Source organism: Frankia sp. AgB32, from assembly GCF_023243045.1.
In the GTDB taxonomy this organism is placed as follows: domain Bacteria; phylum Actinomycetota; class Actinomycetes; order Frankiales; family Frankiaceae; genus Frankia.
The window spans coordinates 1-50,218 of the sequence record NZ_JALKFX010000049.1; the positions used below are offsets into that span (position 1 = coordinate 1).

Below are 50,218 nucleotides of genomic sequence, written 5' to 3' on the forward strand. Positions count from 1 at the left end.
AACCCGCACCATCCGCCGCCGCCGCGAACGACTTACACCGCCCATCCGCCGCCAACCCCCGCTGCCGACTGAAACCGGTGAACAGGCCGGGGGTCGACATGAGGGTGACGCCGCCGGCCAGGGCCAGCGTGCATTCGCCGCGGCGCAGCGCCTGCACGGCCAGGTGCAGCGCCACCAGCGACGACGAACACGCCGTGTCGATGGTGAGCGCCGGGCCCTCCAGCCCGTAGGTGTAGGCGAGGCGCCCGGACAGGATGCTGCCGGCCGTGCCGGTGCCGAGGTAGCCCTCGAGATCCTCCGGCACGGTGCCGACCCGACCGGCGTAGTCCTGCGACATCAGGCCGACGAACACCCCGGTCTGGCTGCCCCGCAGCGTCCCCGGGCGGATCCCGGCCCGCTCGAAGACCTCCCATGAGGCGGTCAGCAGGAGCCGCTGCTGCGGGTCCATGCCCAGCGCCTCCCGCGGCGAGATCCCGAAGAACGCCGGGTCGAACCGGCTGAAGCCGTCGACGAATCCGCCCTCGCGGGCATACGACGTGCCGGGGCGGTCGGGATCCGGGTCGTAGAGAGCGTCAAGATCCCAGCCGCGGTCGGTGGGGAACTCCGAGATCGCGTCGGTGCCGCTGGCGACGAGGTCCCACAACTGCTCGGGTGTGGTCACGCCACCCGGGTAGCGGCAGCTCATCGCGACGATCGCGATGGCATCGTCGCCGCTGGACGGCTGGGCGGCGACCGGCACGGCGGCGGAGGGCGCACCGAGCAGTTCGGCGTGCACGTAGGCGGCCAGCGCCGCCGGGTTGGGGTAGTCGAAGACGAGGGTGACCGGCAGGCGAATTCCGGTTGCGGACCGCAGCCGGTTGCGCAGCTCCACGGCGCTCAGCGAGTCGAAGCCGAGCTCGCGGAACGCCCTGTCCGCGCCGACCGCGTCGGACGAGCGGTGTCCCAGGACTGCGGCGGCCTGCACGCGGACCACGGTGAGCACCGCGGCCACCCCGTCGTCAGCGGACATCTCGGCGATCCGCCCGCGCAGGCCGCCCGACGCCGCGTCGGAGACCTCCTCGGCGGCCGCGCCGGCCGCGGCCCGACGGGGCGCGCCGCGGACCAGGCCACGCAGCAGCGGCGGCACCGGGCCGGAACCGATCTGCGCGCGCAGCGCCGCGGTGTCGAGGCTCAGTGGCAGCACCGTCGCCTGACCCGCGTCGAGGGCGGCGTCGAAGAGGGCGAGTCCCAGGTCCGTCGGCAGCGGACGCAGGCCGCCTCGGGTAAGACGCCGGACGTCGGTGTCGTCCAGGTGCCCGGTCATCCCGCCGCGCTGCGCCCACAGTCCCCAGGCCAGCGACAACGCCGGCAGTCCGGCGGCGCGACGCCAGCCGGCCAGCGCGTCGAGGAAGGCGTTCGCGGCCGCGTAGTTCGCCTGGCCCGGGCCGCCGAACGTGGCCGCGGCGGAGGAGAACAGGACGAACGCGGCGAGGTCGAGTCCGCGGGTCAGCTCGTGCAGGTGCCAGGCGGCGTCGGCCTTGGGCCGCAGCACCCGGTCCAGCCGCGCCGGCGTCAGTGCGGCGAGGACGCCGTCGTCGAGCACCCCGGCGGTGTGCACGACCGCGGTCAGTGGATGTTCGCGGGGAACGGCGGCGAGGAGCTCCTCCAAGGCCGCGCGATCGGCGACGTCGCAGGCGGCGAGGGTCACCGTCGCACCGTGGCCGGTCAGATCGTCGAGGAGGTCGGCGGCCCCCGGCGCCTGCGGGCCCTGTCGGGAGGCGAGCAGCAGGTGGCGGACGCCGTGGGTGCGCACGAGGTGGCGGGCCAGGGCACTGCCCAGAACGCCTGTCGCCCCGGTGAGCAGCACAGTCCCGTCGCCGTCCCAGGTCGACCTGGGCGGCCGCGCGGCCGGCTCGACGGCGCCGGTCGAGCCGGTCGTCGTGCCGGTGTCCGTCGGCAGGACCGAACTCGTCGCCACGGCCGGGCCGGTGCCGGTCCCCGGGACGCTCAGGCGGGCGAGCCGCAGGGCAAGCACTGCGCCGCCGCGCAGGGCGAGGCGGGGTTCGTCGGTGTTCAGGGCGAGGCGCAGCATCTCGCCCGGACCGTCCGCGGCGGCTCCGTCAGCGGCTCCGTCAGCATCGGCGTCAGCATCGGCGTCGAGCAGGACGATGCGGTCGGGATGTTCCGACTGCGCCGACGCGGTGAGACCCCACACCGCCGCGGCGGCCACGTCGGTCACCGCCTCCCCCGGCCGGGCCGACACGGCGCCGCGGGTCAGCAGCACGAGCCGGCTCGACCCGAGCGGCTCCAGCGCCAGCCATTCCTGCAGCAGGGACAGGGCCCACTGCACCCGTTCCCGTGCCGCTCCGGCAAGGCCGTCCTGCTCCGCTGGCCCGCTGACGGGCGGCACGACGGCGACCACGACATCCGGTACCTCGACGCCGCCGTCGACCGCGCGCACTAGGGCGCTCAGGTCGGGACAGGCCGCGGCCGGGAGCGGGCCGGCGGTCACATCCAGGTTGTCGGGACCGGCGGTCGGGCCGAGCACGACCCACGGTCGGCGTAGGTCGTCACCGTGTTCGGTGGACGAGGCGGCGACGACGGGAACCCATTCCGGGTGGAACAACGCGTCGTCCGCGGCGGCGGCCGCACCCGCGGGCTGGTTTCCGACCGGGCGGACCAGCAGGGATCCGACCGTGAGGACCGCGTCCCCGGCGGCGTCCGCCGCGATCAGTGACACCGCGTCCGGCCCGGCGGGGGTAAGGCACACGCGCAGGTGATCGGCGCCCCAGCCGTGCAGCGTGACGTCCGACCAGGAGAACGGTAGTGCGCCGCCGGCGGCGGCGGGCAGCAGGCCGAGGCCGACGCCGTGCAGGGCGGCGTCGAGCAGCGCGGGATGCAGCCGGAAGTCCGCGGCGTCCGGCCGCTGCTGATCGGGCAGGCTGACCTCGACGTAGATCGCGCCTGCGAGCCGCCAGGCTCGCCGCAGGCCGCGGAAGGCCGGCCCGTAGGTGAACCCACCGCGGTCGAGATCGTCGTAGAGGTTGGTGAGGTCGACTGGTTCGGCGCCCGTCGGCGGCCAGACCGTCAGGATCGCCGGCCCCGCCGGCTCTCCGGTGGGAACGAGGATGCCGGTGGCGTGGCGGATCCACGGCCCGTCGGGGTCGGCCCCCTCCGGACGGGAGTACACCGCGGTCGCGCGCCGGCCGTCGCCGTCGGCCGCGGCTACCGTCACCTGGACCTGAACACCGTCGTGAGGCTCGATGACGAGGGGGGTGTGCAGGGTGAGCTCCTCGACGCCGGCGCGTCCGGCCTGGTCGCCGACGTGCAGGGCGAGGTCGAGGAACGCGGTGCCGGGCAGCAGCACCGTGCCGGCGACGGCATGGTCGGCCAGCCACGGGTGGGTGGACAGCGACAGCCGGCCGGTGAACAGCAGCTCCCCGTCCGAACCGGCGAGCCGGACCGCCGCGCCCAACAGCGGATGGTCAGCCGACCCGAGCCCGGCGGCGGCGACGCCGTCCGCCGCGGCGGCCGAGGTGGTGTCGAGCCAGTAGCGCTGCCGCTGAAACGGGTAGGTGGGCAGGTCGACCGGGACGGTCCCGGGAGCCGCGTCGGCGCCGGTGGGTGCCCAGGTGACGGGATGGCCGCGGACGAACGCCTCGGCGAGGCTCGTCAGCAGCCGGGTGGGGCCGTGCTCGTGGCGGCGCAGCGTGCCCACGACGACGGGGCCGCGCCGCGCGGCCGCGTCGTCGACCGAGCCGGCGCCCGCCATGGACGCCCCCATGTGGTCGTCGATGGTGTCCGCCACCGCGGGGACGAGCACCGGGTGGGGGCTGACCTCGACGAACAGACCGTGGCCGGTGCCGAGCAGGCCCCGGATGACAGGTTCGAGCTGGACGGTGCGACGCAGATTGTCGACCCAGTAGTCCGGCCCGCAGGCGACACCGGTCAGCGCCGCGCCGGTCACCGTCGAGACGAACGCCGTCCGCGACGGCTGCGGGGAGATACCCGTAAGCGCGGCGCGGAGCTCGTCGGCGAGCGCGTCAACCTGCTCGGAATGCGATGCGTAGTCCACCGGGATGCGCCGCGCCTGTACCCCCCGCGCTTCGCACGCGGCGAGCAGCGCCGCCAGCGGCGCGCCGTCGCCCGACACCACCGTCGCCGCCGGACCGTTCACCGCCGCCAGTGACAGGCCAGGGCCGAACTCCTCCACCAGCTCCTCGACCCGCGCGGCCGGCAGCGCCACCGACACCATCCCGCCCCGCCCGCACAACCGCTCTCCCAGCAGCCGCGCCCGCACCGCCACCACCCGCGCCGCGTCCTCCAGCGACAGCACTCCCGCCACGCAGGCCGCCGCGATCTCCCCCTGCGAGTGCCCCACCACCACGGTCGGCCGCACCCCGTGCGCCTCCCACACCGCCGCCAGCGACACCATCACCGCGAACAACGCCGGCTGCACCACCTCCACCCGATCCAGATCCGCGGCCGCCAGCCCATCCCGCAGCAGCTCCACCAGATCCCAGTCCACCCACGGCCCCAACGCCGCCGCGCACGCCGCGATCCGCTCCGCGAACACCGGCGACGCGTCCAACAGATCCCCGGCCATTCCCCGCCACTGCGCGCCCTGACCCGGAAACACGAACACCACCGGACCCGCCGGCCCCGCCACCCCAGACACCACATCGACAGCCCGGTCCGCCGGGTCCCCCTCGCCGCCGGTGACACGCTCCAGACCAGCCTGGAGCTGCCTCCAGTCCGCGCCTACGACAACCGCCCGGTGATCGAACAGCGCTCGTCCACCGGCCAGCGCAGCGGCCACCCCCCGCACCCCACCGGGACCGTCCGCCGGCGTGGTACCGGCCGTCCCGGCCACCCAGCGCGCCAGCCGGGCCGACTGTTCCCGCAGCCCCACGCCGTCCCGGGCCGACACCACCCACGCCACCGGGGCCGGCGGCCGGGGTGGCGCGTCGCCGGCGGAGACGGAGCCGCGCGTGCTGACGCCGGATGGCCCGGCCTCCAGTTCCGCGGCACTGGCCGGGGACGGAGCCTGTTCGAGGATGACGTGGGCGTTGGTGCCGCTGAAGCCGAACGACGACACCGCCGCGCGCCGCGGGCGGTCCGCGTCCGGCCACGGGACCTGTTCGGTCAGCAGCCGCACGGCGCCCGCCGTCCAGTCCACGGCCGGTGTCGGGTCATCCACGTGCAGCGTCGCCGGCAGCACGCCGTGGCGCAGCGCGAGCACCATCTTGATGATCCCGCCGACGCCGGCGGCGGCCTGGGTGTGGGCGATGTTCGACTTCAGCGACCCCAGCCACAGCGGGCGGTCCGCCGGCCGGTCCTGGCCGTAGGTCGCCAGCAGCGCCTGCGCCTCGATCGGGTCGCCGAGCGTCGTCCCGGTGCCGTGGGCCTCCACCGCGTCCACGTCGGCCGCGGACAGGCCGGCGCTTGCCAGGGCCTGCTGGATCACCCGGCGCTGAGCCGGTCCGTTCGGCGCGGTCAGCCGGCTGCTGGCGCCATCGGAGTTGACCGCCGTGCCGCGTACGACCGCCAGGACCGGATGGCCGTTGCGGTGAGCGTCGGAGAGCCGTTCCAGCAGCAGGACGCCGACGCCCTCACCCCAGCCGGTGCCGTCCGCGGCCGCGGCGAACGACTTGCACCGCCCGTCCGTTGCCAGCCCCCGCTGCCGGCTGAACTCGACGAACGCCACCGGCGTCGACATGATCATGGCCCCGCCGGCGACGGCGAGGTCACAGTCGCCCTGGCGCAGTGCCTGGCCGGCCAGGTGCAGCGCGACCAGGGACGACGAGCACGCCGTGTCCACGGTGAGGGCCGGGCCGCGCAGGCCGAAGACGTAGGCGAGCCGGCCGGACGCGACGCTGGAGGAGTTGCCGCTGCTGAGATATCCCTCGAGGTCGCGGGGGATCCGCCCGACGCGGGTGCGGTAGTCCGCGTAGGAGACGCCGGCGAACACGCCGGTCTGGCTGCCACGCAGGGTGCGCGGGTCGATGCCGGCCCGTTCGAACGCCTCCCACGTGGTCTCCAGCAGCAGACGCTGCTGGGGATCCATCGCGAGGGCCTCCCGCGGCGAGATCCCGAAGAAGTCGGCGTCGAAGCCGGCAGCGTCGGCGAGGAAACCGCCCTGCCGGGCGTAGGACGTTCCCGGCCGGTCTGGGTCCGGGTCGTAGAGGGCGCCAAGATCCCACCCGCGGTCGGTGGGGAATTCCGAGATCGCGTCGGTGCCGCTGGCGACGAGGTCCCACAACTGCTCGGGTGTGGTCACGCCACCCGGGTAGCGGCAGCTCATGCCCACGATCGCGAGGGGCTCCCGGTGCCGCGCGGTGACCTCGTCCAGGCGCCGACGGGTGCGGTGCAGGTCGGTGGTGACCCGCTTGAGGTAGTCCCGGAGCTTGTCCTCGTTCACCGTGTGGTGCCGTCGCTTTCTTGTGGAAGGGCCGGTGGCGGGCTGGTTCTCGGCAGGCTCAGCCGGAGCCCAGCTCGTTGTCGATGAAGGCGAAGATCTCGTCGTCGGAGGCGGCGCCGATCCGCGTGGCGGTGCCGTCGGGGTCCTGGCGCTGTTCCAGTCGGGCCAGCAGTCCCCGCAGCCGCTCCGAGACCTGGACGGCCTCCCCCGGACGCTCGGTGAGGCGGTCGATGCTCTTCTCGAGCCGGTCCAGGTCGGTCAGTCCGGCGCTCTGACCGGGTTCCACGGTGGTCCCGGCCGGGGCGGGGATGATCTGCTCGCCGAGGTGATCGGCGATCTCGCCGACGGTCGGGTAGTCGAACAGGAGGGTCGCCGGCAGCCGCAGACCCGTGGCGGCGCCGAGCCGGTTGCGCAGGTCCACCGCGGACAGCGAGTCGAAGCCGATTTCCAGCAGGCCGCGGTCGACGTCGAGCGCCGCCGGGTCGGAATGGCCGAGGACGCCGGCGGCCTGTGCCCGCACGAAGTCGACGAGCAGCTGGGCGCGCTCGCCCGGGTCGGCTCGCTCGGCGAGCCGCCGGCGCAGGTCCCCGGCCGGGTCGACGCCCGGCCCGCCGCCGGTGCCCGGCGTCCTCGCCACACGCACCAGATCCCGGTACAGCCACGGGACGGGTCCCGGGGCGCGCCGGACGGCGGCCAGGTCGAGCCGCGCGGTGAGGATCGTGGGTTCGTCGCGGGTGAGAGCCGCGTCGAACAGGGCGAGACCCATCGCGTCAGGCATGGGCACGATGCCGCCCTGGGACAGCCGGCGCAGGTCGGCGCCGTCGAGCTTGCCGGTCATGGCGCTGCGCCGCTCCCACAGCCCCCAGCCCATCGACACCGCCGGCAGCCCCAGCGCCCGCCGGTGGGCGGCGAAGGCGTCGAGGAAGGCGTTGCCGGCGGCGTAGTTGGCCTGGCCCGACCCGCCGAACGTGCCGGCGAGCGAGGAGAACAGCACGAAGCCGGCGAGCGGCCGGTCCCTCGTGAGCTCGTGCAGGTGTAGCACCGCGTCGACCTTCGGACGAAGCACCGGGTCGATCCGCTCGGCGGTGAGCGCGGCGACGACACCGTCGTCGAGGACCCCGGCGGTGTGGACGACGGCGGTCAGCGGATGCTCGGCCGGCACCGCCGTGAGCAGTGCCGCGAGTGCCTCCCGGTCGGTGACGTCGACCGCCGCGGTGGTGACTGTGGCGCCGAGCGCGGTGAGGTCCGCGACGAGGTCGGCCGCTCCCCCTCCGCCGAGCCCGCGCCGGCCGACGAGCAGCAGGTGGCGCATCCCGCGGGCGGTCACGAGGTGACGGGCGACGAGGCCGCCGAGTGTGCCGGTCGCGCCGGTCACCAGTACCGTCCCGGCGGGATCCCAGCGTCGCTGCGCCGGCGTCGTGTCCACGGCGGGTTCCGTCGGGGGCGCGGACGGTTGGACCCGGGCCAGCCGGGCCGCCCTGCACTCACCCGCGCGCACCGCCAGTTGCGGCTCGCCGGTCGCGACGCAGATGTCGATCACCTCGGCCGGAACCGCGTCGCCGTCCGCCAGGGCGGTGCGCGGGTCGAGGTCTACCAGCGCGAAGCGGCCAGGATGCTCGACCTGCGCCGAGCGGACCAGACCCCACACCGCGGCGCCCACCAGGTCCGCCGGCGGGTCCTCGCTGTCGGCCGCGACGGCGCCGCGGGTGACGAAAACCAGAAGCCCCGGCGATGCATCCAGGTCGGACAGCCAGTCCTGGACGAGTTCGAGCGCCCGGTGGGTGGTCTCCCGGACGGCATCGGCGGTTCCGGCGAACATCTCGCCGCCGGGCCGCGCCGCGGCGTCGCCGGCGGAACCGGCCGGCGCCAGGAAGGACGCGATGACGGGGTCAGGTGTCGACGCGCCGGCGCCGGCAGCACCACCAGCGATGGGCGCCACCGCGGTCCAGGCGAGACGGAACAGGGCGTCGCGGGTCGCCGCCGACCGCGTGGCCTGGGCCACGTCAGCGGCGACGGGCCGCAGGACCAGCGAGTCCACCGCGGCGACCGGCCGTCCGGTCACGTCGGCGGCCCGCACCGCCAGGGTGTCCCGACCCGTCGGGGTGATCTGGACGCGCAGAGTCGCCACGCCGACGGCGGGAAGGTCCACACCGGTCCAGGAGAACGGCAGCACCCCGCGGTCGCCGTCGGTCATCGTGAAGGCGATGGCGTGCAGGGCCGCGTCCAGCAGCGCGGGATGCAGGCCGAAACCGGCCGCGGCAGCCTGCTCACCAGCGGGCAGGCTCGCCTCGGCGAACACCTCCTCGCCGCGCCGCCAGGCCGCCCGCAGACCCTGGAAGACCGGGCCGTAGCCGAACCCGTTCGCCGCGAGGCGGTCGTAGAGATCCTCGACGTCGAGGGGCTCGGCGCCGGCCGGCGGCCAGGACGCGAGATCACCGGCGGCGGGCGTGGCACCGGTGGGCGTCGGGGTCAGGGTGCCGACGGCGTGCCGGGTCCACACGTCGTCCGCTGGTGCGTCAACGGGGCGGGCGTACACCGTCAGCGGTCGGGCGCCGCTGCCGTCTGCGGCACCGACAGCGAGCTGGAGGCATACGGCTTCCGCCCCGGCCAGGACCAGCGGTGCCTGCAGGGTCAGCTCGTCGACGCGGGCGCAGCCGAGCCGCTCACCGGCCCGGGCGGCGAGTTCCAGGAACGCGGTGCCGGGCAGGATCGCCGTGCCGCCGACGGCATGGTCGGCCAGCCATGGCTGGGTACGCAGTGACAGCAGGCCGGTGAACAGGTGACCGCCGGAGTCGGGCAGGTCGACCGCGGCGCCGAGCAGCGGATGTTCCCCCGGCCGCAGGCCCACGGACGCCGCGTCGCTCGCGACCGAAGGCGGGACCTCCAGCCAGTAACGGCGGCGCTGGAACGGATAGGTCGGCAGGTCCACCCGCACGGCGCCGCCCGCATGTACCGCCCGCCAGTCGACCGGCACGCCGTGGGCGTGCAGTCGGGCAACCGCCGTGGCCAGCGCGACATCCTCGGGCAGGTCACGGCGCAGGGCGCTGGCCCACACCGGCGTGGCACCCCGCGTGGCCGGCTGATCATCGAGGCACGCCTCGCCCATCGCGGTGAGCACCGCGTCCGGCCCGAGTTCCAGGAACGCCGTGGCGCCGTCCCGCCAGCTGTGGCGGATCCCGTCGGCGAACCGGACGGCGAGGCGGACATGACGCACCCAGTAGTCGGGTGAGGTGAGCTCGTCGGCGGTCGCGAGACGTCCGGTGACGTTGGAGACGACGGGAACGGTCGGCGGCGCGTAGTCCAGGGCGCGGGCGAGCGCCGCGAACTCGTCGAGCATCGGGTCCATCCGCGGGGAGTGGAAGGCGTGACTCACCCGCAGCCGCCGGACCCGGCGGCCCTGCCCGGTCCAGCGGGCCGCCAGCTCATCGACGACATCCGCGTCGCCGGAGACGACCGTTGCGCGCGGGCCGTTGAGTGCGGCGATGCCGACCTGGTCGGACAGGCCGGCGAGGTCCTCGGTGACCTCGCCCTCGTCCGCGGCGACGGAGAGCATCGCGCCGCCAGCGGGCAGCCCGCCCATCAGCCGGCCGCGGGCAGCGACCAGTGCGCACGCGTCCGCCAGTGACAGCACCCCGGCGACGTGGGCGGCGGCGAGCTCGCCGACCGAGTGGCCGAGCAGCAGGTCGGGGACGATCCCCCAGCTCTCGACCAGCCGGAACAGCGCGACCTCCAGCGCGAACAGCGCCGGCTGGGTGTACTCGGTGCGATCCAGCGCCGCGGCGGCGGCACTGCCCGCGGGCGCGAACATCACCTCGCGCAGCGACCACGCCCTCGCGGCGGCGGGCGTGCCCTCGGGGGACGTCCACGGGCCGAGGTGCGGGTCGAGGTGGGCGCACACCGCGTCGAGGTTGTCGGCGAACAGCGGATGCGCCGCCCACAGGTCGTGCCCGGCGCCGGCCCGCTGGGCACCCTGGCCGGAGAACAGGAACGCGGTGCGCCCGCCCGGCCTGGCGGTGCCGCGGATCAGCCCGGGGTCGGTCTCACCGCGGGTAAGCGCAGCCAGCGCGGCGCTGATTCCGTCGCGGTTCGTGCCGACGGCCGCGGCCCGCAGGGGAAGGGCCGCGCGGGTCGTGGCCAGCGAGAACCCGACGTCGGCCAGACCGAGCTCGCCATCGCCGTCGAGCCGGGTGAGCAGCGCGCCGGCCAGCGCCGCCAGGGCGGGCTCGGAACGCGCCGACAGCGGCCACGTCATCGCAGCTTCGGCCTCGGCCGCCCGCACCGGCGCGTCGCCGCCGACCTCGCCACCGGCGGGTGCGTCGGGGCAAGCCGGCGACTGAAGTACGGCCGGGTCGTCGGGTGCCGATTCCAACAGCAGGTGGGCGTTGGTGCCGCTGATGCCGAACGACGACACCGCGGCACGGCGCGGGCCGTGGGCGGCCGGCCAGTCCCGTTCGGCGGTGAGCAGCCGGACTGTTCCGGCGGACCAGTCGACGTGCGGGGTCGGCTCGTCGGCGTGCAGGGTCCGCGGGAGCAGCTCATGGCACATCGCCAGCACCATCTTGATCACACCGGCGACGCCCGAGGCGGCCTGGGTGTGGCCGATGTTGGACTTCAGCGCGCCGAGCCACAGCGGACGGTCCGCCGACCGGTCGCGACCATAGGTGGCGAGCAGGGCACCGGCTTCGATCGGGTCACCGAGGGTGGTCCCGGTGCCGTGGGCCTCGACGACGTCCACATCCGCCGACGTGAGCCGGGCGTCGGCGAGCGCCTGGCGGATCACCCGCTGCTGGGCCAGACCGTTGGGGGCGGTCAGTCCGTTGCTGGCACCGTCCTGGTTCATCGCCGAGCCGCGGATGACGGCGAGCACCGGATGGCCGGCCCGCCGGGCGTCAGAGAGCCGTTCGAGCAGCAGCAGGCCGACGCCTTCCGACCAGCCCGCACCATCGGCGGCGGCGGAGAACGCCTTGCACCGGCCGTCCGGTGACATCGCCCGCTGCCGGGAGAACTCGACGAACGTGCTCATCGTCGACATCACCGCGACGCCGCCGGCGATGGCCATCGAGCACTCGCCGGCGCGCAGCGCGCGGGCGGCCAGGTGGATCGCGACCAGCGCGGAGGAGCAGGCTGTGTCGATCGTGACCGCCGGCCCCTCCAGGCCAAGCGTGTAGGCGATGCGGCCGGACGCGACGCTGCTGGCGCTGCCGGTGGCGAGGTAGCCTTCCAGGCCCTCCGGGGCCTGCGGCAGCCGGACGCCGTAGTCGTTGTACGTCGATCCGACGTACACGCCGACCTGCTCGCCCCGCACCGACTCCGGGTCGATGCCACCCCGCTCGAGGACCTCCCAGGACGTTTCCAGCAGCAGCCGCTGCTGCGGGTCCATCGCCAGCGCCTCCCGCGGGGAGATGCCGAAGAAGTCCGGGTCGAAGTCGGCGGAGTCGTGCAGGAACCCGCCGCCGCGGGCGTAGTAGGTGCCGAAGGTGTCCGGGTCCGGGTCGTAACTGCCCTCGACGTCCCAGTCGCGGTCGGTCGGGAAGGCGCCGATGACGTCCGCGCCGTCGCGAAGCAGCGACCACAACTGCTCCGGGGTGTGCACCCCGCCGGGCAGGCGGCAGCTCATCGCCACGATGACGATCGGGTCGTCGCCTGCCGCCATCGTCGGCACGGGTGCCGACGGGCTGTCACTGGCTGGGCCGGCAGCGCCGATCAGGGCGTCGCGGACGTACCGGCTCAGGTCGACCACCGTCGGATAGTCGAAGACGAGGGTGACCGGCAGCGGTAGACCGCTGGCCGCACCGAGCCGGTTGCGCAGGTCGACGGCGGTGAGCGAGTCGAAGCCGAGGTCGCGCAGGGCGCGGTTCGGGTCGACGTCGTCGGCTCCGGCATAGCCGAGCACGGCGGCGACCTGCGTACGGATGAGGCTCGACAGATGTCGCTCGCGGGCATCGGGGTCGAGGGCGGCGAGGGTGCGGGCCAGCGGCGAGGCGCCGTCGGCCGCGTCGGGGTCGGCAGCTGCCGTCGAGGCGTCGGCGGCAGCCGAGCGGGCCCTGCGGACCTCGGGCAGGTCGGTCAGCGCCGCCGGGATTCGCGCGGCGCGCAGAGCGGCCACGGCCCGGTCCCAGTCGATGTCGGCGATGACGGTGAACGTGTCGTCGTGGCCGACGGCGTCGCGCAGCGCGGTGACGGCCAGATCCGGGTCCATCGCCGGGATCCCGCGCAGGCGGAGCTGGTCGGCGAGGTCGGCGGTGAGCAGGCCGCCGCCGCCCCACGACCCCCAGGCGACCGAGGTGGCGGCGAGGCCTTCGGCGCGGCGGCGTCGAGCGAGGGCGTCAAGGTAGGCGTTCGCCGCCGCGTAGCTTCCCTGGCCTGGTCCGCCGAGGGTTCCAGCGAGGGACGAGAACAGCACGAACGCGCGGACGTCGTGGTCGCGGGTCAGCTCGTCGAGATTGCGTGCCGCGACGGTCTTCGGGCGCAGCACCTTCGCGGCCGACGCGGCGGTCAGGGTGTCGATGAGGCCGTCGTCGAGGACGCCGGCAGTGTGCACGACAGCGGTCAGCGGCGCGTCGGCGGGCACCGCGGCCAGCACGGCGGCCAGCGCCTCGCGATCGGCCGCGTCGCAGGCGACGATGGTGACGCTGGCGCCCAGCGCGGTGAGTTCGGCGGCAAGATCGGCCGCGCCGGGCGCGTCCCGGCCCTGCCGGCTGATCAGCAGCAGATGCGCACCCTCGCGGGCCAGGGAGCGGGCGATGATCTGGCCGAGTGTGCCGGTGCCGCCGGTGATCAGCACGGTGCCGTCCGGCCGCCATGCGGCGGGAACCGCAGCGCGGCTCGGCGCGCGGACCAGGCGGGCCTGGTAGGCCCCGACGGGGCGCAGCGCAACCTGGTCGTCGTCCCCGGTGAGCACGGCACGCAGGCGCCCGGCGGCGCGCTCGTCGAGGGTCGGCGGCAGGTCGACGAGCCCACCCCAGCGGTGCGGGTACTCCATGGCGGCCACCCGGCCCAGCCCCCAGTACAGCGCCTGCCCGGGTTCCACCCGTCGGTCGGACCGTCCGACGGACACCGCTCCCCGAGTCGCGCACCACACCGGTGCGGCCAGCCCGAGATCGCCCAGCGCCTGCAACAGGGCGACGGTGAGCGCGAACCCGACCGGCACGACGCCCCCGTCATCGTCGCCGCGACCGCCGACGTCCGAGTCGCCGTCGTCACTGTCCGCCTCGGCCCCGAGGGCCAGCAGCGAGAGCACGCCAGTGACGGAACGGTCGGCGAGGGCGGCGCGCAGCCCGGCCGCGACGTCGTCCCGGCCGGCACCGGCCGTCAGGGTCAGCCGGCTGACGGCGCCCTCGCCGCCGAGGGCGGCGGCGACCCCCTCGACGAGCCCGTCGACCGGAGTTCCGGGCGAGCAGACGACCAGCCACGGACCAGCACCGTCAGCCCCGACATCGACCCCCTGGCGGCTGACACCGGGAGTGTCGGGCAGCGGCGACCATGCGATGTCATAACGCCAGGAGTCGACGGTGGAGCGGGTGGTGCGACGTCGCCGCCAGGTGGCGAGCAGGTCGAGGGCAGGCAGCAGTGGCGCGGCCGACGCGGGCGAGTCCAGGTCCATGGTGGTGGCGAGCGCGGCGGCGTCGCCCTTCTCCACGGCGGCCCAGAAACGGTCGTCGGTCGCGTCGCGCGAACCACCGACCTCCGTCGCGGAGAGGCCCGCGTCGGCGGCGGTGTCCACCCAGTAGCGGCGTTCCTGGAACGGATAGGTCGGCAGCGCCGTCCGACGGTTGCTGGCCGGCGGGAGCACCGCGGTCCAGTCGACCCGGGCGCCGTGGACGTACGCCTCGGCGAGGGCGGTGAGGAGCCGGGCCGGGCCGCCGTCGCCTCGACGCAGCGACCCCACCGTCGCCACCGTCGTCCCGGCATCCTCGGCGATCTCCTGCACGGCCATGGTCAGGACGGGATGCGGGCTCATCTCGACGAACAGGTCGTAGCCGTCGGCAAGCAGTCGACGCACGGCCCGCTCGAACGACACCGGCTGGCGGGAGTTGTCGTACCAGTAGGTGGAGCCAAGCGTGGCTCCGTCGATACGCTCACCCGTGACCGTCGAGTAGAAGGGGATCTCCCCGGTCATCGGCCGGATCCCGTCGAGCAGGTCCGTCATCCGTTCCCGCAGCGGCTCCACCTGGGCGCAGTGCGAGGCGACCGAAGCCCGCACCAGGCGCGCCCGCACGCCCACGGCCTCACATTCGGCGACGAAGTCGACCAACGCCGAGACCTCCCCGGCAACCGCCGTCGAACGGGGCCCGTTCACTCCGGACACGACGAGCCGCCCCTGCCAGGGCGCCAGCCGCTCGCGCAGCGCCTCCTCGGGTAGTGCCACGGAGGCAATCGCCCCCCGGCCCACCAGTTCCTCGGCGAACAGCCAGCTGCGCCGTACCATCACCTCCGCCGCGTCGCGCAGCGACAACGCCCCGGCGACGCACGCGGCGGCCACCTCACCCTGGGAGCTGCCGACCACCGCGACCGGCTCGACGCCCCGCGCCCGCCACACCGCCGCCAGCGACACCATCACCGCGAAGAGCACGGGCTGGAGAACCTCGATCAGATCCGTCGACGGCGCTCCCGGGACACCGCGTACGACGTCCAGCAGCGACCAGTCCACCAACGGGTCGATCACCCGCGCGCAGTCAGTCAGCCGCTCCCGAAACACCTCGTCGGTGTCGAGCAGCTCCACCGCCATCCCCACCCACTGGCCACCCTGACCGGGGAACACGAACACCGCTCCCGGGCCGGACCCGATCTTCGCGCGCACCGTGGCCGCCGTCGCGACACCGCCGCTGGCCGTGGCCCCACCGTCAGCCAACGACGCGAGCCCGGCGAGCAGCTCCTCGCGGTCCGCGCCGACGACGGCGGCCCGGTGGTTGAACGCCATGCGGGTGCGGACCAGCGCGTGGCCGACGTCGGCGACGCGGTGTTCGGGGTGAGCGCGGAGCTCCGTCGCGAGCCGGGCGGCCTGCTCGGTCAGGGCCTCACCGTCGCGGGCGCTGAGCACCCAGGCCACCACGCCGGGCTCCGCGGGCACGGTCTCTGCCGGTGCGGTCTCACTCGGCTCGGGGTCGGCCTGTTCAAGGATGACGTGCGCGTTCGTCCCTGACAGGCCGAACGACGACACGCCCGCTCGACGCGGCCGGCCGCGGTCGGGCCAGGGCAGCGCCTCGGTCAGCAGGCGCACCGCGCCGGACGACCAGTCGACGTACGGCGTCGGTGCGTCCACGTGCAGGGTTCGCGGAAGCACGCCATGGCGCAGGGCGAGGACGGTCTTGATGACCCCGGCGACGCCGGACGCGGCCTGCGGGTGGCCGATGTTGGACTTGAGCGAGCCGACCAGCAGCGGTTCGGTCTCAGGACGGTCCTGGCCGTAGGTGTCGAGCAGCGCCTCGGCCTCGATGGGGTCGCCGAGTGTGGTGCCGGTGCCGTGCGCCTCGACGGCGTCGACGTCGCGGGCCGCGAGTCCGGCTGCCGCCAGCGCGGCGCGGATCACCCGCCGCTGGGCCGGCCCGCTGGGCGCGGACAGCCCGTTGCTGGCCCCGTCCTGGTTGGTCGCCGACCCGCGGATGATGGCGAGCACCGGATGACCCGCCCGGCGGGCGTCGGAGAGCCGTTCCACCAGCAGGACACCGACGCCCTCGCCCAGGCCGACGCCGTCGGCCGCCGCGGCGAACGCCTTGCACCGCCCATCGGCCGACAGGCCTCGCTGCCGGCTGAACTCGACGAACGACACCGGCGCGCCGACCACCGCCGCGCCGGCGGTCAGCGCCAGCGAGCACTCCCCCGCCCGCAGCGACTGGACCGCGAGATGCAGCGCCACCAGCGACGAGGAGCAGGCGGTGTCCACGGTGACGGCGGGCCCCTCCAGGCCGAGGGTGTACGCGATACGGCCGGAGAGCACGCTCGCCGACGAGCCGGTGACGAAGTGGCCTTCGCTGCTCGGCGGGATCCGCTCCATCGACCCGCCGTAGCCCTGGTAGGACGAGCCGACGAACACGCCGCTGTCGCTGCCGCGCAACGTGCTCGGATCGATCCCGGCGCGTTCCACTGCCTCCCAGGTGGTCGCGAGCAGCAGTCGCTGCTGCGGGTCCATCGCCACGGCCTCCCGCGGCGAGATTCCGAAGAACCCGGCGTCGAAGTGACCGGCGTCGAGCAGGAACCCGCCCTCGCGGGTGTAACTGTGCCCGGCGCGGTCGGGGTCGTCATCGAACAGGTTCGGATCCCAGCCGCGGTCGGTCGGGAAGGGGACGATCACATCGTCGCCTCGTTCGAGCAGCTCCCACAGCGCTTCGGGGGTGCGCACGCCGCCGGGCAGGCGGCAGGCCATCGCCACGATCGCGATCGGCTCGTCAGCCGGCGGTGCGGGGGCAGCGCCGGCGGCCGGCCGCCCGGCCGGCGCGGCGGTTTCGGCGCTCGTGCCGTCGGCGAGGACCCGCAGATGGCGGCCAAGCTGGGCCGCGGTGGGGTGGTCGAAGACGAGGGTGACCGGTAGCCGCAGGCCGGTGACGGCGCCCAGCCGGTTTCGCAGGTCGACGGCGGTCAGCGAGTCGAATCCGAGTTCGCGCAGCGCCCGGCCCGGATCGACCGCGTCCGCGCCCGGATAGCCGAGCACCTCAGCGACCTGGGTCCGGACGAGGTCGAGTACGGCGCGGTCCCGGTCGGCGGCGGGCAGCGCCGCGAGCAGGTCACGCAGCGCCGAGCCGGCCGGGGTGGCCCGGGCCGTCGTCGTCCCGTCCGGCTCCGCAGCGCCGTCGATCCCGGCGCGGTCCGACTGGGCGCGCAGCCGACGCGCCTGCGGCAGGCCGTCGAGCAACGGTCGCGGGCCGGCGGAGGTGAACACCGGGACGAACCGCTCCCAGTCGACCGCGGCGACGACCACGGCGGTGTCGGCCAGGTCGAGCACCCGACCGAAGGCCGCCAGGGCAAGCGGCGGTGGCATGAACGGGATGCCACTGGCGCGAAGCTGGTCCTCGGCGAGCGCGGCGGCCATCCCGCCGCCGTCGGCCGGGTTCCAGATACCCCAGGCGATCGAGGTGGCGGCGAGCCCGCGGGCCCGGCGCCGTTCGGCGAGCGCGTCGAGGTAGGCGTTCGCCGCGGCGTACCCGCCGTGAATTCCGCTGCCCCAGACGGCCGAGATGGAGGAGAACAGCACGAACGCGTCAAGGGTCGGCTGGTCGAAGACCTCGTCGAGGGCCGCGGCACCGCTTGCCTTCGCCCTCGCTGCCTCGGCGACCTCGGCGAGGGTCGTCTCCGTCAGCGGGGCGAGGACACCGCCGCCGGCCGTGTGCAGCACCGCGCGGATCGCGTCGCCGCCGGCCTCGACCTGGGCGACGAGGGCCCGCACTTCGGCGGCCTCCGCGACGTCACAGCGTGCCAACGTGACCCGGGCGCCGGCGGCGCGTAGTCGCGCTGCCAGCTCCGCGGCACCCGGTGCCTGCTCGCCGCGGCGGCTGGCGAGCACGAGATGCTCGGCTCCCGCGCGGGCGAGCCAGCCGGCGACGTGCCCACCGACGGCGCCGGTACCGCCAGTGATCAGAATGGTGCCGCGGGGCCGCCAGGGCCCGGTCGCACCCGCGCCGATCGACTCCGCAGCGGATTTCGCCGCGACGGAGTGCCCCGCGGTGACGAACGCGGCGTCGGTGTCTTCCGGCGTGGTGCTCTCGGAGGCGACGATCGCGCCGGCATCCGCGTGGTCGGCGCGGTTGGACAGAGCCGGGTCGGGAGCATGCACCAGGCGCCGGACGAACACCCCGTCGGGGCGCACGGCGAGCTGGTCCTCGTCGCCGGCACCACCGAGCACCGCGCACACTCTCCCGACCGCGCGCTCGTCCAGCGCGGCCGGCAGGTCGAGCAGACCGCCCCAGCGACGTGGATGTTCCAGGGCGGCGCAGCGGGCCAGCCCCCACACCGCAGCCTGCGCCGGGCTGTCCGGCGGGTCGGCCCGGCCCGTCGACACCGCCGAGCGGGTCAGTACCCACAGCGCGGCGTTCAGATCCGCGTCGTCGAGCGCCTGGACGGTCAAAGCGGTCAGACCGAGGCCGGCGCTGATCTCCGGATGGCGCGGGTGCGGGGCGTCGTCGAGGGCGAGCAGCGAAAGCACCCCGGTCGGGTACGCGCCATCCCGCCCGGCGTCCGCCAGCAGGTTCGCGAGGTCCGCACGCTCAACGCTCGCGGGAACCGGCACCAGCCTCACCGTCGCGCCCCGCGCCGCCATTCCACTCAGCACGGTCGCCGCCGCGTCCGCGTCCGCAGACGCGGCGATGCCGGGCTCGACCGCCGGGACCAGGGCGAGCCACGCTCCGGTCGGCCCGGCGGCCGAGAGCTCGCCCAGCGGGCGCCAGTCCACCCGATAGCGCCAGGAAGACGCCGTCTTCCGGTCACGGACCCGTCGTCGCCAGGATGCGAGTGCGCCCAGCGCGGGCACGAGCGCGTCCAACGGCTCCCCTGGCGGGACGTCGAGCACGGCGGCGACCGCCGCCGCGTCGTCGCGTTCCACCGCGTCCCACAGAGCCGCGTCGACGTCGGCGTGCGGCGCGTCCGAGGCCGGTTCCACGTCGGCGGCGCCACCCACGCGTCCCGACGAGGGAGAGAGCCAGTAGCGGTCGCCGCCGAAGGCATAGGTCGGCAGGTCGACGCGGCACGGCGAAGTGCCTCGGAACAACGCCTGCCAACGCGGCGAGACGCCGTGCGCGTGGGCCTCGGCGAGCGCGGTGAGGAACCGGACCTGGCCGCCGTCGTCGCGACGCAGCGAGCCGAAGGCGATCACGTCTGCCGCCTCGACCTGTTCGGCGGTTTCCTCGACGGCCATGGTCAGCACCGGGTGCGCGGAGACCTCGATGAACACCTGGTGGCCATCGTCGATCAGCGCCCGGGTCGCCTGCTCGAACAGCACCGGCTCGCGCAGGTTGCGCACCCAGTAGTCGGCGTCCAACCCGGCGGTGTCCAGTGGCGCGCCGGTCAGCGTCGAAACGAACGGGATGTCTCCGGTACGTGGCCTGATCTCGCCGAGCGCTGCCAGCAGCCGGTCCCGGATACCTTCCACCTGGGCCGAGTGCGAAGCGTAGTCGACCGGAACCGAACGGAACCGGACATCAGCGGCAGCCCAGCCGGCCGTGACGGCGGCGAGCGCGCCCGGATCGCCGGAGACGATCACCGATCGGGGACCGTTGATCGCGGCGACGCACACGCGCTCGCCCCACGCCGCGAGATCGGCGGCGACCTGGTCCGGCGTGCGTGCCACCGACACCATCGCGCCGCGTCCGGCGAGCTCCGCCCGCAGGATGCGGCCACGCACCGCCACCACGCGAGCGGCGTCGGACAGCGTCAGCGCGCCCGCCACGCACGCGGCGGCGATCTCGCCCTGGGAGTGCCCGACCACCGCGGCGGGCTCGACTCCGCAGTCGCGCCACAGGGCGGCAAGGGACACCATCACGGCGAACAACGCCGGCTGCACCACGTCGACGCGTTCCAGCGGCGGCGCGCCCGGAGCACCGCGAAGCACATCGGACAGCGACCAGTCGGTGTACGGCGCCAGGGCCGCGGCGCACTCACTCATCCGGGCGCGAAAGACCGGGCTCGCCTCGAGCAGTTCCAGCGCCATGCCGGTCCACTGGGAACCCTGCCCGGGGAAGACGAACACTGGCCGGGGGTCATCACGGACCTGGCCACGCACGACGTTCGGGGCCGGATCCGCGGCGGCGAGGGCGGCGAGCCCGGCGAGGAAACCGTCCCGATCCCGGGCGACCACGCCGGCCCGATACTCGAACGCCGACCGGGTTGTGGCCAGGGCGAACCCGACTTCGGCCAAGTCGACGTCCGGTCGGTCGGCGACATGCCCGCGCAGCCGTTCGGCCTGTGCCCGCACCGCCTGCTCGCCGCGGCCCGACAGCACCCACAGCACGCCGCCGTCGAGCGGCAAGGCCGGCAGTTCGGCCGGGTCGGGCGAGTCCGCGGGCGCCGCGGACAGGTCGGCGACGGGTTCAGGTTCCTCCAGGATGGCGTGCGCGTTCGTACCGCTGGCGCCGAAGGAGGACACCGCGGCGCGGCGCGGCGCCGCCTCGCGCGACCAGGCGACCGGGTCCGTCAGCAGCTTCACCGCAGCTGCCGACCAGTCGACATGCGGGCTCGGCTCGTCGGCGTACAGGGTGCGGGGCAGCGAGCCGTTCCCCATCGCGAGCACCATCTTGATCACGCCGGTGAGACCGGAGACGGCAGCGCCATGGCCGATGTTGGACTTCACCGAGCCGAGCCACAGGGGCCGGTCCGCCGGCCGGTCGCGGCCGTAGACGGCCTGCAACGCCTGGGCCTCGATGGGGTCGCCGAGCCTGGTACCGGTGCCGTGCGCCTCCACCACGTCGACGTCTGTGGCAGCGAGCTGGGCATCGGCGAGGGCCGCCCGGATCACCCGCTGCTGGGACAGGCCGTTGGGCGCGGTCAGTCCGTTGCTGGCACCATCCGAGTTGATCGCACTGCCGCGGACGACCGCGAGCACCGGATGACCGTTGCGGCGCGCGTCGGCGAGTCGTTCCAGCACGAGCACGGCGACGCCCTCCGACCAGCCGGTGCCGTTCGCCTCAGCTGCGAACGGTCGGCAGCGCCCGTCCGGGGACAGCGCCCGCTGCCGGCTGAACTCGACGAACGCCATCGGCGTGGCCAGCACCGTCACCCCTGCGGCGAGCGCCATGGAGCATTCGCCGCGGCGCAGCGCGCCGGTGGCGAGATGCAGCGCCACCAGCGATGACGAGCACATCGTGTCGACGGTGATGGCGGGCCCTTCCAGTCCCAGGCAGTAGGCGACCCGGCCGGACATCACCGCGCTGGACGTACCAAGCACGACGTGCCCCTCCAGGCTCGGAGGCACATCGGCCGGGTCGGCCGCGTAGTCGTGGTTGGTGGCGCCGACGAAGACGCCGGTGCGGGTGCCTCTCAGCGCCAGCGGGTCGATGCCGGCCCGCTCGATCGCCTCCCACGACGACTCCAGCAGGAGTCGCTGCTGCGGGGCCATGGCCAGCGCCTCGCGCGGGCTGATCTCGAAGAAGGCGGCGTCAAAGCGGGCGACGTCGGTGAGGAATCCGCCCTCGCGCACGTAGCTGCGGCCGAGTTGGTCCGGGTCGGCGTCGTAGAGCGAGTCGAGGTCCCAGCCGCGGTCGGCGGGGAAGGGCGAGATGACGTCGCGGCCTGCGGCAACGGTGTCCCAGAGGTCCTCGGGGGAGCTGATCCCGCCGGGCAACCGGCAGCTCATCGCCACGATCGCCACGGGCTCGTGTGCCGCCGCCTCGACCTCGGTCAGCCGATGGCGGGTCTGGCGCAGGTCCGCCGTCACGCGCTTGAGGTAGTCGCGCAGCTTCGCTTCGGTGTTCACGCCGGTGTCATCTCCTCGGCCGCGCGGGCCGGTCAGGGCGGATCGGGTCAGGAGATCCTGAGCTCGTTGTCGATCACGTCGAAGATTTCGTCGTCGGAGGCGTCATCGAGATCGCTCGAAGGTGCGGGGACGGGGGTGGATCCGCTGGCCTGGGCGCCGTCCCAGTCGCGCAGCAGCACATGCAGGCGGGCTGTGAACGCCGGGCGGTCTGCAGCCGGCATCGCGGCCAGGCCGGCCGCGAGCTGCTCCAGCGCTGCCTGCGGGTCGATGTCCGGGTTCGCGGTGAGCTCGCCCAGCAGGTGGCGGGCCAGTCGGGTCGGAGTCGGGAAGTCGAAGATGACCGTCGGGGAGAGTGCGACTCCGGTGGCGGCCCGCAGCCGGTTGCGCAGCTCGACCGCGGTCAGCGAGTCCAGCCCGAGTTCCCGGAAGGCTCGCCCGGGCATCACGGTGCCCCCGCCGGCCCGGCCGAGGACCTCCGCGGTCAGCGTCCGCACAAGATCGAGCATGGCCCGTTCCTGGTCGGTGCCGGCGAGCCCGGCGAGTCGCGCCCGCCACGATCCCGCCGGGTCAGCGGGGGTCTGGTCCGTCGGCGGTGCGGCCGTCGACGGCGCCTCGGCGAGGAATCGGCGCACCTCCGGCAGGTCGCGGATCAACGGCATCCACGCCGCCGCGCCGAGCGCCGGCAGGAGCCGTTCCCAGCCGACATCCGCGACGAGCGCGCCATCGTCGTCGCGGTCCCGGCTGCCCGGTCCATGAGCCTCGTTCGGCCGCTCTGGGCCCGCGGCACTGCGGTGATCGGGGGCATGCCGGTGATCGGGGGCATGCCGATGATCGAGGGCGTGCCGAAGCGCGGCGAGAGCCAGCTCGGCGGACATCGTCCGCAGGCCTGGCACCCGCTGCCCGCGGCCTGCGCCACCGGTTCCGTCGTGGCCGCCGGCCTCGGCTTCGTCGTCCTCGGCCGGTGTCCAGGCGCCGAAGGCAAGCGACAGGCCGGCGTCGCCGCGAGCGCGGCGACGCCGGGCCAAGGCGTCGAGGTAGGCGCTGGCGGCCGCAACAGCGGCGAGTCCCCCGCTGCCCCACAGCCCGGCGGCCGCGGGCAGCACGACGAACGCGATCGCCGGATCACCCTCGGTCAGCGCATCGACGCGCGCCGCCGTCGCCGTGAGATCGCGAAACGTGGTGGCAAATGTGTCGATGTCGGTCCGGTCGAGCGGGTCAGCCGCCGCGGCGCACTCGTCCACCGCGAGGAACACCGCGGTCAGACCTGCCGGCAACACCAGGTCCGGCGACAGCGCGGTACCGCCCGTGGACACGACACTGCCCGTCCCCTCCCGCGTCAGCCAGCGCATGAGCTCACCGGCCGTGTGTCCCGGCGTCGTCACGACCAGCGCGGTCTCCGGTGGCCGCCACGACGGGGCGTCCTCGGTCACGTCGACGGCGGGCGGCACGTCGATCTCGGCCGTATCGTCCGGATCGGGCGCCGCCGCGACGGCGGAGCGGGCGACCGCCGAGGCGTCCGCCATCCCGGTGGTCCGCCCGGACCGGCGCGGGCGGACGAGGTCGGAGGCCCGCGTCAGGCGCTGGGCAAAGATCCGTGCTCCGCGAACCGCGAGGTGTTCGCCCCGCTCCGTGCCGGCCACGACCGCTCTCAGCAGCGACAGGGCACCGCCACCCGGGGTGGCTGGTAGGTCGACGAGACCGCCCCACCGGTCGGGATGCTCCACCGCCACGACCCGGCCGAGTCCCCACACCGCTGCCGATTCGGGGCTGACCTCGTCCTCCCTGGCACCGATCGAGACTGCCCGCCTGGTCACGCACCACAGCGGTGCGACGACGGCGGCGTCTCCGAGCGCCTGGACGAGTGCGACGGTGAGGGCGAGGCCACGGGGCACCCCGGCGTTCGCCACCTCGGCATCGGCATCGGACGCGAGGCCGAGTAGTGACACGACAGCGGCCGGCGTGGTGCCGTCGAGCGCATCGGCCAGCCGACCTGCCAGCTCCGCGCGGTCCGTGCCCTCCACCTCGACCGGGATGACCGTTGCCGGACCGTCGGCCAATGCGCCGAGGACCTGGTCGATCCGCAGTTGATGGGTGTCGTGTCGAGGTGCGGGTACCGCGACGAGCCACCTGCCGGCGATCGCCGCTGACCCTGCGACGGGCAGCGCCGTCCAGCTGACCCGATAGCCGAGCCGACCGAGGACGGACTCCTCCCGGCGACGCCGGTGCCACGCGGCGAGCGTGGGGAGGACCGCGCCGAGCTGCTCGGACGATGCCGTCTCCACGGACCCGAGCGTCGCCGACAACGCGTCGAGGTCCTCGTGGTCGACGGCGTCCCAGAACCGTGACTCGTCGGCATCGGACCCGGCGACCGGGCGCGGTTCGGGCCAGTAGCGCCGCCGCTGGAACGGGTAGGTGGGCAGATCCAGCATCACGGGGGCAGGGACGTGCGCCGCCTGGTCGGCCGCGGACGGTTCCGCATCACCATGATCGGGATCGGCGGGAACCCAGCTGACGGGGTGGCCGTGGACATGGAGCTGGGCAAGGCTGGTCAGAAAGCGGCTGGGGCCGTGCTCGTCCCGACGCAGGGTGCCGAGCGCGATGGCCGGCGCCGCGTCTGTGTCGCACTCGGCGCCGGTGCGGTGGCGGTCTATGCCGTCCTGCAGCGCCGGGACGAGCACCGGGTGCGGGCCGACTTCGATCAGCAGGGTGTGCTCGGCGTCGAGCAGGCCGCGGACGACCGGTTCGAGGAGCACGGTGCGACGCAGGTTGTCCACCCAGTAGTCCGGCCCGCAACCGGCGTCGGTCATCGGCTCCCCGGTGACGGTGGACACGAAGGTGGTGTGCGGGGTCTGTGGGGTGATGCCGGCGAGTGCCGCGCGGAGGTCGTCGGCGAGGGAGTCGACCTGATGGGAGTGCGATGCGTAGTCCACAGCGATCCGCCGGCACTCGACGCCGCCGGTCGCGCAGTCCGCGACGAACTGGTCCAGGTCGTCGTTGCCACCCGACACCACCGTGGCCGCGGGGCCGTTCACCGCAGCCACGGACAGCGCCGGGGCGCGCCGTGCCAGCAGTGCCGCCACCTCGGCCGCCGGCAGCGAGACCGCCGCCATCCCGCCGTGCCCGCACAGCCGCTCCCGCAGCAGGCGGGCACGAACGGCCACGACCCTGGCTGCGTCGGGCAGCGGCAACGCCCCGGCGACACACGCCGCGGCGATCTCGCCCTGGGAGTGGCCGACGACTGCCGCGGGCCGCACTCCGTGCGCCTGCCAGACCGCCGCCAGCGAGACCATCACCGCGAACAGCGCGGGCTGGACCACGTCGACCCGGTCCAGGTCCAGGTCGGGGCCGCCTGGCCGCAGGCCGTCAGCCGGCCAGTCGACGTATGGCTCCAGCGCCGCCGCGCACCGCCGCATCTGGTCGCGGTAGGCCGCTGACCAGTCCCACAGGTCGGCAGCCATCGCCGGCCACTGGGCCCCCTGCCCCGGGAAGACGAAAACCGCCCGGCCGGACGCCCCCGCCACCCCGGACACCAGACTCGATGCTCCGAGAGCCGTCACGCCGGGGCCGCCGACGCCGGCAGCGTAGTGCTTCAGGCCAGCTGTCAGGTCCGATGTGTCCGTGCCGACGACGACGAGCCGGTGGTCGAACAACGTGCGGGAACCGACCAGGGCGGACGCCACCGCCGCGTTGTCCGTGACCGAGGGGTGCTCAGTGGTGGGGACCTCGGCTGCGTCTACCCCCAGCCGGGCGGCCAGCCGCGCGGCCTGCGCCCGCACCCCGGCCTCGTCGCGTGCTGAAACAACCCAGGCCACCGGCGGCATGGCAACGGGTGCGGCGTCGTCCGTGGTGGGGACGGGGATACCCAAGGACGGGGGCTGTTCGAGGACAGCGTGGGCATTCGTGCCGCTCATGCCGAACGACGACACCGCTGCCCGTCGTGGTTGGCCCGTCTGCGGCCACGGCTTCGCTTCGGTGAGCAGCCGCACGGCGCCGGTGGACCAGTCGACGTTCGGCGTTGGCGCGTCGACGTGCAACGTCGCTGGCAGCAGGCCGTGACGCAATGCCAACACCATCTTCATGACGCCGGCAATCCCGGACAGCCCTGCGGTGTGGCCGATGTTCGACTTCAACGACCCCAACCACAACGGCCGATCCACCGACCGACCCTGACCATAGGTCGCCAGCAACGCCTGCGCCTCGATCGGATCACCCAACATCGTCCCCGTACCATGCGCCTCCACCACATCCACATCACCAGCGGACAGACCAGCATCAGCCAACGCCGCCCGAATCACCCGCTGCTGCGACGGACCATTCGGCGCCGTCAAACCATTACTCGCCCCATCCGAATTCACCGCCGAACCCCGCACCACCGCCAACACCGGATGACCGCTACGCCGCGCGTCCGAGAGCCGCTCGAGCAAGAGGACACCGACGCCCTCGCCCCAGCCGGTGCCGTCCGCAGCCGCGGCAAACGACTTGCAGCGCCCGTCCGCGGCGAGTCCTCGCTGCCGGCTGAACTCAACGAACGCCTGTGGGGTGGCCATCACGGTCGCGCTGCCCACGACCGCCATCGCGCACTCGCCCCGACGCAGGGACTGCACCGCCAGGTGCAGCGCCACCAGCGACGACGAGCACGCCGTGTCGACGGTGAGCGCAGGACCGGAGAGCCCGAAGCTGTAGGCCAGCCGTCCGGAGGCGACGCTGGCAGCGGTGCCTGTGATCAAATGGCCTTCCAGCTCGGGCCGGGCCGCCATCGAGGCCGTGCCGTAGTCGCCTCCTGCCAGGCCGACGAAGGTTCCGGTCTGGCTGCCCTTCAGCGCCTGGGGCAGGATTCCCGCCCGCTCGAACGCCTCCCAGGTCGCCTCCAACAACAGGCGCTGCTGCGGGTCCATCGCCAACGCCTCCCGCGGGGAGATCCCGAAGAAGTCCGCGTCGAACTGGTCGGCGTCCGACAGGAAACCTCCGAAGCGGGTGTAGGTGGTGCCTGGGCGATCGGGGTCCGGGTCGTAGAGGGCGTCGAGATCCCAGCCACGGTCGGTGGGAAACACGCTGATCGCGTCGGTGCCGTCGGCGAGCAGCGTCCACAGGTCATCCGGGTCGGCAATACCCCCGGCCAGCCGGCAGCTCATGGCGACGATGGCAATCGGGTCACCGCTGCCGGACACGGTGGCGAGGTCGACATGTGGGTCCGGGGAATCGTCGGCGGGGGCCGCGGCCACCAAGGCCACCAGGTGGGTGGCCAGCGCGTCCGGGGCGGGGAAGTCGAAGACCACGGTGGGCGGTAGGGGCAGGCCGGTCCGGGCGACCAGCCGGTTGCGCAGTTCAACGGCGGTCAGGGAGTCCACGCCCAGGTCGCGGAACGCCTGTCCGGGGGCGATCGCCGTCCGTGAGGCATGGCCGAGCACGGCCGCTGCCTCTGCCCGCACGACGTCCAGCGCAGCGTCCGGGCGGTCCGCCGCGGACAGGGCGGCCAGCTCCGGCCACAGTGCCGGGCGGGTCACCGGGTTACCGTCGCCCGCCTCAGCCGCCTTGGCCGCGCCGTCGACGTGGGCGCCAACGGCGTCGCCGGCCGGCAGGCCAGCCGGGTTGGGCTGGCCGTCGGGTGTGGTGCCGGTCGGTGCGTCGCGGACCTCGGGCAGGTCCTCGATCAGCGGGCTGGGACGCATCGACGTGAACGCCGGAGCGAAACGTTCCCACCGCACGTCCGCGACCGCGACCGACGTGGGGTCGCCGCCGAGCACGTCGTCGAGCGCAGTGAGGGCCGACTCCGGCGCCATCGCCGGCAGGCCGCGCCGATGTAGTCCGGCCGCGACCGGCTGTCCGGCGGCGGCGAGCATGCCGCCGCCGTCCCACGGTCCCCAGGCCACCGAGCTGGCTCGCCCGCCGCGGGCCCTGCGCCGCTCGGCGAGGGCGTCGAGGAACGCGTTCGCCGCCGCGTAGGCCGCCTGTCCGCCGCTGCCCCAGAACCCGGCGACGGAGGAGAACGACACGGTGAGGTCGAGGGCGTCATGGTCGAGAAGCTCGTCGAGGTGCGCCGCCCCGGCCATCTTCGCGGCGGTCACCTCACCCAGCTCGGCGGCGTCGAGCTGGGTGAGCGGGGTTGACCGTTCGATCCCGGCGGCGTGAACGACAGCCCGCAGCGTGATCTCCTCCGCCGCCAACGTGTTCAGCAGCTGCACCACGGCATCCCGGTCGGCGACGTCGCAGGTCAGCATCGTGACTCGGGCGCCGAGGGCCGCCAGTTCGGCGGCGAGCCGGTCAGCTCCCGGAGTGTCCGGACCACGCCGGCCGGTGAGGACGAGGTGCTCGGCCCCGGCAGCCGCGAGTCGACGGGCGACGTGCGCGCCAAGTGCTCCGAACCCGCCGGTGACGAGGACGGTGCCCTGCGGCGTCCAGCGCGGGCCGGACGCGCCTGGCGGCGAGTCGACCCGGATGACCCGCCGAAGATAGATGCCGGACGGCCGCAGGGCGAGCTGGTCCTCCGCGCCGAACCCGCCGCCGAGTGTCGCCGTCAGCTGGTCGCGCACCGACGCGTCAAGGTCGCCCACGGGCAGGTCGACCAGCCCACCCCAACGTCCCGGCTGTTCCAGGGCGGCGACCCGGCCGAGTCCCCACAGGGCGGCGCCTGCCGGATCGGGTGGCTCGTCGCCGGGCGAGGCACCAACCGCGGCCCGGGTGACGCACCACAGCGGGGCATCCACGCCGCCGTTCGCGAGTGCTCGCAGCAGGGCGACCGTCGCCGCCAGCGCCGCCGCCCCGTCGCCAGCGGCCAGCAACGAGAGGACTCCGGCCGCCGGACGGGCAGCGGGCAGCGCGTCGACGGCGGCGCGGACCCGGGCGGCCGCGGCGTCGTCGCTGTCATCTCCAGCGTCGACCGCCGGCCACGTCAACTCGACGACATCGGCCCCAGCCCCGGACAGCGCATCGATGACGTCCCGGTGCAGCTCCGCGTCCAGGTCGCCGTCGGAACAACGGGAGTTCGCCGGGGTGACGACCAGCCAGGTCCCGGCCAGCCGGCCGGGCGACGGGATGGCCGTCGGACGCCAGGCGACCCTGTACACCCAGGTCCGCGGATCCAGCCGGGTGACGTCGCCGGTCGGCGTGGGCGGGGCCAGCCAGTACCGGCGGCGCTGGAACGGATAGGTGGGCAGCTCGACGAACTCTCCGTCGTCCGGCGGAAGAACGGCAGGCCAGTCCACGGCGACACCATGGGTGTGCAGGGTCGCCAGCGCCGTGACGCACGACCGCGGCTCCGGGCGTCCTCGCCGCAGCATCGCCACCAGCACGGGCGCCGGGACGGAGTCGCCCCCACCCCCGCCGGCGGCTGAATCGACCGCCGTGGCGGGGTCTGGGCCGGCGGGCGGGCGCGGGCCGCCCAGGCAGTGCTGGGCCATCGCCGTCAGCACGCTGCCAGGGCCGACCTCGGCGTAGACCCGCACGCCGACCCCGGTCAGCCAGCGCAACCCGTCCGCGTAGCGCACCGCCTCCCGGGCATGGCGCGCCCAGTAGTCTGGCGAGGCGATCTCATCGGCCGTGTGCGGGCGGCCGGTGAGGTTGGACAGCACCGGAATACGCGGCGGCGCGAAGGTGAGCCCACGGGCGACTGAACGCAGCTCGTCGAGCATCGGCTCCATGCGCGGCGAGTGAAAGGCGTGGCTGACCCGCAGCCGGCTCGTACGCCGCCCGCGCTCGCGCCAGTGGGCTGCCAGGGCATCGACGGCGTCAGCGTCACCGGCGATGACCACCGATGCAGGGCCGTTCACCGCGGCAAGGGTGACCTGCTCCTCGCGACCGACCAGCAGCGGTCGGACCTCGTCCTCGGTCACCGCGACGGTCATCATCGCGCCGCCTGGCGGCAGGGCCTGCATCAACCGGCCGCGGGCCGCGACGAGGGTGGCGGCGTCGGGCAGTGACAGCACGCCGGCGACGTGCGCGGCCGCGAGCTCGCCCACGGAATGCCCAAGCAGGTAGTCCGGGACGATGCCCCAGGACTCGAGCAGGCGGTACAGCGCCACCTCGATGGCGAACAGGGCCGGCTGGGTCAGCCCGGTCTGGTCCAGCGCGGCAGCCTGTGGCTTGTCTTCGGCTGCGAACAGGCTGTCCCGCAGCGGCGCCTCCAGATGACGGTCGAGTTCGAGGCACACCTCGTCCAGGGCCGTGGCGAAGGTCGGGTAGACCCGCCACAGTCCCGCGCCCATGCCGGCACGCTGGCTGCCCTGGCCGGGCAGCAGGAAGGCGATCGGCGCGCCCGGCCCGGCGACGCCGGTGACCACGTGGGCGGCGGGTTCGCCGCTTGTGAGGGCTTCGAGTCCGCCGAGCGCCTCCGCCCGGCTCTCGGCGACGACGACAGCCCGATGGGTGAGTGCCGTGCGGGTGGTCGCCAGGGCCCGGCCGGCGGCGGCCAGGCCCGGTTCGGACCGTTCGCCGAGCAGGTCGTTCAGTCTGCGGGCCTGCGCGACCAGCGTCGACGGCTCGTGCCCCGACAGCACGAGCGCAACCGGAGCCGACGGGGCGGGCCGACCGGGGGCCGTTTCCACGACCCCTCCGGTGGACCCCCCGGAGGGGTCGACATCCTGTTCGGCCTCCTCAGTGGGCTCCTCGAGGATGACGTGCGCGTTCGTGCCGCTGACCCCGAAGGCCGAGACACCAGCCCGCCGAGGGGCACCGGTCGCCGGCCACGGTGCCGACTCGGCCAGCACCCGCACCGCACCCGCGGTCCAGTCGACCTTGGTTGTCGGCACGGCGACGTGCAGCGTGCTCGGCAGGACTCCGGCGCGCATCGCGAGCACCATCTTGATGACGCCGCCGACGCCGGCGGCAGCCTGGGTGTGCCCGATGTTCGACTTCAGCGACCCGATCAGCAGCGGCCGGTCCGCCGGCCGGTTCTGGCCGTAGGTCGCGAGCAGCGCATGGGCCTCGATGGGGTCACCCAGGGCCGTGCCGGTGCCGTGCGCCTCGACGGCGTCAACCTCGCTGGCGGTGAGGCCGGCGGCGGCGAGGGCGGCGCGGATGACCCGTTCCTGGGACGGACCGTTCGGCGCGGTGAGCCCGTTGCTGGCACCGTCGGAGTTCACCGCGCTGCCACGGATGACGGCCAGCACGCGCCGGCCCGCTCGGCGCGCGTCGCGGAGGCGTTCGAGGACGAGCACGCCGGCGCCCTCCGCCCAGGCGGTCCCGTCGGCGCCGTCGGCGAAGGCCTTGCACCGGCCGTCGGCGGCGAGCCCACGCTGCCGGCTGAACTGGACGAACAGAGTCGGGGTGGCCATCACCGTCACGCCGCCGGCCAGCGCTGTCACGCACTCTCCGGCCCGCAGCGCCTGGCATGCCTGATGGATCGCGACCAACGACGCCGAGCAGGCGGTGTCCACCGTTACCGACGGGCCCTGCAGGCCGAGGACGTAGGAAATCCGCCCGGAGGCGACGCTCGCCGCCCGGCCAGTGAGCAGGTAGCCCTCGAGCTCCGGGGGGACGGCGGGCAGGTTCGTGGCGTAGTCCTGTCCGTTCGTGCCGACGTAGACGCCTGTACGGCTTTCCCGCAGCGACCGCGGGTCGGTCCCGGCGGACTCCAGCGCCTCCCAGGACGTCTCCAGCAGCAGCCGTTGCTGCGGGTCCATCGCGAGCGTCTCCCGCGGCGAGATGCCGAACAGGCCGGTATCGAACTCCGCCGCGTCGCGCAGGAATCCGCCCGAGCGGACATAGGTGCGGCCGGGCCGGTCGGGGTCGGGGTCGTACAGACCGTCGAGGTCCCAACCGCGGTCGACCGGGAAGCCGGTGATGGCGTCCTCGCCGTCGACGAGCAACCGCCACAGATCGGCCGGTGTGTCGACCCCGCCCGGGAACCGACAGGCCATGCCGACGATGGCGATCGGCTCGCGGGCCGCGCCTTCGACCTCGGCCTGCCGACGGCGAGCCAGCCGCAGGTCGGCCATGGTCCGCCGCAGGTAGTCCCGCAGCCGGTCCTCGACACTCGTGGCGGCGGTCATCTCATCGCCCGTCCCGGCGCTCATCGCGTCCCCCATCGGGACCGCAGCGTCGTCGCGGATGGCCGCCGAGGGGGGCACGGCGTCGACGAAGCCTGCTGGATCACGCGTTCTCCCTGCTCGGCAGTTGGACGGGGCGCCCGGCTCGGCGGGTCGGGGGGTCAAGGGGTCTCAAGTTCCGTGTCCAGGAGGTCGAACAGCTCGTCGTCTGTGCGCGGCTCGGGGACGACCGCGGACTGGCCGCGATCCGGGGCGGTCGCGGTCGTGAGCTCCGTGAGCACGCGACGCAGCCGGCGGACGATGTCCGCGCGGCCGGCCGGGCCCTCACCGCCAGTTCCGGGCAGGGCGGCGGTGATCCGTTCAAGGTCGGCGCGGACCGTGTCGAGCGTGTCCGCCGTGCCGTCGGCAGCCGGGATGCGGGCCTTGGCCACCGTGGTCGGCGCCGCCGCTGCCGAGCTGTCCGGGTTCGGCAGGTCAGGTGCCAGTGCAACGCCGAGCTGGCGGGCCAGGCCGGTGGGGGTCGGATGATCGAACACGGCGGTCGTCGGCAGGCGGACATCCGTGGCCTCGTTGAGCCGGTTACGTAGCTCGACAGCTGTGAGGGAATCGAACCCGAGGTCACGGAACGGCCGATCCGGGCCGATCGCGGTGTCTGTCCGGTGACCGAGGACGGCGGCGGCATGCGCGATGACGAGACTCAGCACGGTTCGTTCGCGCTCCGCCGGGGAGCGCTCAGCGAGAGTGGCGCGCAGCTGGACGGCGGCGCTGGGGCCGCCCGTCGCCACCGGCCTGGCCTGCTCGGCCGCGCCGGTGGCCGAAATCTCGTCGAGCAGCCGGCGTGGTCGACCGAATGCTAGGATCGCTGCGATCCGCGGCCAGTCGGCGGCGAGGACGACGGAGCTCGTCAGGTTGTGGTCGAGGCTGTCGTGCAGGGCGGCGGAGGCCAGATCGGGGCTCATGTCGACCAGTCCGTGGCCCCGCAGACGTTCGCCGGCCGCGCCCTCCACCATGCCGCCCGCCCCCCACAGGCCCCACGCGACGGATGTCGCGGCCAGGCCCCGGGCCCGGCGGTGGTCGGCAAGAGCATCGAGGTAGGCGTTGCCAGGCGCGTAGTTGGCCACGCCGGGCAGGCCGAAGGTGGCCGCGACGGAGGAGAACAGGACGAACGCGTCCAGGTCACGTCCGGCGGTCAGCTCATGCAGGAGCGTCGCACCGCGGACCTTCACCCGAAGCACCCCCGCGATGCGTTCGGGTGTCAGCCGGTCCGTCACCGTGTCATCGAGCACCGCCGCGGTGTGGAACACGGCGCGCAGCGGCTGGTCGGCGGGTAGTCCGTCCAGCAGGCCGCCGAGCGCCGCCCGGTCGCCGACGTCGCAGGCGACGACCGACACGCGGGTGCCGGTGGCGGTGAGCTGTTCGGCGAGTGCGGCCGCGCCCGGCGCGGCCGGTCCGCGCCGGCTGATGAGCAGCAGGTGGTCGGCGCCGGCGGAGGCGAGCCAACGCGCGACCTGGGCGCCGACACCGCCGGTGCCGCCGGTGATCAGAATCGTTCCGCGGGGCCGCCACCGCCGCGTGGCCCGCCGCTGCCGCAGCGGTGCGGGGACGACCCGACGGGCCAGCATGCTCCCGTGCCGGACGGCCAGCTGATCCTCGCCGGCGCCGGCGGCGACGGCCGCGCACAGCAGGTCGATGTCCGCGTCCTCGGACGTGGAGCCTCCCGTGGCGGGCTCCGGCCCCGGCGGGCCGCCCGCGGGGGGCAGATCGACGACGCCGCCCCATAGATCCGGGTACTCCACTGCAGCGACCTGCGCCAGGCCCCAGAGCAGGGACTGTGCTGGCGCCGGCAGGGTGTCGCCGGGCGCCGCGGCTACGGCACCGCGGGTCACGCACCACAGCGGGCCGTCGGCCTGGATGTCGCCGAGCGCCTGCATCAGGCTGACGGTGGCGGCGTAGCCGGTGGGCAGATCTGGATGTGCCAGATCCGCTGCGGTGTCGAGAGCGAGCAGCGACAGCACGCCGCCGGCAGGGTCGTCCCGCCACGCCGCACGCAGCTGCCGGGCCAGCGCCGTCCGGTGCACGTGCGCCGTGTCGACTGGGACGATGACTGGCTCAGCACCGCTGCGACGCACCGCGCGGGTGCAGGACGCGGCCAGCCCCGCCGTGCGGGCGGCCTCCCCGTCAGCACCGGACGCGGCGTCGGCGCTCGAAGGGACGAGCAGCAACCAGCGGCCGGTGAGGGCCGCCGTAGTCGGCGGGGCACCGTCGAGTGGACGCCAGGCGACGCGGAAGCGCCAGGAATCCTGCGTGGCGCGGTCGTCCGCGTGACGGCGCCAGGTCTGCAGGGCCGGCAGTACCGCGCCCAGGGACTCGCGGTCCGGCGCCCCGTCGATGCCGAGCAGATCGCCGAGTTCGTCGGCGGCGCCGCGGTCGACGGCGGCCCAGAAGTCCGCGTCCGGGCCGTCGTCCGCTGCCAGTACGGCCGGCGGCGCTCCGGCGGAGTCCAACCAGAACCGCTCGCGTTGGAAGGCATAGGTCGGCAGATCCACCTGGCCCCGGGCGGCGGCCCCGTCGGGGCGCGGCGCCGTCAGCCAGTCCACCGGTACTCCCCGTACGAACAGCTCGGCCGCGGAGGTAAGCAGGCGGACACGGCTCGGTTCGTCGCGGCGCAGCGATCCGACAACGAGGACCTTCCGGCCGGTTGCCTCGGCCGTCTCCGCGACCGCGCCGGTCAGTATGGGATGGGGGCTCACCTCGACGAACGCCCGGTGCCCTGCCGCGAGCAGCCGGTTCGTCGTCTGCTCGAACTCAACGGTCTGTCGCAGGTTGCGATACCAGTAGTCAGCGTCGAGCCCGGCGGTGTCGACCGGCCCGGCGGTGACACTCGAGTAGAATGGCAGGTCAGCGGTACGGGGTTGGATGTCGGCGAGCGCGGCGAGCAGCCGGTCTCGGATCGCCTCGACATGCGCCGAGTGCGACGCGTAGTCGACGGGGATGCGGCGGGCCCGCGTACCGTCGGCGGCGCAGTACCGCAGCAGCGCGTCGAGAGCCGCCGGCTCGCCGGAGACGACGAGGGAATCCGGCCCGTTGACGGCGGCCACCGCCAGCCGGCCGGTCGCGGACCATGGTTTGATCAGATCGCGCCCGGTGTCCTCGGGCAGTGCCACCGCGACCATGCCGCCGCGACCGGCGAGTACCTCGCGCAGTGCCCGCGCCCGCACGGCGACGACGACGGCGGCGTCGTCCAGCGAAAGCGCCCCGGCCGCGCAGGCTGCCGCGATCTCTCCCTGGGAGTGACCGACGACGGCGGCCGGCTCAACGCCGTGCGCCCGCCACCATGCGGTCAGTGCGACCATCACGGCGAACAGGGCCGGCTGGACGACGTCGACGCTCTCCAGCGGCGGGCTTCCGGGTGTCCCTCGCAGGACGTCCAGCAGAGACCAGTCGACGTGTGGCGCCAAGGCGTCGGCGCACGCGCGCAGCCGGTCGGTGACGACGTCGTCCGTGCCGATCATGTCTCGGGCCATGCCGACCCACTGGGCGCCCTGCCCCGGATAGACGAACACGACGTCGCCGTCAAGGTCCACGGCACCCCGAACCACCGCTGCCGATGGCAGACCGCGGTGCAGCGCGTCCAGACCGGCCGTGAAGCCGTCGAGGTCGGCGGCGACGATGGCGGCGCGGTGGGGCAGCGTCGCGCGGGTCGTCGCCAGCGAGAAGCCGATGTCCTCTATCGCGCGAGCGCTGCCTGCGGCCGGCAACGCGGTCACATGCGTGCGTAGCCGCTCAGCCTGGGCGGCGAGCGCGGCGTCGCCGCGCGCGGACAGCAACCAGGGCAGCGCTCCCGGCGTGCCCGGCACGTCGTCGCGGTCCGGCTCTCCGGTCTGCTCGTCGGGTGCCTGTTCGAGGATGGCGTGGCAGTTGGTGCCGCTGACCCCGAAGGAGGACACTCCGGCCCGGCGGGGACGGCCGGGTGACTGCCAGGAGACGGGCTGTGTGAGAAGCCGCAGCGCACCACCGGCCCAGTCGACGTGCGGGGTTGGCGCGGTGACGTGCAGAGTTCTCGGCAGGTGACGATGTTGCAGGGCAAGCACCATTTTGATCACCCCGACCAGGCCGGCGGCCGCCTGGGTGTGGCCCACGTTCGACTTCACCGAACCGAGCCAGACGGGCGGCCGGTCCGCGGGCCGGTTCCGGCCGTAGACAGCGAGCAGCGCCGTGGCCTCGATCGGGTCGCCCAGCGGGGTGCCCGTCCCGTGCGCTTCGACCGCGTCGACGTCTTCGGGGCGCAGGCCCGCGGCGGCCAGGGCCCGTCGGATGGTGCGCTGCTGCGCGGAGCCCTTCGGAGCGGTCAGGCCGTTGCTCGCCCCGTCGGAGACGACCGCACTGCTGCGGACCAGGGCGTGCACCGGCCAGCCGGCCCGCCGGGCGTCCGCCAGCCGCGCAACGACCACGACGGCGACGCCCTCGGCCAGACCGAAGCCGTCTGCATCGGCAGAAAACGCCCGGCAACGGCCGTCGGCGGACAGCGCGTTCTTGCGGCTGAACTCGACGAACATGCCGGGGTTCGGCAGGACGGTCGCGCCACCGGCGAGCGCCAGGTCGCACTCGCCGCGGCGCAGCGCCGCAGCCGCGAGGTGCAGGGCGACCAGAGACGACGAGCAGGCGGTGTCCACCGACATCGCCGGGCCCTCGAGACCGAGGGCGTAGGCGACGCGGCCGGCGGCGACGCTGGCGGTGCTGCCCGTGAACACGAAGCCCTCAAGCTCCGCGGGGGCGGCGTCCAGACGCGGACCGTAGTGGTGCTCGGTCACTCCGGTGAACACCCCGGTGGCGCTTCCGCGCAGGCCCAACGGGTTGATGCGGGCCCGTTCCAACGCCTCCCAGCTGACCTCGAGCAACAGGCGCTGCTGAGGGTCCATCGCCAGCGCCTCCCGCGGCGAGATCCCGAAGAAGTCCGCGTCGAAGGCGGTGGCGTTGCGCAGGTACCCGGCCTCGCGCTGGCGGTTCGGTCCGTGCCAGGCCGAGCGCGCGTCATGCAGCCTGTCAAGATCCCAGCCCCGGTCGGTGGGCAGTCCGCCGACGACCTCAGCACCGTCACGCAGCAGCCGCCACAGCGACTCCGGGTCATCGATTCCGCCGGGCAGTCGGCAGCCGATCCCGATGATCGCGACTGGTTCGTCGTCGCCGACGATGGCGCGGTTCTCCGCACCGGACGTGAGCCCGTCTCCCTCGCCGTCGAGTTCGCGCCGCAGATGTCCGGCCAGCGTGCGGGCGGTGGGATGGTCGAAGACAACCGTCGGGGGCAGAGCGAGCCCGGTCACGGCGGCCAGGCGGTTGCGCAGCTCGACCGCGGCGACCGAGTCAAACCCCTCCGCCCTCAGCTCGGCGTCCGCCGGCACAGACTCGGCCGTCGTGCGGCCGAGAAGCGCCGCGATCTCGCCGCGGACTGTCGCCAGTAGTCGGCTCTCGCGCACTGCCGGCGCCAGGGCGGCGAACCGGCGCCGCGCGCCGATGCTCTCCGTGCCAGAAGGCTCGTTGTCATCGAGCAGTGGCCCGGGCCCGCCGGTCTGCGCCGGTGGGGCGGGCGGCACCCGGTCGAGCAGCGGCCAGGACGGGTCGCCGGTGAGCCCGTCCGCTATGGGCGCTCGGGCGCCGGTCTCGGCGAACGCGCGGGTCCAGTCGACGGCCACGCCGTGCACGTAGGCCTCGGCCAGGCTGAGCAGGAACCGTCGCCATTCGTCCTGGCCGCGACGCAGGGAGGCGACGACCGGGGTGGCGTCGCCGGTGTCGTCCAGGATCTCGCGCAGGCTGCCCGTCAGTACCGGGTGTGGGCTGATCTCGATGAACAGCGGGCGGGCGAGCTCGGCGTGGGCGGCCCGGACAGCCGGGTCGAACAGGACCGGCTCGCGCAGACACCGCGGCCAGTAGCGGCTGTCGAGGGTGGCGGTGTCGAAGCGGTCGCCGGTCAGGCCGGAGTAGTACGGCACGGTACCCGGGTGTGGCGCGATGCCGGCGAGCTCGCCCAGCAGCCATTCGCGGATGCCGTCGATGTGGCGGGAGTGCGCCGCAAGTCCGACGGCGATCGGCCGCGCCAACACCCCGGCGGACTCGAATTCGGCGATGGCCTGCCCGACGGCGTCCCGGTCGCCCGAGATGAGCGTCGCGGTCGGGGCGTTGACGCCGGCGACGCCCACCCGGTCGCCGTATCCGGCCAGCCGAGCCGCGACCTCGGGTGCCGGCAGGCCCACGAGGGCCATCTCGCCCCGGCCGGTCAGTGTCTGCTGAGCCTCGCTCCACCGGGCAACCACCCGGGCGGCGTCGGCGAGCGGCAGGCCGCCGGCAAGCCAGGCCGCCGGCAGTTCACCGAGGCTGTGCCCGACGACGGCGGCGGGCCGAACACCATGGTCACCCCACAGTTTGGCCAGCCCCACCATGATGGCGAACAGCAGCGGCTGGACCACATCGACGCGGTCCAGGGCACGTGGGTCACTCTCGGCCGTCGCCAGCACGTCCAGGGCCGACCATCCGGTGACTGGGCGCAGCGCGTCCGCCGCAGCGCCGATGCCCTGTCGGAAGTCCGCGCGGGCGGCCAGCAGGCTCGTGGCCATCCCCCGCCACTGGGGGCCCTGGCCGGGAAAGACGAACACCGGGCTGGCGACCTCGCCGCAGTGACCGCGCACCACGGCGGGCGAGGACTCCCCGCGCACCAACGCCGTCAGGCCGCCGACGAGCTCCGCGCGGTTCGCGCCGACCACCACCGCCCTGTGCGGCCCGGATGGCGGTTGCACGGCGAGTGCGAGCCCGACGTCCTCCGTGCGTAGGGCCGGATCACGCTGCAGCCAGGCACGTAGGCCGGCCGCGCTGGCCCGAAGCGCCGCCGGGTCCTGTCCGGCGAGCACCCACGGAACGCAGCGGCGGACACTTCCCAGTCCGTGCTCCGGCATGGTTTCCGACCCCGTCATCAGCGCCCACTCATTCGGCTTGGTCAGGCGGCCGCGTGGCCGCGCATCTCCATTTTCCCGATACTGCGCAACTCCGACCTTCGACATTTCCGCAGAGCCTGCGGTCGTCCTCCTCGGCGCTCTGCGAACTTCCGCGGCGCCTGCGTTGTCCGCTGGTCTCGGTTCTACGGAGTCGGGGATCCGCGAACAACCCCTATCGCCCCGACTCACTCGCATCATTCCGGCGCTTGTTCGGTGAACGGTGATCTCGACGGCGACGGAAGCGAGGATCCTCGACCGTCAGATTCCCCGACATGCCTGCTCACACGGGGCGCACCAGAAGGCAACGGAATACGGGATTGCCCAGGGGTTACTAGGGGTGTCGGCCGGGTTCCGTCCAGAACCCTGACATGCTTCGACGGCCGGCGACACGCCTGGCCCCATGCCGACTTTCCCGGGGATACCCGCATAAGGTGTCGAAAGGATGTAATCGGGCAACATCGACGTTTTTCCGATCAGCCAGAAAGACAGTCAGCAGAACCCCAAGCCCGCTAACACGGGGGCGCCGATCCGCACCGAGGGACGCCGATCTGTGACATAGTTCACCCACTCGACGGTCCTGTGCTCGGACGGGTCGGACGACGCGGGATACTGGCCCACAGGCGAGCCCAGAAGCCCTCCGAACTGCCGCTACGCCACTGTCCGTCGTTGCCGCCGAAGGCAGGATGCAAAACACCAAGAAGATTCGAAGCAACAAGAGCACATGTCGCTCAACCTGAGGCGGCGTCGCACCGGCAGGCTAGATGACACTGCCGAGAGCGACGGAGGACGACCAGGTGAGCGAGAGCCGCGACACCGAGATTCAGGGACACCCCGCGTTCGCCGCCGACAACGGAGGACAGAAGACGTGAGGTAGTATTCGACCCACGCCATCCACCCACCCAGCGTCAGCCCTTTCGCGATGCTGCAGACGTGACATAAAGTGAAACGAAAAGGTTATCGATTTCCCTCCAGCCGGGAACGACGATCTCCGCCAAGCCGGCGTCACATCACTCGTTCCGGCGGCCTTTTAGACACTCCCGAGGAGCCCCCTCCTATGAACCTGTTGGAGCGTGACACTGAAATCGCCATATTCGATGACATTCTCGACAGCTGCTTCGGGAGTTCCCCGGTCGGACGGGTTGCGGTCATCTCCGGGCCGCCAGGAATCGGTAAAAGCGCACTCCTGCACACCCTCACCCGCCGAGCGGTCGTGACCGGCGGGATCGTGGTCGGCGCCGCAGCGGTCGCGGGTCAAGGACCCGTGCCAGCGCTGGGGATGATGCATCAACTGCTGCACGCGGTGGCCGCGGACTCCCAACACCGCCGCGACGTGCTGGCTGCCCTCGACTCCTACACAGCCGCCGCCACGGCGGCGGACCCGTCCGAGGCCGCCTACACCCGGCTGCTACACAGCATCGACGCGCTGCTGCGCGATCTGTCGGCCCGCAGCCCGATCATGATGTTCATCGACGACGCACCCGAAGCTGATCCCGCGTCCCTGCGCTGCCTGGCCTACGTCATGCGGCGCGTCATGTTCGTCCGCTCGCTGGTGGTGATGACCGCCCGCCTCGGAGGCCCCGTCGGCGATCCGGCCGCCATCCGCAACGTCCTGCTACAGCCCAATGTCACCTGGCTGCGGCTACGCCCGCTGTCCCGCGCGGGCGTCGCACTGCTGGCCACGGACCAGATCGGGCCCGCCGCCGAACCGCTCGCAACGGCCCTGCACACCGCGACTGGTGGCAGCCCACTGCTGGTCCAGGCGCTCGTGGACGACCAGCCATCGGCTTGTGGCGCCATCGCCCGGCTGGGGGACGTGCCAGCATCCGGGGCAGCCTTCGAGGCCGCGGTGCTGACGTGCATGCACCGCCTCGACCCGGCGATCGCCGACGTCGCCCGCGCGGTCGCGGTGCTGGACGGCCCTGTCTCGCCCATCGCATCTGCCCGGCTGCTCGACGTCACCGTGGACCAGGCAGACGGTGCGGCGCAGGTACTCGCGCAGACCGGACTCGTCGAGGCCGGCCGGTTCCGCCACCCGGCCGCCGCCCGAATCGTTCACCGGGACCTCCCCCCTCAGCGGCGGGCAGGCCTACACCGGCGGGCCGCCCAACTGCACTATGTCGAGGGTGCCCGGGCCATCCATGTGGCCGGCCATCTCGTCGCTGCCGGTCATCCAGCGGAGGCCTGGGCGATCCCGGTCCTGCGCGCGGCCGCGGTCGAGGCACAGAGCGACCAGCCGGGCCGCGCAGTCACCTTCCTCAAGCTGGCTGCGGGAGCATGCCCGGACGGCTGGGAACGTGCGGCGGTCCTGGCCCGGGCGGCGACCATCGACTGGTCGATCAACCCGTCGGCGATCTTCCACTACCTGCCTGACCTGATCGCGGCGGTCGGTGAGGGCCGTCTCGACGCCGCCCACGGACTCGGCGTCGTCTCGGCACTGGCCTGGCACGGCCAGACCGCCCAGGCCTCCGCCGTACTCAGCCGGCTCGGCCGGTCCAGCACCCGACAGGGTGACAGGGCGGTAGCCGCCTACCGGACCGGTCGGCTGCTCCTGCTGTGTGTGTACCCCGGTCTGACCTCGGACGGCGGCAGCGACTCACTGCCGGGCGCGCTCGCCGCGATGGGTTCCACCGCGATGGGTCCACCGGGCGCCCACGCCACCCGCGCCCTGGCCACCCTGCTTACCGGAGGGGAGGGATGCCTGACCGTCGAGGAAGCCTCTCAACTACTCCGAACCACCGGGCCCGGGGATGGCGACCCGACCGGCGGCCCGGAGACCATCGCGGCGGTGTTGGTGGGGCTGCTGTATACAGAGCGTCTCGAAGCGGCCGGCGGATGGGCCGACCTGCTCGACCGCCAGGCGCTCGGCCGGCGCTCGCCGACCTGGCGGGCCGTCATCGCCAGCCTGAAGGCCGAGATCGCGCTGCGTGGCGGGGAGCTGCCCGCCGCGGACCGGCTCGCCCGCTCAGCGCTCGCCGACATCCCCGGGCCAGGTTGGGGGGTCGTGCTCGGCGCTCCGATGGCGTGCCGGCTACTCGCCGCGGCCGAGATGGGCCGTCTCGGCGAGGCGGCCGAACAGGCCAGCGCGCCGGTTCCCGACGCGCTGTTCCAGTCCCTGTTCGGTCTGTACTACCTGCGCGCCCGCGGCCGGTTCCACCTCGCCGCCGGGCGACCACATGACGCCCTCGCCGACTTCCATCGCTGCGGGGACCAGATGGCGCGCTGGGGCGTCGACACCTCCGCCCTGATCCCCTGGCGCGTCGACGTCGGGGAGGCCCATCTGCGCCTGGGCCATGTCGATCGGTGCCGCGCCGTGGCCGAGGAGCAGCTCGCCCGGGAGTCGGACGGTCAGTCACGGCCGGCCGGGAACGCGCTGCGGCTACTCGCCGCGACGAACGGGCCCGCCGAGCGGGTCGCACTGCTGTTGCGCGCAGTGGACATCCTGCGCTCGACCGGCGCTCGGGTGGACCTCGCCCGTGCCCTTTCCGCCCTCGGTGGCGCCTACCGGGACGGCGGCGAGCCGGCCCAGGCCCGCATGGCAATCCGCGCCGCCCGGCTGCTCGCCAACCAGTGCGGGGCCCAGGTGATCGCCGGGCCGGCGACCACGCCGCGCGGCGGCATGAGGCCGGAGACCGACGCGGCGCGGGCCGCTGACGACGGCCAACAAGTCCGCCGCCCGCCGCGGCACCGTGCCGCGACGCCGCACGTGCTGACGCAACTGACCGAGGCGGAACGGCGAGTCGCGACGTTGGCTGCCCTCGGTCATACGAACGGTGAGATTGCCGAAGCGCTATACATCACGATCAGCACCGTCGAGCAGCACCTGACCAAGGTCTACCGCAAACTCAACGTCCGATCCCGAGCGGACCTGCCGGTCGTGCCGGCGCGCGGATGAACGTCCCACGACAGTTAGAACAACGCCGGAAGGCTCCGCGGAACCGTCCGCACGCACCACTCGGATCTGCAGCGCCAGGACCCACCTCCGGCGTGGATCCGCCAGTGCAGATTCATCGCCGCACGCCGCACCTACATGCGCGACAACGAATACCGGATTCACCGTCGCCCGACGGGTTTACCAGCGACGACAGCATTCTCTGGATTCCGTCGCCTGCGGCGGGCCGACGGATCAGGAGGGTCATTCCGACCCTAACAGGATTCGGATGTTCCGGTGCTCTGAGTAAACATGCACTACACAAACGGAACGACATCGCGCACGGCAGGCCGGAATATATGCCGGACGCCCGGTCGCCGACATCACGTGCCATCCCCAGTTCAAGGGAACAGGAACCAGCGATATCCAGGGTCGCGCTCTGGTTCCTCGGACAGGATAGGACTACCTCGTTATGGGAACGTGCAGCGCAGGGACGGCGTCGCTACGCGCCGGGCCAGGCCGCGTCGGCGACGGCGACGGCGACGGCGACGGCGACGGCGACGATCTCCGCGAGGTCCTCGGCGAGCAGATACCCGGCGCGGACAGCGGCCCCGGCGGCGACGGTGAACCGGTCAAGGTAGTCGGCGCGCCCCGCCGGATACCGCTCGGCCAACTCGGCTGCGGTGAACCGCCGGGTGCTGCCGAACAGGTAGCCGAACGGGTAGGCGTCCATACCGTCGCGCTGGCCGGACAGTGCGGCGACCGGCACATCCACCCACGGGGTACGCAGCCCCCCGAGGGCGATGCCGGGCTCCGTCGCGTCGCCAGTCTCCTACGGGGTGATCAGTGAACCTCCGGTGAAGTGCTTCGTCGCCGCGTCCACGCCTCGAGGTCGGCGGCGATCTCCGGTCGCGGCGCGCGGCGGCGCCGACGAGCAGGTTCTCCCGCACGGTCAGGTTCGGGAACGTGCCACGGCCCTGCGGGACGTGCGCGACGCCGGCCCGCAGCACCGACTCGGGCGAGCGGCGCCCGATCGACACCCCGCCGAACAGCACCCGCCCGCGGGCCGGGCGCAGCAGGCCCTACGCGGCGCGCAGCGTGGTGGTCTTCCCGGCGCCGTTGGCACCGAGCAGCGCGACGCACTCCCCCGCCCCGACGGTGAGCGAGACGCCGTGCAGGACCCGGCATCTGCCCGTAGCCGGCGTGGACGTCGAGCAGCTCGGGTAAGGCGGGCTCCCCCGTCGCGGGCGCGGCGGTGGACCGCGCCCGTGCCGCCAGCCGGACGACTGGGCCGTTCACACCGGCCCCAGGCACGCGCTGATGACGGCCGGGTCGGCGGCAACCGCCGGCGGCGTGCCCGCGGCGATCACCTCACCGAAGCTCAGGGCGACAACCTAGTCGCACAGGGTCACGGCCAGGCAGGGCGAGGCGCGGATGCTGACAGCCCTGGGCGTCGATGGTGAACAGGACGTCGTAGAGGGCGTTCATCAGGGTCGAGCCCTGTGTCGAGCTGTTGATGACCGGCGCCGGGTCGGTCGTCGGCGCGTCGGTGGAGACGAGGAGCGTGGCAGATCCGCCGCGCGCGGCCGGACCGGCCGGCGCTCCACCCTAACCGCCACTCCCCGAGGTGCCACAGGCGGTGAGGAACAGGCAGGCGCTGACGCCCACGTGCAGTACGGTGCGGAACCTTCTCACGGATGAACTCCGGTTTCTCTGCGGAGGCAGGCCGGAGCTCCCGGCAACGTCTGGGCGCACTGGTCCCGCGTTTCTGGAAATGCCGGAGAAGCCGCCCTGGACGCGGGTGACAATCATCCTTTTGGCATAGCCGAACGGCCACCACATGCACCCCGGAGAGGCGCGGTCGACCGAGGTGAAGCCCGTTAGCGCGGATCTTGGCCGGGTGCCGGAACTCTAGCAAAGAAACTTCGTAATGTCTATCACGCCCGCCGCCGGAACCGTCTGATCAGTGTCCGAACGTGTACGCACCAAGTACGGACGGCCATCCTGCCTGGCAGCGCCGCGCGCGACAGGAATGCCCACCCACCACAAAGGTGGGGTCCGGCCCATCGTCCGAGGACCACGGCGACTACGCCGCGACACCGCAGCCACACGCGAATCGAAACCACTCGGACGCATACTCTGTTCGGGGTTCAGATCGGATCAGCGGCCCGCCGCGACCCGCACCCCACCTGCGCAGCCCGTCCTCCCGACACCTCGCCCCACGAACTCGAAATTCACTATTATGTCCACTCGACGAACGCAATGGCGCCGACGGATGACCACCCGTCAGTGCATCGCTACTTCTATCCACCTAACGCAGCGGTAAGGTCGGGCCGAGCGGGGGGAGGCGGCTGGTACGGCTGAGCCCGGTCAACTCGGGCCCAGCCACATCGGCGCAGCGAGAAGGAGGGCCCAGTCGTGCCGGAAGGTAAGCCACGTCGACGCCCCGGGCCGGCACCGAAGGTTTCCCGGGCGGCGATCGCCGAGGCAGGCACGGCAATTGGCTTCGATGACGTCACGGTCAAGAAGGTCGCCGAATATCTGGGCGTCAGTGTCGCCGGTCTGTACCACCATGTACGCGGTCGCGACGATCTGCTGCGCATAGGTGGCGAACTCCTGCTGCGCCGCGGCGAGATGCCCCACGCGGCCGACCGTGACTGGCACGAATGGCTGCACGAGGCGGCCTGGTATCTGCGGGCGAGGCTCGCGGAGCATCCCGAGCTCATCGTCCAGTACGTCAACGGCGCCATGCCGTGGCGGGCGGGCCTGCGGCACCTGGAGGCCGCGCTCGACGTGCTGGTCCAGGCCGGGTTCAGCCCCGCCGAGGCGCTCGCCGCCTTCCACGCGATCGCCCGGCTGGCGTTCGGCGCCGCCGCAGACCATCACCGCGACCAGACCCTCGCCCGCCAGGGCGCCCCGTCGATCGTGCAGATCGACGAGGTCTTCGCCGCCGACCCGGACGGCCTGCGCCGCAGCCGCGAGCTGATCGCCCTGCTGCGCATCGACCCGGGCGACCTGTTCGACCAGCAGGTCGCCCTCCTGCTCGAAGGCATCGCCGCGGGCCGCACCCGCACCGCCGACCTCGGAGGCATCCGCCCAGTCGACGCGACACGGGAAGGGCGCCAGCAGGCGGTGCGCCTGCACCGGCGGCCCCGCCGCGCCCAGTGCCGAACCGGCCGGCACCCGCGACGCCGAGGCACCGGCGTCGAGTGGACCCGCCGCGCAGCGCGGCCGGTCGAGAACGCCGCGGCGGCGGACGCCGTCCTGACGCCGGCGCTGCTGCGCCGCCTCGCCGAGGCCGCCCCGCGGCATGCCCGGGCCGGTGATCGTCGGTCCTGCGCCGCCCGCGGCGAGGCCCGGACCGCAGCCCTGCCGACGACGACGGCCCTGCCGGCAGGTTCGGCTCAACCCCAGAAAATCTTGCACTCGGGAACACCGCCCTTCTACCATCCAGCAGTGTTCTGCATATAGCGCGTTCCAGCACGATGTGCCGCGAGAGGGCGCTCCGCTCACGAAGCACGCAGGTGTGCACACCAGCACCGGTGCCCGCTCAACCACGCCCCGGAGGCGTACCGCGTCCCCGCGGGCCGCCAGGCGGGTGGGATCAAGGTGGTGCTCGTCCCGTGACGTCAGGGTTGCCAGGCCGACGGTCCGCCAGCGTCGCCACCGCCATTCCAGCCGATCCGCGAACCGTCACCCTGACCTGCGAGGAATGATGACCGCCGACATCTACTACGATCCCTATGACACGGACATCGACACTGCGCCGCACGAGGTTTGGCGGCGCATGCGCGACGAGGCTCCGGTGTACCGCAACGACCGCTACGACTTCTACGCACTGTCCCGCCACGCCGACGTCGACGCCGCCTCGCGCAACACGAAGGCCTACAGCTCAGCGCACGGCACGACCTTGGAGCTGCTGAACAGCGGTGCCGATGTGTCGACCGGAATGATGATTTTCATGGATCCGCCGGAGCACGGCCGGCTGCGCGCGCTGGTCTCCCGGGCGTTCACGCCGCGGCGCATCGCGCTGCTGCACGAGCAGATCCGCCAGCGGTGCCGCGACCTGCTCGACCCGTACGTCGGCTCCGGCGGCTTCGACTACGTCACCGACTTCGGCGCCGAGCTGCCGTCGCGGGTGATCTCCGCGCTGCTCGGTGTCCCCGCCAGCGACCAGCCGCACATCCTGGAAGTCATCAACACGACCTTCCACCTCGAGCCCGGCCTCGGCATGACCAACGACATCGCCATCAACGCGATGTTCGAGCTGCACTCCTACCTCACCGCGCAGCTCGCCGAGCGTCGCGAGAATCCGCGCGATGATATGCTCACCGACCTCGTCCACGCCGAGATCAACGAGGCCGACGGCAGCAAGCGCAATCTCACCGACGAGGAGTCGGCGAACTTCGGCCTGCTGCTCGTCGCCGCCGGCACCGAGACCGTCGCGCGCCTGCTCGGCTGGGCGTCGGTGCTGCTGGCCGACTTCCCTGACCAGCGGCAGATTCTCGCCGACGACCCGAGCGCGATCCCCAACGGGGTCGAGGAGCTGCTCCGCTTCGAGGCCCCCTCGCCCGCCCAGGGCCGGTGGACCACCCGCGAGCTGACCCTGCACGGCGTGACCATCCCCGCGGACAGCAAGGTCCTGCTGCTCACAGGTTCCGCCGGTCGCGACGAGCGGGCCTTCGCCAACCCCGACGTCCTCGACGTCCACCGGCGCCTGGAGTCGCACGTCTCCTTCGGCCTCGGCGCCCACTACTGCCTCGGCGCCCCGCTCGCCCGCCTCGAAGGCCGCATCGCGCTCGAGGAGACCCTGAGCCGGTTCCCGACCTGGGAAGTCGACCACGACAAGGCCGAGCGCCTGCACACCAGCACCGTGCGCGGCTACAAGAAGGTCCCGATCATCCTCTGATCGGCCCGGGCCCGGCGGCGGACCACTCCTGACGCGGACGCCGCCGGAGCCGTCCACCCTCCGGTGCGCCGTTCGCGGCCGTCAGTCCACGCTGACGCCGACGGTCGCGAACAGCCACCGCGCACCCTGGACGCAGCGACGCGCACGGTCCTCGGTGGGTTCACCGGCGTCGGCACGCGTGCGCATCGGAACCTCCAGTCCGACGGGGACGTCCGCGGGCAGCGCGGCGATGATCTCCCGCAGTGGCAGCTCCCCGTCGCCAGGCGCCATCCGGTCGGAGGATTCGTCGCGGTAGACGGCCCCGCGCTGGTGGATCGTGTTGTCGCTGAGCTGGACGTGCGCGAGGAGCCGCCGGGTCGACCGCCGCGAGGTCCGCGGCGCCACCCCCGGAGCGCACGAGGTGCATCGTGTCCAGGAGCAGGCGGAAGTCCGCGCGGCCCACGTGGCGCACCGCGGCGAGCGCGCCGGCGAGATCGCGGGTCGTCAGCGACGGCGCGAACTCCACCGTCGACTCCAGCCCCCGCGCCGCGGCCAGCTCGGCGAACAGCGCGAACTCGTCGAGGCTGCGGACGACATCGGGATCCATGCTCACGATGTCGACCCGGGTGACGCCGAGCTCGGCCACCGTGTCCAGATCGGCGGCGCCGTCGCGGATGTCGCTGCCCGGATGGATCAGGCGGCGGCCAGCTGATCAAGCGCTTCGGCCGGGTCGCCGACCGGGTCGGCACCGCCCTGCTGCTCCGCTCCTCCGACGCCGCCTTCGTCACCGGCCAGACCGTCACCGTCGACGGCGGCTACGTCCGACCCCGCGCCCGCCATCACTTTCTGATCATCGTCCGTGGGAAGGTTCGCGGTTGACGCCTAGGTGGTCTCGCGGTGGACGAGGACCGGTTCGCCGGCGGCCGGCCAGGCGGGCGGCGGACTGCCTCGGAGGCGGTGCAGGACGTACTCGGCGAGCCAGCGGCCCAGCAGGGCGGTGTCGAGGCGCACCGTCGTGAGGGCGGGGACGAACAGGCTCGCCAGGGGCGCGTCGTCGTTGCCGACCACGGCGAGATCCGCCGGGACCCGCAGGCCCGCCCGGATCGCGGTACCGACCACGGCGGCCGCGGCGTCGTCGTTGTAGGCGACCACGCCGGTGATCCCGTCCGCGAGCCAGGCGCGGACGACCGCGGGCGCGTCGCTGGCACGGTGGTCCAGGTAGCACAGCTCGGGCGGGGGTAGGTCGAGCGCGCGGGCCCGCGTGCAGGTGGGCGACCTGCAGATCTGGGCCGGCGCTGATCGACAGCGAGTCGTCGGGGATCGACGGACGGTTGGGGGCCGGATCGGGGTCGGGAAGGATGTCCCGCACACCGCAGGCACGCATCGAGGCGACGTCGGCGGGGCTGAACGGGCCGGCGCCGATCACCAGCTCGGGTGCCAGCAGCTCCCACAGCGCCGGGCCGGCGTGATCGCGTCGACCGGTGTGCGAGATCAGCAGGTAGCCGGCGTCACCGAGCACGCGGGCGGCCTCGTCCAGGTAGTCCTGGAAGCGGAACTCCACCGGCAGGTCCGGCAGCATCTGGAGGATGATGCCGCTGCGCCCGCTGACCAGTGCCCGCGCCGCGACGGTCACCAGAACCTTCTAGTTGGTAGCCCGGTCCAGACATCGCCGTCAGGGAGTTTGCCGATGAGCCAGCCAGCCCGGCGGAGCGGGCGACCGAACTGCTGCAGAGGATGACCGTCGAGGAGAAGGCGCAGCAGGTCACCGGCGCCATGCCGACGCGGCTGTTCGGCCGGCACGGTCTGGACGAGGAGCAGGCCCGGGCGGCCATCGGGCTGGGGATCGGCCACGTCGGGCCGCTGGGCATGTTCGGCCACAAGTCGCCCGCGCAGATCGCCAACGCCGTCAACCAGGTCCAGCGCTTCCTCGTCACCGGGACCCGGCTCGGCATTCCGGCGCTCTTCCACACCGAGGCGCTCAACGGCGTGGTCGCGCCGGGGCTGACGGCCTTCCCGACCGCGATCGGCCTGGCCGCGACCTGGAACCCGGCCGCGGTCGAGGCCATGGGCGATGTGCTGCGCCGCCAGACGCGGGCCATCGGCCACCTGTGCGTGCTCTCGCCGGTGATGGACGTCGCCCGCGACGCCCGCTGGGGCCGCGTCCACGAGACCTACGGCGAGGAGCCGTATCTCGTCTCGGCGATGAGCGTCGCGTTCACCCGCGGGATCCAGGGCGACGACCCGCGCACCGGCGTGCTCGCCACCGGCAAGCACTTCCTCGCCTACGGCCTGACCGAGTCCGGCCAGAACATGGCCCGCACCAACGTCGGCGCCCGCGAGCTGTACGAGGTGTACGCGCGGCCGTTCGAGGCCGCCATCAAGCTCGCCGGTCTCGCCGGGATCATGAACTCCTACAGCACCGTCGACGGCGTCCCGGTCGGGGCGAGCCGGGAGATCCTCACGACGCTGCTGCGCGAGCGGCTCGGCTTCACCGGCACCGTCGTCTCCGACTACGAGGCCGTCGGCCACCTGCACCGGCGCCTCGACGTGGCCCGCGACGCCGAGGACGCCGGGCGCATCGCGCTGGCCGCCGGCCTCGACATGGAGCTGCCGATCCCCGAGGGGTTGTCAACTGCCGCAGCTTGAGTATGCGATATAATGCGTAAGTGAACTTGAAGCAGTGGGCTGAGCGTGAGGGC

At 73.5% G+C, this 50,218-nt stretch carries 15 protein-coding genes; 5 read left to right on the top strand and 10 right to left on the bottom strand.

The features are described 5' to 3' along the window. The 4 genes from MXD60_RS16370 to MXD60_RS16385 form a co-directional block, all read right to left on the bottom strand. A partial coding sequence (locus MXD60_RS16370) for a type I polyketide synthase (RefSeq protein ID WP_248820088.1) occupies nucleotides 1–6,400 on the bottom strand: 6,400 nt, incomplete at its 3' end. Nucleotides 6,401–6,458: 58 nt separating this feature from the next. Next, nucleotides 6,459–21,797, bottom strand: a complete 15,339-nt coding sequence (locus MXD60_RS16375) for a type I polyketide synthase (RefSeq protein WP_248820090.1) — start codon at nucleotides 21,795–21,797, stop codon at nucleotides 6,459–6,461. Between the two features lie 47 nt (nucleotides 21,798–21,844). Beyond that, nucleotides 21,845–31,807, bottom strand: coding sequence for a type I polyketide synthase (locus MXD60_RS16380; RefSeq protein ID WP_248820092.1), 9,963 nt, complete (start codon nucleotides 31,805–31,807; stop codon nucleotides 21,845–21,847). Nucleotides 31,808–31,941: 134 nt separating this feature from the next. Then, entirely contained in the window at nucleotides 31,942–38,742 is a 6,801-nt protein-coding gene (locus MXD60_RS16385) for a type I polyketide synthase (protein ID WP_248820094.1), read from the bottom strand. A 1,075-nt stretch (nucleotides 38,743–39,817) separates the two neighbouring features. Between MXD60_RS16385 and MXD60_RS16390 the strand changes: the two genes are divergently transcribed. Continuing rightward, nucleotides 39,818–42,655 carry a helix-turn-helix transcriptional regulator gene (locus MXD60_RS16390; RefSeq protein ID WP_248820096.1) on the top strand — a complete coding sequence of 946 codons (2,838 nt, stop codon included), beginning with the start codon at nucleotides 39,818–39,820 and terminating at the stop codon, nucleotides 42,653–42,655. 478 nt (nucleotides 42,656–43,133) lie between these two features. On the opposite strand, the gene MXD60_RS16395 is transcribed toward MXD60_RS16390, so the two are convergent. The 3 genes from MXD60_RS16395 to MXD60_RS29945 all read right to left on the bottom strand — a co-directional run bounded on the left by MXD60_RS16395 (nucleotide 43,134) and on the right by MXD60_RS29945 (nucleotide 44,001). After that, complete coding sequence (locus MXD60_RS16395) at nucleotides 43,134–43,436, bottom strand: alpha/beta hydrolase domain-containing protein (protein WP_308222510.1); 303 nt, start codon at nucleotides 43,434–43,436, stop codon at nucleotides 43,134–43,136. A 277-nt stretch (nucleotides 43,437–43,713) separates the two neighbouring features. Beyond that, complete coding sequence (locus MXD60_RS16400; protein ID WP_248820122.1) at nucleotides 43,714–43,809, bottom strand: ATP-binding cassette domain-containing protein; 96 nt, start codon at nucleotides 43,807–43,809, stop codon at nucleotides 43,714–43,716. 117 nt (nucleotides 43,810–43,926) lie between these two features. After that, complete coding sequence (locus MXD60_RS29945; protein ID WP_368861238.1) at nucleotides 43,927–44,001, bottom strand: ABC transporter ATP-binding protein C-terminal domain-containing protein; 75 nt, start codon at nucleotides 43,999–44,001, stop codon at nucleotides 43,927–43,929. A 1,048-nt stretch (nucleotides 44,002–45,049) separates the two neighbouring features. Here MXD60_RS29945 and MXD60_RS16405 point away from each other — a divergent pair. Together MXD60_RS16405 and MXD60_RS16410 are read left to right on the top strand one after the other, a co-directional pair. Further along, nucleotides 45,050–46,102, top strand: coding sequence for a TetR/AcrR family transcriptional regulator C-terminal domain-containing protein (locus MXD60_RS16405; RefSeq protein WP_248820099.1), 1,053 nt, complete (start codon nucleotides 45,050–45,052; stop codon nucleotides 46,100–46,102). A gap of 244 nt (nucleotides 46,103–46,346) precedes the next feature. Further along, a complete protein-coding gene (locus tag MXD60_RS16410) occupies nucleotides 46,347–47,540 on the top strand; it encodes a cytochrome P450 (RefSeq protein WP_248820101.1) in 1,194 nt (397 codons plus the stop codon). Between the two features lie 81 nt (nucleotides 47,541–47,621). On the opposite strand, the gene MXD60_RS16415 is transcribed toward MXD60_RS16410, so the two are convergent. After that, a complete protein-coding gene (locus MXD60_RS16415; RefSeq protein WP_248820102.1) occupies nucleotides 47,622–47,924 on the bottom strand; it encodes an IolE/MocC family protein in 303 nt (100 codons plus the stop codon). 16 nt (nucleotides 47,925–47,940) lie between these two features. Here MXD60_RS16415 and MXD60_RS16420 point away from each other — a divergent pair, with 16 nt between their 5' ends. After that, a complete protein-coding gene (locus tag MXD60_RS16420; protein ID WP_248820108.1) occupies nucleotides 47,941–48,231 on the top strand; it encodes a hypothetical protein in 291 nt (96 codons plus the stop codon). Here the strand turns inward: MXD60_RS16420 and MXD60_RS16425 are convergent. Together MXD60_RS16425 and MXD60_RS16430 are read right to left on the bottom strand one after the other, a co-directional pair. After that, the gene (locus MXD60_RS16425) at nucleotides 48,213–48,359 is read right to left on the bottom strand and encodes a hypothetical protein (protein ID WP_248820110.1); all 147 of its coding nucleotides are present in this window, start codon (nucleotides 48,357–48,359) and stop codon (nucleotides 48,213–48,215) included. The genes MXD60_RS16420 and MXD60_RS16425 overlap by 19 nt on opposite strands. A gap of 42 nt (nucleotides 48,360–48,401) precedes the next feature. Further along, a complete protein-coding gene (locus MXD60_RS16430; RefSeq protein ID WP_308222509.1) occupies nucleotides 48,402–48,899 on the bottom strand; it encodes a substrate-binding domain-containing protein in 498 nt (165 codons plus the stop codon). A 354-nt stretch (nucleotides 48,900–49,253) separates the two neighbouring features. On the opposite strand from MXD60_RS16430, the gene MXD60_RS16435 reads away from it, so the two are divergent. Next, nucleotides 49,254–50,165 carry a glycoside hydrolase family 3 protein gene (locus tag MXD60_RS16435; protein WP_248820114.1) on the top strand — a complete coding sequence of 304 codons (912 nt, stop codon included), beginning with the start codon at nucleotides 49,254–49,256 and terminating at the stop codon, nucleotides 50,163–50,165. Nucleotides 50,166–50,218: the final 53 nt, after the last annotated feature.

Bases quoted from the DNA above. Each gene is read 5' to 3' on its own strand.
- MXD60_RS16380 (WP_248820092.1), bottom strand. From the start codon at position 31,807: ATGAGCGCCGGGACGGGCGATGAGATGACCGCCGCCACGAGTGTCGAG.
- MXD60_RS16385 (WP_248820094.1), bottom strand. From the start codon at position 38,742: ATGACGGGGTCGGAAACCATGCCGGAGCACGGACTGGGAAGTGTCCGC.
- MXD60_RS16390 (WP_248820096.1), top strand. From the start codon at position 39,818: ATGAACCTGTTGGAGCGTGACACTGAAATCGCCATATTCGATGACATT.
- MXD60_RS16410 (WP_248820101.1), top strand. From the start codon at position 46,347: ATGACCGCCGACATCTACTACGATCCCTATGACACGGACATCGACACT.
- MXD60_RS16425 (WP_248820110.1), bottom strand. From the start codon at position 48,359: ATGGCGGGCGCGGGGTCGGACGTAGCCGCCGTCGACGGTGACGGTCTG.
- MXD60_RS16435 (WP_248820114.1), top strand. From the start codon at position 49,254: ATGACCGTCGAGGAGAAGGCGCAGCAGGTCACCGGCGCCATGCCGACG.